The following is a 47,345-nucleotide window of genomic DNA, read 5'->3' on the forward strand; positions in this document are numbered from 1 at the left end:
GTGAGTATGCCTGTCCATAAGGACAGTTCTCAACACAACGGTCCACCTGACAAGGCGGCCCCCAGCGGAGGATTACGGATCATCTGGACAAGAATGGGCTGGGGTAAAGTGACGTCCTGGGAAGGAGACGTCAAAGAACGTGAAGTGTGAGACAATCGCCCAATGCGATCTTCGAAAGCCGCTTCGACAGAGGGTGTCGATCTGACGGACGGCTTACATCGGTGGTCCTTCGTGCGGTTGTTCTATTCCCTGTCGTCTTTCTTGGCGTCGATCACGACGTCCTCCGGCATTTCCGGAATAGCATCAGCAGTTGGGCGATTGCAGACCGGGCAGGGCTCACCGGGCGCGCCACATCCGCATGCGCGCGGCCCTCCTTCCCAAGGCCGCTCGGGATGAGCCTCGCAGACCCAACCTGAGTCATAGCAATGTGGGCATCGCATCCGCGGTCCATCCACCGAACAGCATTCCTGTCAGAGTCCGACTGTACCGTTGCGCATCGCCGTATTTTACCCAAGAACCCGCCGCGTCGCTGGATCCCACGGGGGGCCGTTGCGGGGATGGCGTGAAGCTGGATTTGGAGGAGTCTAGGTGTCACGCCAAGACCCGACACCTCATCGAAGCGTCATCTTTTGGTTTCGGCAAGCTCAAGTGTTAAGCAGAAGTATGACTGTGTGGCTGACGTAATTGTCGCTCACGTTGGCACACGCTTTCAAATCGGGAAGTGCGTGGTTGAGCGAGACACCTTAGAGCCAGCGAGTTCGCTTGGGGATCGGCCGTCGCGACCCGGCGGCGTCTTCTATCGACTAGCCTTAGTTGAAGTTCAGCCGTCAAATAGTTTGAGGGAGAGGCTTTCCAAGGAATGTCCGAGTTGGGTCAGAAAATGCCAGTGAGAGCAAATCGGGTCCGCTAAATCCTGAGACCTCGACAGCACGTGTAGACACTTCAGAATGGCCAATGAACGAGATCATTCGCCTACCTCGTCGGAAGTCGTCAGTGGAGTGGCATCTCAAAATTGAAACGGACTGACCGAAATGGAAATCTTGCCGTCCGCAGCTTGTTCTACCTTAAAGTCCACCTCTTTTTGCGCTGTTACATCCTCAACGGTCACATGCAACAACGCCGTACAAGTAACTGCTCGCTTGGCTTTTGAATTTGTGCGTATTGTTTCATCCAACCTGTATGCGGCGCCTTGTCTAGCCTTTTTCAAAGTGGCTAATTTTTCGGCTTCTGTGCTCGTATTACTTACCATCGCCGCGATCGCGCTCGAATTCTTGACCGCGTAGTTGACAAGCGCGTTGTCGCTGTTGTCTGAAACGATCTTAACCACCGTACTGCGCGTATCGAAAGAATCACACTCGGGCGTCGTCCCGCCGCAACCGCTCAGCAAAAGCAAAGCAGGGAGACACCAGAAAACCCACTGTCCTTTCCGAAAATGTTTCATCGGAATCGTCACGAGCACCGTCATCAGTGGCAGGCCCGTAGCTTCCACCAGATTTGCGGCAAGAGCAGTGTTGCCGACTGCCATAGTAGCTACGGTGACAAGCTACGTTTTGCCGCTCTGTAAGGTTCTAAACTCTAGTTGCTGATCTCCGAAGTTAAGGGAGGAGTCGAAAAGACTGGCAACTGAAGCGGTCTTCAAACGGGCGTGGCTTCTCGGGGCGGACTAGGGGGCGGGAGTCCGTACCGGGCAGCGCGCTCTGCAGCCAACTCGCGATAGGCTTTCGCTTGTTCGGCGAGCTGCGCCTTGAGATTTGGATCAGCTTCGTGGGCAGCCAAGCGCTCAAACTGCAATGCGTGTTCTATGTATTCAGTCAGGAGTTTCATAGCGGAGAAACTATATTCTTGGCTGGCCGCCATTTCTTATCTCAGCGTGCCCGTGCCAATGATTGGGGTCCTGCTTTCGGCCTTTCATGATGTTAACCCTTGGGGGTGAACTCCGGTTCTGGACCATCTTGCAGTTCCCGGTGTTTTATTCTCTCAGGGAACTGGGACCATGTTAGGAACTTTTAGAACATTAAAGGCGGTGCTGGGGGCCACTCGATCGCTCTAGTGGCGCTCGCCATTGTCTTGGTGTCGCCGGAAGCAATCTGGGCTGCACGAGCGATCAGCGTCTTCGGGCCAGGACTGATCTTGCACAGTCCTTGAGACCAAAGATCGATAGCCGTCCCCGCAAATCGAGCTGACCCCATCTACCGCTAGGTGATCCTATGTCGAGACGCTGGCCAACCCGATTTCAAGTTCGTAGCCGCTGCCGCCGCCGAGGTTAAGCAGCAGAGTGCTGCTATTGCATCGCTACGAAACTAAGTGGTCGCGCACGCTTTGATTTGCATGGGTGAATACGACTTCCATATGGAACTGATGAACGCCGTCGCCCGATACAGGTTGCTGGCAGAGGTGTTTTCGCAGGACCCTGACCTGCTATCGCAGATAAATCAGCTCGTGGCGGAACTCGAAGAGGACCTACGAAACCTCGAACTTTCCGCTGAGGCACCAAAGCACGACCACGAACACTAACAAGCCGCTCGTCGGCGGCGCCCAGCAAGCTATGGGTAGCAATCAGGCAACTGCTGTCAACCTGCTATCTGCATCCGGGTTTGCGCAAAGCAGACGTTTGCGAATGGCTTCTTCAACGAGCGCCAGTGCTTCCTTGGCCTCTCGCGCTTCAGCTTCGGCAACTTTGGCGCGAAGGTCTGCAGCCGTCAGCTTATCCTTTTGAGCTTCAATGCACGACTGGGCTTGTTCTAGCGCTCTGCACGCACCTTGCAACTTATGTTCGGCGGTGGTGATCAGTTCACGCTGCGCCCGCTCGGCGGCCTCAGCCCGAATTTCAGCGTGCCGCAGCCTTTCTAAGGCGCTCGCGCAAAGCGATTGGGCGCGGGCTTCGGTCTCACGGGCATGCTCCTCCATACTGCGGAAGACGTCGGCCGCTTGATACACCAAGTCGAGGGCTGTTGCTCCCTTGTCTGGTGCCGGCGGCGGGGGAAAGTTCAGGACGGTCTCGTCCCGTCCAACTGACGCACTGGAATTACGCTGCGCCATCAAATTCAAGCCCCGTTGCTAACACACACACCAGCAGCATCATGGAAAGCTACGGTTAACGGATGGTTAAAAAGCCGAATGCCCGGGGCATCGCAACGGCGCGGGGGGACGGTGGCCTTCGCTGCCGGACTTCCAGGAAGTGACCACGCATCGCTGGGTCAGACGCGGTCGCCCCTCGATGCGTACCGAAAGACGCCCGAGCAGGATCGGCAAGGCATTGAAGCTCCCGGTTTCGAGGTCGTACTGGGATACATAGCCGGTCGAACAATCCCACGCGGACTACACGAACTCAGTAGCGACCAAGCCATCAGCGGCGGTGAGAGGGGCGTCGGGGCGTCCAGGTACAGCAAAGGATTGAATTATTACCGCGCCGAATGAAGTCCCGCCGACATGAGAGCGCCGGCGGGTTTTTACTGCAGTGTTCGTGCTTAGACAGCCGTCATCGGCAAACGTTCACTGGCACAGCACGCCATCCCCGACCGGTCCAGACTCGGCGCCACTGCGTGCAGCTGCCGCCCCAGGCAGCATAACTCGAACCTGGGCCCCATCCCCAACCTTGGTTCCAGCCCTGTCCCCATCCTTGATTCCATCCCGAACCTTGATTCCAGCCCCAACCTTGGTTCCAACCCGGGCGGCCCCAGGTGGCAGCACTCGCGAGGCCGAGACCCACGCCAGCTGCTACAGCCGGTCCATGCCATCCCCGGCCGCCCCGGCGCCAAGCGACGCCGCCGCCGCGCCAACCGCCGGCTCTGTGGAAACCAGCTCTGTGAAAACCAGCACTGTGGAGCCCAGCTCTGTGAAAGCCGCCTCCGTGAAAGCCCGCACGCGCGGAGGATGCTGTGGGGGCAAGCGCAATCACGGCCGTTGCCGCCATCGCGATAACAATTTTCCTGGTCATGAGGGAACTCCTGACAGACTCTCGTCCCCCTGGACTCCCTAAACAGCACAACCGATTCTTGTTCCCAACCGGCAGCAAACTCGTCGCCGGCGAGTTCAGGCGATGATGAGAACCGAGCGCGTGGCTTCGGTCCAGTTGCGAACGTACTGGGACATCAGTCGCCGCCGCATGCCCGCACTGGCACACGCTGCATAGCTTTTCCGCGTGGCCAGCCGCGCTCGACGGCATATTTGATGCCGGCGCCGAACTCCGGGCCGCTGGCTTATGGATGCGGCCGTCCTGGTCCTGGACGGGCTCAATGCCGGCGGCGATCTCGACAAGCTTGCGAGCTGCGGCTTCCGGGTTGGCGAAGGGACGTTCGGCGACGAGTTTCATGCGGCAGTCGGGCGGTGGGCATTTCGGGCATGGGCTGACGCTCGACTACTCGGGGAATTTTCGAGTGAAAGTAGCTATTCCGAGATTTGCACTCCCAGAGCCAAGGGCAGTAACGCTCCTGTTAGCGATGGCTGCCCTTGGGCGGAGCTGGTGGCTTATACGTTTGCAGCGCTCCGCAGGGCAGGTATTCAGAAAGTAAAGCGCGCTGACCTGTTTGACGAATAACACTATCGAAGTTTGCGCACACCGCGACGGCGACACTGCGATGTACCCAAATGATAATCCGGGCGAACGGCTCAGGCTGAATGTCGAACGGAACTTCCATGATCATGATGCTTGAAGAAGAGATCGAGCTTCACAGGTTCGCCAGTATCTCGCCAGAACAGTCTTTTGCCCATGCTGCCCGCCACCGCGAGGCGATGGTGGCCGCCGATTAGAGTATAATCATCCGTTGCTATGGCGATGATCTCGCCGGTTTCATCAACGATGACTTTCATGCGCCGCCTCCAATGCAACGCGCCGGTCAGCGCAGCCGCGATGGTACGCAATCTGTCTAACCTTGTGTCGGTCCCCGCGTTCCAACGGTGAAGATCACAGCTTCCGTAAGCCCATCGCGCACCGCCTTTCTGTGCGAGATGTACCCACTCATCGAGCGGTGGCTCGTTCCACTCGTCCGCCTTGGCAAGACAGGCTGACGCGATCTCCCGGCGGACCTGATCCACGACGGCGTCGATACTGCGCCGGACCTGTATGTCGCGCGAGCATCGGGCCGCGATGCCGGATAGATGCGTCAGCGTTATGCCAGCGAGCTGGTCGATCAGGGCATCGACATCGTCCCGGCGCACCAGCTCGCGTCGCTTCTCCATCAACCGCAGTTGCAGCATTCGGTCTTAGCCCTGACGTGACCAGCGTCAACCTCGCTGCGTGGCGATTGCCGTCGGTCGCGCGGGAAGCTGTCACCTTGCCGCTGGATCACGCCTTCCGCTGCGAGCTTGCAGATGTAGGTGGGTGCAATCGAGGTGCAGCGCGAGTGTCGACGCGCTGACGGTCCCAGCCCCCCTTAGCGACAGGCGAGCCATCAAAGGTAACGGTTTCAGGCATCGTGTTTCCGTCCTGTTGCGTCGCGGGCAGGATAGCTCACTTCCGCCTTCTGGCCTCATCGCGTCATTTCGTGGCGATGAGGAAGTTGGTCGCTATCGGCGCATAGCCGACATTGAGTAGGACGCACCTCTTCCTGTAACTGCAACCACGACTTCTTTCGTACCAAATATGCTCAGTATGTGCAGTCGCGCGTACCCCGCTTTTCCTACACGCCCCAGAAGAACCGGACGACCGTGCGGAGCGCGTCGGAAGGTTCACGACGAAGTGCTACGGCCCGCTGAGTAGAGCGTGCCACGTCTCGTCTCCCTTCATGCACGCGAGCTACTGCACGCGCTGCTGCATTCAGCGAAGACGAACCCTCCCAAACGGTCACCCGGGCAGGCCTTCAATCGCAACGATTCGAAATTTGGCGCCGCTCTGTCGGACTTTTGCGGCCGATTGGTTTTCGGGTGACTCGTACCAGCTGCGAACTGCATCCAGGCTTGGGAATTGCAAAATAGCCATACAACATGGCGCGGAGCCTGCTCCCTCCAGAAGGAGATTGTTCTGGCTGCGCGCCAGGTAGCGCCCGCCGTATCTCGGCAAGATTTCCCGCGCGAGCTTTGCGTACTCGTTCTGGATCGATTCGCTTGCGGTGGTCTCAGTTCGCTCAATAATGACAAAGGCCGGATGCTGCTGCTCCGCAATCGACACGGTGCCAAGGCAAGTAAACCCGAGAACAAGCAGAAATCCGATCCACCGCATGGAACTTGCTCCGAACATTTCGAGCGACCCGTTGCTCATCTGTCGGTCTGAGTTGCAATGCGCCAGTAGCATCGCAACTGCGCTAACGAAGTCGTGACCAGGATATCAGGATGACGGCAAGTAATTGCACTGATCGGCAAGGGACTACCCATCGTTCTCGCACGGAGCGCCAATACAAGGCCGTTCCGAACCGACGTGGACCCAAAAAGGGACCCAAATCGATTTTCTCGCGCATTTTTCCGGCTCAGAATCGAGCGTCATAAATGCGCGAACTCATCTGCAATGTAAGGGAGATTCGATGGCGTTTAGATGGGGATGAGCTGCCACGAGGTCCGGAGTGCCTAGGAGTCCGGACCTCGTGACTTCATCCCCCGCCTCATGAGGCCCCCGCCCATGTGACGCGGCCAGGAAAGTGTGATGCGTGTTGGCCGTCGGTCGCGCGGAGATACGCGAAATTATCGGGCGCTGCTATCCGCGTCATTACGGACGTGAACTGCCGTCTCAGTGCCACGCACGCGTGTGCCGAGGCCGGCGCGATGACCACATCTCCCTGAACGTCGGGAACCTGCCTTTCACCGGCGTGTCACTGAACCGCGTTAGCGCTGCCGATGTCATCACGCGATGGCCAAGGGAGTTCAAGACATGTCCGCTGTGCTGCCTGTGCTGGGCGCTGCCCTGTCAATCAAATCGATCCCTGCGCACCGTGACTGGCTCCTCGAACGCCAGCGCGACCTCGAGATCCAGGATTTCTTCCGCGCGGACCTGCTCGACAGCGACTGGCGCGCCACTGCGAGCGAGATCAAGCAGATGCTCGCGGGCCACACCGGCCGGCTCGGCATCCACGGCCCATTCTGGGGCTTCACGATCGACAGCCATGATCCGATGATCCGCCAGGCTGTCACGAAGCGACTTCTCCAGGGCCTCGACGCAGCCGAATTTCTCGGTGCGACGCAGATGGTGATCCATTCGCCGTTCACGACCTGGGATCACAACAATCTCGATCTTTACCCAGAGAGCCGCGGCAACCTGGTCGAGCGGGTGCGCGCAACGCTTGCCGAAGTGATCGCGCGGGCCGAGCAAAGCGGCTGCGAGATCGTGATCGAGAACATCGAGGACAAGGATCCCCGTGATCGCGTGCGCCTTGCGAAAGCGCTCGAGAGCCCGAAAGTGCGCGTCTCGCTCGATACCGGTCACGCCAACTACGCCCATGTTTCCACCGGCGCGCCGCCGGTCGACTACTACGTCGACGCGGCCGGCGACATGCTGACGCATGTGCACCTCCAGGACACCGACGGCTTCGCCGACCGCCATTGGGCGCCGGGTGAGGGCAATATCCGCTGGCCGGCGGTGTTCCGTGCGCTGGGGCGCCTCAATTCCCATCCGCGGCTGATCCTCGAGCTGCGCAATCACGATCACGTCCGCACGGCAGCGGCACATCTCAAGTCGCTCGGTCTCGCTGAATAACCAACACAAATAAGGGCAGGGGTCATCGTCATGAGCAAGCTCACACGTCGACCATCCTGAAATCCGGCACGGCGGCCGCCGGCAGCTCCTGCCGCGGTTCTCGATGGCGCAGGGCGACAACCGTCCCTCGGTCACGATCGCGGTACAGAAGGTCACGAACACAAACGTGCTCGACGTGCTGCGCGAGCAGTCGAACGTTGGGGAGCGCGTATTCTTCTCCTCGATCTGGGAAGGCTGATCTCGAAGAATTTCCGCGGCAATGCGGTCGAGCAACTCGTGCTGATGCTGTCCGACTTCCAGGCGAGCATGCCGTTCTTGATCATGGCGCTCGCGGTGCTCGCCTTCTTCGGCAACTCCCTGACGCTGCTCATGGGCCTGTTCGGCTGGGAGCGCTATGCCCGCATCGCGCGGGGCCTCGCGATATCGGCCCATGCGCAGGGCTATGCGGCCGCCGTCCGCCAGCTCGGCGCGACGCCGAGTCGGATTTACCTCGGGCACATCCTGCCCAACATCGCCTCGACCCTGATCGTCTCCACGACACTGGTCTTCCCCGAGGTGATCCTGATGGAGTCCGGTCTGTCCTTCCTTGAGCTGGGCGTTCAGCCGCCGATGACCAGCCTCGGCAACATGGTCGGCTATGGGCGGGAGTACCTGACCCGGGCGCCTTGGATCATGCTGGCGCCAGCCACAACGATGGTCGTGACCACGCTCGCAGTCTCCATCATCGGCGACTGGCTGCGCGATAAGCTCGATCCGACCCTGCAATAGGGGCACTTGCAGCCCGGATGGAGCGAAGCGGATCCGGACTACGAAAAGCCCGCGTCGGGAGCAGGGGAGGCCTGCACCGGGTCGATCTGGGCGGTTTCGAGGCAAGTTCTCGTTGCGCCCTTCGGTCCCGTGCGCTATCCGGCCGGAAAGGCCTGAGGCGGCTTCAAAATTTCCCGCCAGGCCCACCCAACGAGGACGGAAACCGCCATGCCAGCCTATCGCTCCCGCACCACCACCCACGGCCGCAACATGGCGGGCGCGCGCGGCCTCTGGCGTGCGACGGGCATGAAGGATGCGGATTTCGGCAAGCCGATCATCGCGGTGGTCAACTCCTTCACCCAGTTCGTGCCCGGCCACGTCCACCTCAAGGATCTCGGCCAGCTCGTCGCGCGCGAGATCGAGCAGGCCGGCGGCGTCGCCAAAGAATTCAACACCATCGCGGTCGACGATGGCATCGCCATGGGCCATGACGGCATGCTGTACAGCCTGCCGTCGCGCGAATTGATCGCCGACAGCGTCGAGTACATGGCCAACGCCCATTGCGCCGATGGGCTCGTCTGCATCTCCAATTGCGACAAGATCACGCCTGGCATGCTGATGGCGGCGCTGCGGCTCAACATCCCCGCGGTGTTCGTCTCGGGCGGCCCGATGGAGGCCGGCAAGGTCAAGCTGCACGGCAAGACACACGCGGTCGACCTGATCGACGCGATGGTTGCGGCGGCCGACTCCAAGGTCAGCGATGACGACGTCAAGGTGATCGAGCGCTCGGCCTGCCCGACCTGCGGCTCGTGCTCCGGCATGTTCACCGCCAATTCGATGAACTGTCTCACCGAGGCGCTGGGTCTCGCGCTGCCCGGCAACGGTTCGGTGGTCGCGACCCATGCCGATCGCAAGCGCCTTTTCGTCGAGGCCGGTCACACCATCGTCGACCTCGTCCGCCGCTACTACGAGCAGGACGATGCCAGCGTGCTGCCGCGCAACGTCGCCAACTTCAAGGCGTTCGAGAACGCCATGACGCTGGATATCGCGATGGGCGGCTCGACCAACACCGTGCTGCATCTCCTCGCCGCAGCCCATGAAGGGCAGGTCGAGTTCACCATGCGCGACATCGACCGCCTGTCGCGCCGCGTGCCCGTGCTGTGCAAGGTCGCGCCTTCCGTCGCCGACGTCCATGTCGAGGATGTGCATCGCGCCGGCGGCATCATGGCCATTCTGGGCGAGCTCGACCGCGCCGGCCTGATCGACACCAAGGTCTCTACCGTGCACGCACCGACCATGGCCGACGCGCTGGAGCGCTGGGACGTCAAGCGCTCGAAGAGCGAACAGGTCCGCACCTTCTATCGCGCTTCGCCCGGTGGCATTCCGACGCAAGTGGCCTTCAGCCAGGAGCGCCGCTATGAGGAGCTCGATCTCGACCGCGAGAAGGGCGTGGTGCGCGATCTCGAACACGCCTTCAGCAAGGATGGTGGCCTCGCCGTGCTCTATGGCAACCTTGCGCAAGACGGCTGCATTGTGAAGACGGCGGGCGTCGATGCCTCGATCCTGAAATTCTCGGGCCCGGCCCGCGTGTTCGAAAGCCAGGACGCTGCGGTCGAAGGCATCCTGGGTGGCAAGGTCGTTGCTGGCGAAGTCGTCGTCGTCCGCTATGAGGGTCCGCGCGGCGGCCCCGGCATGCAGGAGATGCTCTATCCGACCAGCTACCTGAAGTCGGTCGGGCTCGGCAAAGCCTGCGCGCTCGTCACCGATGGCCGCTTCTCCGGCGGCTCCTCGGGCCTGTCGATCGGGCATCTGTCGCCGGAAGCCGCCGAGGGCGGCAACATTGGCCTGGTGCGCGACGGCGATCGCATCGCGATCGACATCCCGAACCGCAGCATCCAGCTCGAAGTCTCCGACGAGGAACTGAGCAAGCGCCGCGCGGCGGAGCAGGCGAAGGGCGATGCGGCCTGGCAGCCGCAGAACCGCAAGCGCAACGTCTCGACTGCGCTGCAAGCCTATGCCGCACTGACCACCAGCGCCGCGCGCGGCGCGGTGCGCGAGGTCAAGCGGCGCTCGAACTAAGCTCGCACGTGCGGGCTACGATCCTTGGTCAATGAGTTCTTATCGACCGGCCGCGATTGCGCGGTCCCGTTAAGGATGCCCCAACGAACTTTCATCGATGCGGATTTCGCAGCATATACTGCTGCGTGCCGACCCACCGATCCAAGTCATTTCCCGCGTAACTGGGGCACCAACCACCATGTCTCGTACCATTGCCGTCGTTTTCGCCAGTGCAACCGTCGCCATTGCCATGACGGGCGCGGCGTCCGCCGGCTGCTACAATTGCTACACCCCGCCGCCGTGCACGACCTGCTACCAGCAGCAATACGTGGCGCCGCAATATCGCACCGTCGATGAGACCGTGATGGTCTCGCCTGGCTCCGTCGTTGCGCATCGCACGCCCGCGCAGTACCGCACCGTGATGGTGCCGCAGACCGTGATGGTCGCGCCGGCCGGCGTGCAGTACGAGCGAATCCCGCCGCAATACGCGACGCGCCAGCGCGTCGAGATGGTCTCGCCCGGCTACTCTTATTATGCCCCCGTCGTCTCGCCCTGCGCGTCCTGCGGCGGCTACTGAACCAGAATCAGAGCAGACAAAAAGCGTGGCGCCCCTGGCGCTGCGCTTTCGTTTGAAGCGAACGAGGCCCGGAGTTGGAGACTAGTCCAGCCGGGCCTCGTAATCGGCGACGCCCTGGGCGGCGGCGCCGATGTCGGGAATTGATTGTGTCCGGCCACGTGACGAGGGCCGTTGCAGGCTTCGCAAGCTAAGCGGGCAAGCTGACAGCGACCTTACAGGTGGTTCCGGTGGGCGACGACACCTGCCAGCCGGACCAGTCCAACTTCGCGTTGCCTTTGCGGACTGCCTGCGTTAAGCGACTGAAATTCCTGATTTGGAAGGGTGGCCGAGTGGTTTAAGGCACCGGTCTTGAAAACCGGCGTGCCCGCAAGGGTACCGTGGGTTCGAATCCCACCCCTTCCGCCAATGCAGCTCGGATCCGGAAGCCGAGCGGCCCGAATCAAAGATTCGCGCGATCGGTTTGGCCTCACGCCAGCGGAGGCGATCTCCGCGCTGCATGGTGCTGGCGCAACCGGATGCAGAGATAGTGCTGGACGGAATGCACTGCCTCACGGGGACCATTGCCGATCGCGCCCGCGATCTTCGAGAACGGCATGTACGGGAACGACGAGGCCCGCCGGCGGAACCTGGCGGGCCCCTAATCGTACTAATTTGCGTCGGCCATCGCTTCTGTTGAGGCAGGGCAATTGGAAGTGGCCGGCAGGGGCCGCTGGCCGTTGCACAGGGTCGGCGGCCCCACCTTGAGTTACAAACCTATCGACGGCTGATCAATGCGGGAAAACGTCGCGTGACTGCCGGTTCACGCTGGCGAGCCTTAACATAGGAGAATTGACTTCCGGTATCGCGATGCCGACATTGGTAAGATGCGGCGCGGGGACCGTAGCGATGAAAGACTATCAAGCCCAGCTCGAGAAGCTGCGCAGGGACGCGGCAGAGTGCGCCTTGATCCGCGATCTGGCGACCGACAGAGACAAACGCGACTTGTTTGATCGCCTCGCCGCTCACCTCACAGTTCTTGCGGATCAGGTAGAGATGGCGCTGCTCGAGAGGCGAAAGGCGACTGGCAGTTAGTGGCTCACGCCGGCGCGCGCCTATCGCCTCATACGCGCAGGCGCCCCCTCGGGATCGTTCTCGCCAAGTCGCGTCTGAGCAACTTCCGCGGTTCGGGCCGCCTTGCAGCCTGCCATTCTGGCGCGTCGTGCTCCTTCTGCGGCAGCGCAGCGATGTACTCGCCGGCATCACGCAGCATCACCAGCTTGCGGCCGTTGGCCTCGATCGGATCGTCAAAGCCGCTCCCCAGCCCTGTGCAACCACGTCTATTCTTCCCGGCAGGCTAGAGGGTACCGGGCACAAGATGAGGAAGTCAGCACTTCGCGGACGCTTCGGGGAGCTGTATGTTGACAACTTGACAGTGCCGTCGTGGCACCGACCCCCGCCATGTTTCCGGGGCCTGCGACCACGCGGTTGCAAGGGAGAGAAAAATGCGCCTGTTCTTGGTGGCGTTCTTCGCATTATCAGCTGGGCTAACCCTCGCTCATGCACAAGACAAGACCAAACAGTCTGTGTCGTCGTGTAGCTATACTCTACGCAGCGGGGATTCGTACGACGTGCCCGCCGGCGAGGCTCTTTGCTGGCGCGTGCCTGCGCCTTCCTACAAGGAATACACGCTGCTAACTTGTGGATCGCCGCCGTCGTTGCAGGAGATTGCCCGGGTGAAACCAGGCGATCCTCGCTGCAAGAAATACGAGGAACGGCAATAGATCTTGATGTGAGCCGCGATCTCGACCAGCTTGCGCGCGGCGGCTTCCCGGACAGGCGAAGGGACATAAGGAACTATCTGGGTTGTCGCCGATTAAATCCTTGCCGAACGCGCGCACATGGGAGTGCGTGTCATGCGCCTTCAGACATTCAAGGACGACAGCCGCTCCAGGCACTTCGATTTGATCGGTGGAAAAGGACACCACTGGTCAATTGATCTGGTCACGGCAACGGCTGCGAGCATCCTAACGGTAGGCTTCGCGTGTGCCCTCGTGGCCCTCTGGGTTCGCTAGCGGCACAGCGGAGTTCACTCCAACCGAAACACAAAATCCACCGTGTGTCTCACGAGTGGCGGGCTGATCGTCGCCGTGTCCGGCAGAAGTAGACGGCCGCGCCCTGGTCGACGTCATATGCCTACCGGCAAGATGCGCGCGATGCGCGTGAGCGGCGTCGTGGTCTATTGCGCGGACGACATGCCGCAATCGAAGCGACTTCCCAAGAACCTCACAAAGAGGCTCGCAACGGCCGCGAGCCATTGCGGACGTGGGGAAAGGCTGGCGGGAAACTGACCCCGCTTAGGATCGAATTCGGCCAATCTGGGTTAACGAAAACCGAGGCGAGGCAGCGGTGGGTTATTCTATGCTTGGATTGGCAATTCTGTTCGCGGCAGTCGGGTTGGGTTTTGCCGTTGGTTACGGCACCCGAGAAGTCGTCTCACGCAGACGACACGTCGAATATTTGGCATATGCGCCATATCTCGGGCCTCCACAGCCGAATGTTTCACATACCAGGGATGACGGTCGCTTGGGGCAGCAGCCAACCACGTCGGTCAGGAACATCTTCTCGATATTGGCCGATCGCCTCAGCTTCGCGCTTGCTTTGGATTTTACCTTGGCGCTGCTGCTGATCCTGTTGCTGCCAAGGCCGTTATGACCCTTCCGGACGATCCGAGCGAAAAACTGTCGGCCGTATCCCGTGCGTTTGGGGCGGGTCCCGCGTCGGCCGGCGCCGTTCGCACAGGAAGCACAACCGGTGAAGGCCGTCGACACAAGGAGGCCGCCTCGGAAGGCGGCCTCAATTCGAAAGCGCTGATCTAATTCCGTGTTGAAATGAACTCGCAGCCAAAGCCTCAAGCTGCGACCAGCCCCGGGTGCAACAGTAGATCGGGAATTCAAACGTCTGCCCGGCGAGAGAAGGCTACCAACGTCTGCATACGCCGCTTTAAAATGCAAATCAGATCGAGAAAAGTCGGCAAATTTGAATCTGTTCCTCTGTGCAAAATTGGACATTACAAAATGCCGGACCGCTCTAGGCTCGCTCGGCTTGGCCAGCCAATACCGCCAAGCAAAACTCCAACGGCCCCGGCATTGTAGGTGGTGCTGGGGCCGTTTTTCGGCAGCACGCCAGGAACGCGCTTGCGCGGAGATCATGCTCAAACAACAACCCAAGGTGCGCTGGCGATTCACCCTAATCTCATCGCGCTTTCCACGATTAGGAAATAGAGCGACGCCACGGCGCAAATTGCCGCTCGTCCTAACTCCGTCTGTGCGTTCGAGGCGCAAGGCCGCCGCCATGACCAGCGGCCTTCCCCGGTTTCAAAAATACGAAATGAAAAAGCTCGCCCCCGGAATTGCCTGGTTTCCTAGAGGCCTTCCGGCGAGCGCATATGTGAATCGATTCGAGAGCCAAACCTGTTTTCAATGGGAAACTACGTAGGCAATGGTCGCGAGCAGCACGATCAGCCAAGAGTACCATGCGATGAAAACCCAGCTGTCAGGTTGAAGCTTTCGCATCTCAAAAGTGAGTACCCTCGGCCTGGATATCCTTTGATCTAGATCAAGGTGGCGAGTCGCTTGGCGATGCCGCATGGGGTGAGAAGTGAGCCCGCCATCCTCTATGGCGGGATTTTCTTCGTCTGTTTGGGCGCGATCATCGGGACCCTTTGAGTAAGCTGCGGCTCGGGCCTGCGAAAGAAGTTGCCAGTCCGACGTGGCCTCACGATCAAAGGACCCGACCTTTCGCCTGCGCCGCTTGGGAGGGCGCGGCGCGCGGCTTGATCGGCGTCAGTTCGCCGGATGGAGAGATGATGGCGACCTCCTGACGGCGGCACTTCGGACAGACGAACTTCACCTCATGCGGTCGGCTCGACCAGCTCGCATGCTTGAGGTTGGCCGACATCGGCCAAGCTTCGCATTGCGGACACGAGATCAGAAATCGACCAGGGTCGAGCATACCCATTCCAAAGCTCCAAGAGCCTGCCCGTAAGCTGAAATGTCCCACATATGTAAATAGTTCCGCGGGCGGGCAGGGCGGCGACGCAGGCCTGCCACGTTCCTGATGCGCGTCACATCTTGAATGCGACCCGCGTCGGACCGACGACAACGAGTTTGGCCGAAGCGTCGCTGCTCAGCTTCGCTTCTCTTTCGACCTCAGCCGCATCCCGATCTGCTGACGAATGGTCTTTGCAAGTGGCCGCACCGCCGCGACGGCGAAGCCGCAGAAAAGCATCAGCCAAGTCGCCAGCGCCGCGCACCACAATAGATCTTCCAGAATCTTGGGCATGATTTGCCCCCCAAAATGACTGCCTGAAATGAGAACAGTGTCCCTCAACCTCTGAGCGGCCACAAGGCGTCCTGAAAGTAGCAGCGAAGCGATATCAGTCGCGGAGAAGCCGCTGAGCGCCAGTTTTGCTGGGGAAGCGGGCCCGTTTCCCAAAATTCCCTCGATCGGTGATTGTGAAACGGAGGATCGATTCTCGGGGTAATCGGTTGGATCCGGATGCGCATCCGGGTCATGACATGGGCAGGTTCGCTGACCCTTGTTGGTGTTCTTGTCTCTGCTTGCGTGAATTCTGACCATGCGAGGCCGACAATTCGATCGGGCGCGCCATGGGCTCGCGATCTCAACGAGCCGCCCCCAAGTCGAGAGCCCGCCAACGAAGCGGCGGTGCCGGGAATAAAAGCGGATCTGAATGCTGCGCGAGAGAAAGCACCGCGCTGAGGGGAGACTTCCGTCGACGCCTCCTTTGCCCCGGCAAAGTCTCAGTGCTGAGGGCCACTATCCGATTATCCTTTCCAGGGCGACGAGAGCAGTAAAGACGATCACGACGACTCCAATGAAGGTAATGCCGAGGAAGACGTTGTGCATGGTGCCGCGTTTCCTTATTCGCCGCCGCGGCCAACTGCCGCGTAGGCTATTCGCGCGTCTTTCGGATTCCGACCGCGCGTCTGTCCGCAACGCGGGCACGAGTTGGGTGATCCCCGCAATCAGCTTTAATCAGCTTTCAACGTCAGTGGATTTTGATTTCCTTCAACGGGAGCCGAAGCTCGGCCGCGCGTTCTTCGCGATCCTTCTTGCGAAACTCGATCTCTCGCCGCTCGAATTCACTGAGTTCCCTTCGAGCCGCTTCCAGGATGCGATCACGTGGCGTCGTTCCTGGTTGTGTCCGTTCGGTCATTCCTTACCCCGGTGTTTTGGAAGGGGCACAGCGCCGTAGAATTGCGGATTTATGACGGCAGCGCGAGGACTATCGGTCCAGGCATTCTCACGATCGTGCCAAGAGATAGTGCCAAGCGATCGCGCCAAGCGACCGCGGCAAGACAAGCCTTTGGCGCGTGCGGCTGGGTCCGATCGTTGTGCCGGCAATTTGCCCGACGCGTCAATTGCGGGCGCCGCCGAGGCAACCCTCGCCGGCAACGCCCGCGCTACTGTGCATGGGGTTGTTTTCGATATTTTTGTTTAAGCGTGGTCCGCGCCGGTCCCGCGGCGGTTTTTCAACGCCGATGCTCTGATCGGCGTGTGTCGGGGCGGAAGTTTCACTGCCTGCGGTACACCCGGGGCTGCTGCGCGCCCGGCTGCTGTCCGGTCTGTTGCTGCTGCTGGAAGAGGACGCGCGGGTTCAGATCGCAATAGGTGTTCCACCGGCCCGAAGCGGACGCCAGGCACTGCGCCTTCGTTTCATACGAGCAGTCTCCAGACCAGCCGAGCTGTCCGCCAAAGACGCACCAGGGGTAATCATAGGAGGCGGGAAGGGCGGAGCCTGCGCGAGCGGCTGTTGCCGCGACCAGCAGGGCCAAGATGGCTAACGTCATGCGCATGATCATATCTCCTGTCCTAAGGTCTTTGGCGGCGGGCAAGCCCTCGAGCCATCCCACACGCCGCCTCAACGCGATCAAGCGCGTGGAGGATCAAGCCAAGTGGCTCGCCAGTCCACCCAGGCGCGATTTTTTTCTCGCCATGTGTGAACTGCCTCACATCCGGAATGCCGATCCCCTGCTACAGATCACGCATTGCTTTACTTATCCATTATTTAAAAACGCACCCCCGGCTGTTGCTATGCTGGGGGTGTTTTTGCGTGGAGCCGAGGCGAGGTGCTTCACTTGTCTGCGCAGCGGCCCAGGCTTGGACTGGGCCGCAATCAGAATGAGGCAAATCTCGCTATTGGAATCCGGTCAGGCGGCGTTTTTGTTCAATGCCGGCGGGATGAGCGCGCGGGACTGAAGGAATGCTTCAGCGCCGCGATCAAGCCCGCGGTCGAACGTGTCGACGATCTGGCTTCAATCGCTTCCGCCGCGACGCGGCAATCCGCGGCAACCTTCAGCAGGCCGATCCGCGCGAGGTCGAGGGTGGAGAGCTCCGCCTGCTCCAGACACACACGCTCCAAACGGCGGAATTCCCGCAGCTCTCTGCTCATGCGCTGTCCCCGATGGTTGAGGATAACCCAACCGCGATTCTCCTTAATGCGCGGTAAATCAGGCCGTGCTGGCCCCAGGCTGGTCACCCCCGCCTGTGCTATAGTCCAGCGCATGACCTGATCCCCGACGGCCCGCACCGACGGTTCCATCGTTCGGCCGGCGACTCGACCAGGCAACCAAGGCAGATGGCAAAGCGACCACGGAGACGATCGCAACGGGAGGGAGCCTGATCATGACCACGTTCGACAAGCGCGAGCAGGGCTTTGAAGCCAAATTCGTTCACGACGAGGAGCTCATGTTCAAAGCCACGGCCCGGTCCAACAAGCTGCTCGGCATGTGGGCCGCAGGGCAGCTCGGACTGAGCGGCGATGCCGCAAGCCGCTATTCGACGGAGCTCGTGACCGCCAATCTGGACAACAAGACAGTCGATGATGTCCTGGCAAAGGTCTCAGGCGATCTCGCCGGCAAGGGCATCACGCCCGAGCAGGTTGCACAGAAGCTTCAGGAATTCCTGCACCAGGCCGTACAGCAGCTGAAGGGCCCCGACTAGGGTTGTTCGTGATTGCGCGTGGCCGTGTCGCTCAGGCGATCGACGAAAGCGATCCCGATCGCTGATGCTACGAAGGTGATGTGAATCAGGACCTGCCACATCACGCCCTGCTCGGTAAAGCTGGCGCGGCCTGAGCCGAGATTGCCGGCCTCGATGAAGGTGCGTAGCAGCGCGATCGAGGAGATGCCGATGATGGCCATCGCGAGCTTGATCTTCAGCACGCTTGCATTGACGTGGCCGAGCCATTCCGGCTCGTCCGGATGGCCCTGGAGATCGAGCCGCGAGACAAAGGTCTCGTAGCCGCCGACGATCACCATGACCAGCAGATTCGAGATCATGACCACGTCGATCAGCGCCAGCACGCTCATCATGATCTGCTGCTCGGTCAGATCGAGCGCGTGCCAGGACAGATGCCAGAGCTCCTTGACGAACAGCGCAATGTAGACGCACTGCGCAACGATCAGCCCAAGATAGAGCGGCAATTGCAGCCAGCGCGAGCCGAAGATGACCATCGGCAGCGCGCGCAGGCGCGGCGAGGCCGGAAGGCGGGGCTGGCTCGTCGTCTCAGGCTCGCTCGACATTTTCAGGCAATTCCCCGCTTCGGTTGCACGGTGGCCAGATGTAGCCCGACATGATGGCCTGCGGAAGACGTGACGTCAGGATCATGCGCCGCCTGCGGCATGATGCTATTCTGACTTCCGGGCGGCGCTGATTTTCAGCTGAGATCATTGGAGACATCGTGCGGACGATTGCGGCTGTTGCGACCATCGTGCTCTGCGGAGCCGTAATCACCGAAGCGGCCGCGGTGCCGCTGACGCCATTTCGCTACGCGGACCAGGCGCAACGCTATTGTCCGAACGACAGGGTGGTGTGGCTGGATTTCAGAAAGGGACGCTACTACGCCAAGGGCCAGAAGCTCTACGGGCAGGGCTTTGATGGCAGCTTCGTCTGCCTCAACGAAGCTAAGAGCAGCGGCTATCGCGGCTCGGTGCTGGGCGTGCGCTGAGCTGCACCTGGCCGCGTGCCTCGTGAGCTACTTGCTCTCGCTCGGCAGCTTGACCGGCACGTGCGGGGAACTGCTGACGACGCGGGGACTTCCGTCCGGATAAGTGCGGCTCGTCCGGATCAGCGTTTCCAGAACCAGGAAGAATTTCTCGGCAAGCATGTCTCGTCACCCTCGTTGGTGATGGCCTCTTGAAATGAGTCGAGGCGCGAGAGGCGGAAATTCAATCAACTAAAAGGGAGGCGGGCGATCCGAAAACTCTGCACAGGCCGATCGGCAGGCTATTGCGCCGCAACATCGCGGCAGATGGATAATGGAAAGGTTGGCGCTCTCAGGCGAACGCCAAGGCCATCAGACTCGAGCAGAGCAGAACCAAGCCGCCTGCGGTCAACGCCAGAAAGCCGTCGGACACCAGATCATGATTGCGCATAGTACACCTGCCGCTCTCTTACTCGATGCTCGACCGGATTGATTAAAAGTTTCCGAACGCGCTCAACTGAAAGAGGTGATGCTTCCGCGCGAGGCATTATGCCCTCGTGCGGTATCCTTCGAACGCATGGGCCAGAAAAATCCCCGCGCTTACCAGACCCATCAGTGCTGAAACCGTCTCAATCATCGCAAACTTCCGTTGCGCCCCTCGCACACGCGACAAAACGCGTACCGCCTTGCACAGTCAAAAGGATTCCAATGTGCGCACTTGCAATCGGCAGGCAGTGAGGATTTGGCGCAACAGTTTGTCCAGGACTGGGACGGGAATAGGGCGCTTGGCGCGCCGGTGCTCCGTAGATCAACGGAGAGAATGCCAACCTCTGGTTTACCATCTCGGCGCGAGAGTCGCGCGCTCCCCATTTCCGCCGTGATCGCGTTGCGATATTGTCACCACTTCCGAACCGGTGGTGGGCCGTTTCGGGCAAGTCCGGCAGAAGGCCTCCTTGTGGGCACGCGTCCGGCGAGATGGTATTGGGGCGAATGGGGATCCGACGGTCAGATTCGATGGTGCGGGCCGCGCGTGGTGTTGCGGCTGCCGCGACCTGCCTCGTGCTCGCCAACTGTGCCTCATCGGGCAAATTCGCCAGCCGCGTCGATCCGAAATACGGCGTATCCTCCAGCCCGCGCGTGGTGGCCTGGGGCGATCCCGTGCCCAAGGGCGGCGGCACCTACCGCATCGGCAAGCCCTATGTGGTGGCCGGCAAGACATACGTGCCGGAGGAAGACGCCAACTACCGCGCCGAGGGCCTCGCTTCCTGGTACGGCGACGATTTCCACGGACGCCTGACAGCCAATGGCGAGATCTTCGACATGGGCTCGCTCACTGCGGCGCACCCGACCTTGCCAATGCCGTGCTACGCGCGGGTGACGAATCTTTCCAATGGCAAGTCGCTGATCGTCCGGGTCAATGACCGCGGGCCGTATCACGGCAACCGCCTCATCGACGTCTCGAATAAGGCCGCTGAACTGCTTGAATTCAAAGGCAACGGTGTTGCCAAGGTCCGCGTCGAGTATGTTGGCCGGGCGCCGCTTGAGGGATCCGACGACCGCCAGCTGATGGCCACCTTGCGCACCGGCATTCCGGCGCCGACCCCCTCCATGGTCCGCGTCGCCTCGGCAAGGCCCTTCGTCCCGGAGCTGTCAGCCTCCAGCCATGGTGCGATCCGTGGCGAGGTTCCGTTGCCGGAAGGGCGGCCCTACAGCCTCGGCAATACTTCGGCGGATGTGGCCTCGATCAACGCGACCTCGGAAATGTCGGCTTCGAGCCGCAGCCGCGGCCGTGCGCTCCACAACGCGCGGGCGGTGTCCTACGACCAGGACGGCCGCGATACGTCGGATGCGGCGCCATCGGCAGCCTATGTCTCCGACGACGGCGCGGCAGAGGCGCGCAACATCCTGAGCGGCCGCGGGCTCTACTGAGCCGCGCTTTCCTTCAGGAACTTCACCAGGGCCGTATTGACCTCGTCGGGCCGCTCCTGCTGCACCCAGTGGCCGGCACCGTCGATGATCAGCTTGCGCTTCAGGTTGGGCAGCACGCGCTCGAGCTCATTGACGCGCTTGGCGCCGATCAGACCGGTGATCACGCCGTCCTTGGAGCCGGCGATGAACAGCGAGGGCTGATGGATCTGCGCATTCTGCCAAGGCGCGGTCAGCTCCCAATTGCGGTCCAAGTTGCGGTACCAGTTGAGGCCGCCGCGGAAGCCGGACTTGCGATAGGCCTCGGTGAAATAGGCAAGGTCTGCCTCTGTCAGCCAGCCCGGCAGCGGCTCCGAGCCGCTGGCGGGGCCGAGAAAGCCCTTGTCGTCCTGAACGAACATCGCCGCCGTCGGGTCGGACAGTCCGCGCCCGCCCAGTACGACGCGCATGGTGTGGGCGACATCGCGCTCGAGCTCAGCCTCGGCAACGCCGGGCGTCTGAAAGTACTGCCAGTAGAAATTGGTAATGCCGTTCTCACGCAACAGGTCGAGCGGCTTACCGCGACCGCGGAACGACGGCGGAACGCTCAGGCCCGCCACCGCCGTGAACATGTCCGGCCGGAACAGCGCCGCATGCCAGGCCACCGGCGCGCCCCAGTCGTGGCCGATGACCATGGCCTTGGTCTCGCCAAGTGCCTGCACCAGGGCAACGACGTCACCGACCGTGTCGAGGATGGAGTAGGCGGCAACATTCGACGGTGCGGTGGTCCGGCCGTAGCCCCGCATGTCCGGAGCAACGACACGGAAACCGGCTGCCGCCAGCGCCGGGATCTGGTGACGCCAGGAGTAGGAGAGCTCAGGCCAACCGTGGCAGAGAACCACGAGCGGTCCCTGGCCCTGTTCGCGGATGAAAAGATCGATCCCATTGGCTGGGATCACGCGGGAGGAGGACATCGCTTTTCCGCCTTCTTTCAGAGGTTTGGTCGGAAATCGTGAGGCGCCACGATAAGGATGCCGGCCCACCTGTGCAATCTTCGGGTGATGATCCGGTTCCCCGTGTTGTTTGCGCGGGGGCCAACTGTTAGAACGCCGCTCTCGGGGCTTCGCCATGGTATTTCGCTTTCCTCCGATCCGACCATCCCGGTTCGCCGCCGGGTGGCTCGCGCGCGGGCTCGTTGCGGTCGGCGTGGCCTTGAGCCTCGGCTGGGGCGGGGTGCTCTATGCTGCCAATCAAAGCGTGCAGGGCGCCAAGAAGGAAGAAGCCGGCTTCGACGGCGACGCACCCACCGCGATCCTGATCGAAGCGTCGAGCGGCAGCGTGCTGTTCGAGAAGAATGCCGACGAGCTGCGCGCGCCCTCCAGCATGATGAAGCTGATGACCGCAGAGGTCGTCTTCAATGCCGTCAAGAAGGGCGACGTCAAGCTGACCGACGAGTACCGGATCAGCGAGAATGCCTGGCGGAAGGGCGGTGCGCCCTCCGGCAGTTCGACCATGTTCGCCGCGATCAACAGCAAGGTATCGGTCGACGATCTCCTGCATGGCGCGATCATCCAGAGCGGCAACGACGCCTGCATTGCGCTTGCCGAGGGCTTGGCCGGCAACGAGCGCCTTTTCGCCACCGATTTCATGACCAAGCGCGCCCGCGAGCTTGGCCTGACCAAATCGACATTCGCCAATTCGAACGGGCTGCCCGATCCCGGCAACAAGATGACGGTGCGCGAGCTCGGCGTTCTCGCGCGCCACATCATCCTGGATTATCCGGAGTTCTATAAGCTGTTCGGCGAGAAGGAGTTCACTTGGAACAAGATTCGCCAGCCCAACCGCAACCCGCTGCTCAACGCCATGGAAGGCGCCGACGGTCTGAAGACCGGCTTCACCAAGGAGGGTGGCTACGGCATGGTCGGCTCGGCCGTGCAGAACGGCACGCGGCTGATCGTCGTCGTCAACGGTCTTGAGGACTCCGAGGATCGCGCCACCGAAGCCAAGAAGATGCTGGAATGGGGCTTTCGCAACTTCGAGACCCGGACGCTGATCGCGGCCGATCAGCCGGTGGGCTATGCAAAGGTGTTCGGCGGCGAGAGCCGCTCGGTCAAGCTCGTCGCCAAAACCCCGGTCAAGGTGATGGTGCACAAGAACGGCGGCGACAAGCTGATCGCGCGCATCGTCTATAGCGGCCCGGTGCGCGCGCCGGTCCAGGAGGGACAGCCGGTCGGCGTCGTGCGGGTCTGGCGCAGCGGCCAAATCGCGGTGGAGACACCGGTCTATGCGGCGGAGGCAATCGGCACCGGCTCAACCGTGCGGCGCGCGATCGACGGCGCGAGCGAGCTCGTGATCGGCATGTTCCGCGCGGGCGCCGAGAAGCTCTGACCATGAGCGAGATTGCAATGAAGCCGCCGTCGGGGCGCGGGCGATTCATCACCTTTGAAGGCGGCGAGGGCTCCGGCAAATCGACCCAGATCAAGCGGCTCGCCGACCGGCTCAACGCCATGAAGCTGAAGACCATCGTCACCCGCGAGCCTGGCGGTTCGCCGGGCGCCGAGATCATGCGCCATCTCGTGCTGTCCGGGATGGGCAAGCTGCTCGGGCCGGATGCCGAGACGCTGTTGTTCGCGGCCGCCCGCGACGACCATGTCCGCACCGTGATCGAGCCGGCACTCAACCAGGGCACGTGGGTCCTGTGCGATCGTTTCGCCGACTCGACGCGAGCCTATCAGGGCAGCCTCGGCAGCGTGCCCGAAGGTGTCATCAACGCGATGCAGCGGGTCACGATTGGAGATCTCAAGCCGGACGTCACGATCATCCTCGATCTGCCGGTTGAGATCGGTCTCCAACGCGCGGCCGCTCGGCGTGGTAGCGGCACGCCGGATCGCTTCGAGGGCGAGAGCCTGAAATTCCACCAGGATCTGCGCGAGGCCTATCGCAAGATCGCAGCCGGCGATCCCGGTCGCTGCGTGCTGATCGACGCCAGCGGCGACGCGGACACGGTCGCCGCGCGAATCTGGGCGGCGTTGCGCGATCGCGTGTTCAGCGCGCCGACGAAGGCTGCGTCCGCATGAGCCCGCGCCAGACCGAGCGCGAGACCGCGATCCCGCATCCGCGCGAGACCAGCCGCCTGTTCGGCCATCGCGAAGCCGAAGTGGCGCTGCTCACCGCCTATCGCAGCGGGCGCATTCCGCATGCCTGGCTGATCGGCGGACCGCAAGGTATCGGCAAGGCGACGCTGGCGTACCGGATGGCGCGTTTCGTGCTCGCACACGGCCAGCCGCTCGGGCCCGCCGTGCAGCGGGCCGAGGATCTGTCGATCGATCCGAACGACGCCGTGGCGCGCCAGGTTGCCGCCGGCTCACATGGCGGACTGTTGACGCTCGAGCGCACTGCGAACGATCGCGGCGTAATGCGGACGGTCATCACGGTCGACGAGACGCGCGAGACGATAGCGTTTTTCGGCTCGACGGCGGCTGCCGAAGGCTGGCGCGTCTGCATCGTCGATACCGTCGACGAGCTCAATCCGAACGCGGCGAACGCGCTGCTGAAGATCCTTGAGGAGCCGCCGCAGCAATCGCTGTTCCTGTTGGTCAGCCACGCGCCGGCGCGGGTGCTGGCGACGATCCAGTCGCGCTGCCGCAAGCTGCGGCTGCGCTCGCTGGCGATCGACGACGTGATCGGCGCTGCGGCCGTGGCCGCCGATCTTGACGTGAGCGATCCAGCTCTGCGAGAGGCGGCAGAGGCTGCCGAGGGCAGCGTCGCACGGGCGCTGACGCTGCTCGGCGGCGATGCGCTGAAGCTCCAGCAGCGTACCGCGGCGCTGCTTGCGCGCCTGCCGCAGGTCGATCCAAAGGAGTTACACACGCTCGGCGATTCGCTTGGCACCAGCGACCGCGTGGCGCTCGCGGCCTTCATCGACGGCATCGACCGCTGGATCGCCGAGCGGTTGCATGCGGATGAGGCCAGCGCCAACCAGAACCTGCCGCGCCTTGCACGGCTTGCGGAGGTATGGGAAAAGATCGTCCGCGCCGCACGCGACACCGAAACCTACAATCTGGAGCGCAAGCCGCTGGTTTTTTCGGTGTTCGGCTGGCTCGCGGACGCAACGCGCTAGGCGCTGGTTTCCATTTTTTTGAGAGCCGTAAAGGAATTCGTGGTGGCAACGCGAGCTAAGAAAACCGTCAAACGCAAGAGCGGCAAAAAGGCTGCGAAGAAGACCGCCAAGAAAACGGCCAAGAAAACCGCCAAGAAGGCTGCGAAGCGGTCGGCCAAGTCGCGAGCGCGCAAGGCTGTCAAAAAGACCAGCAAGGTTGCTGCCAAGACAGCGAAGAAGTCCAAGGCCAAGGCGCGCGTGACCAAGACGCCGAAGAAGGCCAGTAAGGAGAGCGCGAAGAAGCAGCTCGCGGCCAAGAAGAAGGCCGCCGGGAAACCGGCCAAGGCCGTGACGACGACCGTGGTGGCTGCGCCTCCCGCGGCGCCGGCCGCCGCCGCGGCTCTTCCGAAAGTTGCGAAGCCGAAAGCGCCGCGCACGCCTGCGAAGAAAGTAGTCGCTCCGCAGGCCGCCGCGCCAGTGGCCGCGCCGTCGCGCGAAAATGCCTTCTACATCACGACCGCGATCGCCTATCCCAATGGTCAGCCCCATATCGGCCACGCCTACGAGGCGATCTCGGCCGACGTGCTCGCGCGCTTTGCGCGGCTCGAGGGCAAGGACGTGTTCTTCCTGACCGGTACCGACGAGCACGGGCTGAAGATGATCCAGACCGCGCAGAACGAGGGGCTGACGCCGTCGGCGCTCGCGACGCGTAACGCCAACCGCTTCAGGGAGATGGATCAGCGGCTCGACGTCTCGTTCGACCGTTTCATCCGCACCACCGAGGAGCAGCATCATCGCTCCAGCCAGGAGATCTGGCGGCGGATGGCTGCGAGCGACGACATCTACGTCGACACCTACGCCGGCTGGTACTCGGTGCGCGACGAGGCGTACTATGCTGAGGACGAGACGCGCCTGAACGATGACGGCGTGCGGCTCGGCCCGCAGGGTACGCCGGTCGAATGGGTGGAGGAGAAGAGCTATTTCTTCCGATTGTCTGCCTATCAGGACAGGCTCCTGAAGCTCTATGAGGACAATCCCGAGTTCATCGGTCCGGATGCGCGCAAGAACGAGGTGGTGAGCTTCGTCAGAAGCGGCCTGCGCGATCTCTCGATCTCGCGCACCACCTTCGACTGGGGCGTGAAAGTGCCCGGCGACGAAGAACACGTGATGTATGTCTGGGTCGATGCGCTGACCAACTACATCACCGGCGTCGGCTTTCCCGACGAGAGCGATGGCAATTGGCGCTATTGGCCGGCCGATGTCCATATCATCGGCAAGGACATCATCCGCTTCCATGCAGTCTACTGGCCTGCATTCCTGATGTCAGCCGGCATTCCCGTGCCGAAGCGGGTCTATGCCCATGGCTTCCTGTTCAACAGGGGCGAGAAGATGTCGAAGTCGGTCGGCAATGTCGTCGATCCCTTCAATCTCGCGGATCAGTATGGCGTCGACCAAATGCGCTATTTCTTTCTGCGCGAGGTGCCGTACGGCCAGGATGGCAACTACAACCATGAAGCCATCGTCGCGCGCATCAATGCGGATCTCGCCAACGATCTCGGCAATCTCGCACAGCGCTCGCTGTCGATGATCGCCAAGCAGCTCGGTGGCGTGCTCCCGGAGCCCGGCGAGTTCAGCGACAACGACAAGGCGATGCTGGCGCAGGCTGACGGCATGATCGCGCTTGCGCGCGAAGCGATGGCGACGCAGCAAATCCATCAATGGCTCAACGCGGTATGGGCCGTGGTCGCCGAAGCCAACCGCTATTTCGCGGGCGAGGCGCCCTGGGCGCTGGCGAAGACCGATCCGGCGCGGCAGAAGACGGTCCTGTATGTGACCGCCGAAGTCGTGCGTCAGATCGCGGTCCTGACCCAGCCCGCGATGCCGAGCGCCTCGGCCAAGCTGCTCGATAGCCTCGGTATCCCCGAAGGCGAACGCACCTTCGCGATGCTCGGCGGCGAGAAGCGGATCGCGCCCGGCTCGGCGCTTCCTGCGCCGACGCCGGCGTTCCCGCGCTACGTCGAGTCGGCTGCCTAAGGCCCGGACGATGCTGGTCGACAGTCACTGCCATCTGGATTTTCCGGATTTCTCGGACGATCTCGACGGGATCGTGTCGCGTGCGGCTGCCGCAGGCGTTGGCCGCATGGTCACGATCTCGACGCGGGTGCGCAAGCTCGACCAGCTCATCTCGATCGCCGAGCGCTACGACAATGTCTATTGTTCGGTCGGCACCCATCCGCACAATGCGGATGAAGAGGACGGCATCCCGCCGGACGAGCTGATCGCGCTGACGAAGCATCCCAAAGTAGTTGCGCTTGGGGAGGCTGGGCTTGACTATTTCTACGACAACGGCTCGCCGCAGGCGCAGGCGAGGGGCTTTCGCGCCCATATTGCCGCGGCACGCGCAACCGGCCTGCCGCTCGTGATCCACACCCGCGAGGCGGACGAGGATTGTGGGCGCATCCTGGAGGAGGAAGTCGCGAAAGGATCATTTGCCGCCGTGCTGCATTGTTACACCGGCGGACGTGAGCTTGCGCTGAAAGCGATTTCACTCGGGCTATACATCGGTTTCACGGGCATCCTGACCTTCAAGAAGTCGGAAGCCTTGCGCGCGCTCGCGGCCGAGCTTCCAGCGGACCGCATCCTCGTGGAAACGGATTCGCCCTATCTCGCGCCGGGCAAATTCCGGGGAAAACGCAACGAGCCGGCTTATGTTGTGGAGGTAGCAAAGGTGCTCGCCGAGACGCGCGGCGTATCGCTCGAGCAGATCTCGCGCCAGACCACCGAAAACTTCTTCCGCCTGTTCTCCAGGGTGAAGGCCTGAACCAGGGACGCCGCATGACACTGACGCTGACGATTCTGGGCTGCGGCTCCTCTGCCGGCGTGCCGCGCCCGGCGCTCGGCTGGGGCGCCTGCGATCCCAACAATCCAAAGAACCGCCGCCGCCGCTGCTCACTGCTGGTCGAGCAGGCCGGCGAGCACGGCACCACGCGGATCGTGATCGACACCTCGCCCGACCTGCGCGAGCAGCTCATCGACGCCAATGTCGATCACATCGACGCCGTGTTCCTGACCCATGAGCATGCCGACCAGACCCACGGCATGGACGATCTGCGCTCGGTCGTGCTGCATATGCGCAAGCGCATTCCGACCTATTTCAATCAGTCGACCGCCAAGGACATCATGGCGCGGTTCTCCTATTGTTTCATCTCGCCGGAGGGCAGCGACTATCCGCCAATCCTGACGCGGCACTCCATCGAGGCGGGCGAGACCCAGACCATTTTGGGGAAGGGGGGCGCGGTGAAGATGACGGCCTTCCTCGTGCAGCACGGCCAGATCCCCGCGCTCGGCTACCGCATTGGCGATGCCGCCTACACGCCCGACCTCAACGACATTCCGCGCGAAAGCTGGGGCGCCCTGGAAAATCTAGATCTGTGGATCGTCGATGGCCTGCGTTACACCGGTCACGTCAGCCATTTCAGCATCAACGACGCGCTGTCCTGGATCGAGCGCTTCAAGCCGAAGCGCGCCGTCATCACCAACATGACCGCGGACGTCGATTACGAGGTGGTGAGGCATAAGCTGCCGGCGGGCGTGGTGCCGGCGTATGACGGTATGCGGCTGGAAACGCGTTGAGCGTGAGTCCTACCAGGCGTAGCGCATGACGGCCTTGCCGGTATAGGACCGCACCTGACTGGCGAATTCGCCGTCGAAGCTTGCGGCCGCGGCCCAGCCGTTGAGCCATTTCAATTCGATCGCCCCGCCCGCAAGCGCTGCGTTCGGTGCCAGCGCCGCCCCGCTGGCGACGTAGCCGAGCCCGGGCAGCGCCTGGAAGGCCGGTGCAACCGTGCTTGCGGCGCTGAAATCATGCGCCCATGTGAGGTGCGTGCGTAAATTCAGCACACCGCCCTGGAGCGCGAAGGACGTGTTGGTGCGCATGCCCAGTTCGCTGCGGCTATCGGTGACACGATCGCTGCCGAAGGCCGCTACAAAGGCGTTCGTAGCAAAAGTCGGTTGGGTCGCATTGGCCGGCAGGCTGAAGGCCATGAACTGTCCAGCGGCGTAGGCGGTCACGCCGAGCCAAGGCGTCGTGAAGCGGTAGCCGGTCTCGACACGGCCGGAATAGGCATTGGCGTTGAAGGCCGCATTGAGTTGGTCGATGCCGGGATGATCGCTGGTGATCGCCTGCCAGCCATAGGCGAGCGCTGTGGCGACATAGGCCTGCCCGACCGTACGCCTGACGAAGGCGCCTGCCTGAAACAGATCGGAGCGGCCGCTGCCGGCGCTGCCGGCGAAATTGGTGCCGCCGCCGGCCATCGCAAAGCCAAGCCGCGTTTGCGGCGACAGGGAGTAATCGGCGCCGACCGCGGTTGCAAAAATCCGGCTCGATGAACCCGCGCCCGGCGCGGCGTTGCTGCCCGCCACTTGCGAGCCGCCGATGCCCGAAGCCCAGACGTTCCAATGCGGCGCATAAGAGGAGCCGGTGAGGGGCATTTTGCCGTAGACGGCCTCGTAGACCTCGCGCCCGACACCGCCGCGCATTCGATCTGACGGGATTGCCGCGTAGGCTGCCAATGTTTCGTCGGCGAGCGCTGGCGAGGCGTCCGCTGCTCGGCCGTCGATCGCAGGATCAAGCAGCGTCTGTGTGAACTGCGTCATTGCGAGGAAAGTCGCTTGCGCGGTTTCGGCCTGCGCCAGCGCCAACGGCCCGGACGGAGATGCCAGGCTGAAGCCGGCGTTCACACCCGAAGGCGGCGCCATGGCCGTAGCAGCGATGCTCGGCTGACTGGTTGGATTGCTGCCGGCGGGAGGTGAGGTCGTGCCGCCCGTGACGACGCTGCTGCTGAGGGCGGCCGCGTTGCCCGCACTCGTGGTCGCTGGCGACGCCGGACCTGCGGGCGTTTGGGTTACTTGCGGGGAAGGTGTGGGAGCGGTGGTCTGCTCCGGCGCAGGCGCACCGACGGGAGCCTCCGGCAGGCCTTGCGCGTGCGCGATGCCCGGCAGCAATCCGATCATCAATAGCGGCGCCAGACGCAAAGATGCGTCTGTGCGCAAGACATATCGCATGAAGCGCCCCACCGAGCCGGTCGCCTCGCCGCGCCAATCGCGCAGCGCCTCGTTCGGGAATCAGCGAATCCGACCTTGCGAAACCGTAGGCGGGCCGGGATTTTTTTCAAATCTTTTCCGGCCGTTTCCGGACTTTCACGGGAACCCGAGCCTCGATCGCAGATAACGGGCGAATCAGGCCGAGATCGCCTTCGCCGAGTCCACCTGGTTGCGCAGCAGGAATTTCTGGATCTTGCCGGTGGACGTCTTGGGGATCGGCCCGAACACGACCGCCTTCGGGGTCTTGAAACCGGACATATGCGAGCGGCAGAAGGCGATGATGTCGGCTTCGCTTGCGCTCGCACCCTCCTTCAGCTCGACGAAGGCGCAGGGCACCTCGCCCCATTTCGCGTCCGGCTTGGCCACGACCGCGGCGAACAGTACGGCCGGGTGCTTGTAGAGGATGTCCTCGACCTCGACCGACGAAATGTTCTCGCCGCCGGAGATGATGATGTCCTTGGAGCGGTCCTTGATGATGACGTAACCGTGCTCGTCGAGCACGCCGAGATCGCCGGTGTGAAACCAGCCGCCTTCGAAGGCCTCTTTGGTGGCCTTGTCGTTCTTCAGATAGCCCTTCATCACGATGTTGCCGCGGAACATGACCTCGCCGATGGTCTCGCCGTCTCGCGGCACCTCCTGCATGGTCTGCGGATTGATGACGGTGACGCCTTCCTCCAGCGGGTAGGGCACGCCCTGCCGCCGCTTCATCCGCGCGCGCTCGGGCGCGGACAGCTCGTCCCAGCCCGGCTGCTCGGCGCAGACGGAGGCAGGGCCATAGACCTCGGTGAGCCCATAAACGTGCGTGAGCTTGATGCCGATGCTTTCGGCGCCCTCGAGCACCGCAACCGGCGGAGCGGCGCCTGCAATCAGGCCGACGACGCGCCGCGCAGCCGTTCCCGTCGAAGTTTCCTTGGGCGCATCGGGTGCGTTGATCAGCGTGTTGTAGACGATCGGCGCGCCGCACATATGGGTGACGCCATGCGTCTTGATCAGTTCGAAGATCTTTGTCGGCTCAACCTTGCGCAGGCAGACGTTAATGCCGGCGGCTGCGGCAATGGTCCAGGGGAAGCACCAGCCGTTGCAATGGAACATCGGCAGCGTCCAGAGGTACACCGGGTGCTGGCCGAGATTGCCGGCGAGGATGTTGCTGACGGCGTTCAAATACGCGCCGCGGTGATGGGTGACCACGCCCTTGGGATTACCCGTGGTGCCCGAGGTGTAGCTCAGTGCGATCGCGTCCCATTCGTCCTGCGGCGGGATCGCGTTGAAGCCGGGATCGCCCTGCGCGACCGCTGCCTCATACTCGATCTCGCCGATGCGCTTGCCACCCTTGAACGAAGCGTCGTCGACGTCGATCACGAACGGCTTTGGTCCCTTCATCTGCGCCAGCGCATCGGTGATGACACCGGCAAACTCGGGATCGACCAGGATGATCTTGGCCGCGCCGTGATCGAGCTGGAACGCGATCGAGGGCGCATCGAGGCGGATGTTCAAAGCATTGAGCACCGCGCCGGTCATGGGGACCGCGAAGTGCACCTCGTTCATCGCCGGCACGTTCGGCAGCATGGCCGCCACGGTGTCACTGGTGCCGATGCCCTTGCCTGCCAGATACGATGCAAAGCGCCGGCACCGCTGATAGGTCTCGGCCCAGGTAAAACTGCGGCCTTCATAGACGGTGCTGACATGGTCGGGATAGACGGCGGCGCTGCGCGCGAGGAAGCTCAGCGGGCTCAAGGGCACGTAGTTCGCGGGCGTCTTGTCCAGGCCGATATTGTAGGGGTTCTGCGTCTCACTCATCGGCACACTCCCTCAACGCTTCAAAGGAATCCGATCGAAATCCACGGGAAGATCGCAACGATAATCAATCCTACGAGCAACGCCAGTAGGTAGCCCCAGATTGGCCTGATGCCTTCGGCGGGGTCAACGCGTCCAATCGCGCAGGCGGCATAATAGCCGACGCCGAAGGGCGGGGCGAACAGGCCGATGCCCATGGCGAGGATGATGACCATGGCATAGTGCACCTCGTGCACGCCGACGGCGCGCGCGATCGGAAACAGAAGCGGCCCGAACAGCACGATGGCGGGAATGCCTTCCAGCACGCTGCCGAGGATGGTGAAGGCCAGGATCGAGACCGCGATGAAGGACGCAGAGCCGCCGGGCAGTCCGGTCATGGCGGACGCAAGCGAGCGCGAGAAGCCCGATTGCGTCAGGCCCCAGGCCATGCCCGTGGCGGTGCCGATGATCAGGAGGATCGCCCCCGACAGCGCGGCAGTCTCGACCAGCATCGGAAACAGCCGTCGCCAGTCGAAGCGGCGGTAGATCAAAAGGCCGACCAGCACGCCATAGACGATACCGATGGTCGAGACCTCGGTCGCGGTCGCGATCCCCTCGACCACGGCGTAGCGGATCACGAGGGGCAGCGCGAGCGCGGGCAGGGCGATGACGAAGGTCTTGCCGATCTCGCCCGCACTGGCGCGGCGGACATGGCTCATGTCCTCGTGGCGGTAGCGCCACCAGACCAGCATGCAGAGCGTCAGGGCGAGCACCCCGCCCGGCAGCAGGCCGCCGGTGAACAGCGCGGCAATCGAGACGCCCGTGACCGAGCCGATGGTGATCAGCACGAGGCTGGGCGGAATGGTTTCGGTCTGCGCGCCGGTGGCCGCGAGCAGGGCGACGAGATCGCCGGGCTTGGCGCCGCGCTGCTTCATTTCTGGGAACAGCACCGGCGCGACCGCGGCCATGTCGGCTGCCTTGGCGCCGGAGATGCCGGAGACCAGGTACATGGCGCCGACCAGCACGTAATGCAGCCCGCCGCGGACATGACCGAGCAGGCTCGCCAGGAACGCGACCATGGCCCGCGCCATGCCGGTCATCTCGATCAAAAGTCCCAGGAATACGAACAGCGGCACCGAGAGCAGGATCAGATGACTCATGCCCTCGTCCATCCGCCCGACCAGCACCATCACCGGCGTGCGCGTGGTCAGCGCAAGATAGCCGAAGATCGCAAGGCCAAAGCCGAACGCAATGGGAACGCCGGCAAAGACGCAGAAGCCGGCGACGCCGACGAAGAATATCACCAGGTTGAGATTGCCGAGCGTCCGCAAGTACGGCTCGGCGAGCCAGAACAAACCGACGACGGCGGCAACGGTCACGGCGGCCGTCAGCACGGTGCGATAGTCGGCGGCGCGCAGCAGGCGCAGCACCGCAAACACCGCCATCAGGCAGATGCCGATCGGTAGCGCAGCGGCGCGCCACATGTTTGAGATCTGCAGCGCGGGCGTCGTGATGAAGCTTTCCTCATAGGCGTAGTCGTAGGACGGCCAGACGATCATCACGAGGAACGCCAGCGCGGCGCAGACCGCCACGAGATCGAGATAGGCGCGCATCGCGGGGCTCGCGCTCGCGACGATCGCCGTCATGCGCATGTGCTCGGAGCGGCGGAACGCCACAGCCGCGCCCAGCATCGCAAGCCACAGGAACAGGATGGATGCGAGTTCGTCCGACCAGATCAGCGGCCGGTGAAAGCCGTAGCGTGCGACGACGCCGGCGAACAGAATGACGATCTCGGCGACCACCAGGATCGCCGCCGGGATCTCGACGATGAAGCCGAGCACGCGCTCCAGCGAAGCCAGAAACGAAGGTCGGCGAGGGGACTGCACAGTCACCTCGCCCACCACCTCGGTCACCTGAACCTCGATGTGAGCCATGACGGCCTTTGTGCGTTACGACAGCTTGCCGACGGCCTTTTCCAGCAGGTCCCAGGCCTGGTCGCCATACTTGCCTTTCCATTCGGCATAGAAGCCGGCGCTACGCAGCTTGTCGCGGAACGGCGCAGTCGTCGGCTGGTTGAAGGTCAGGCCCTTGCCCGCCAGTTCCTGCTGGAGGTTGGCGTTGAGCTTGGCGGTGTCTTCGCGCTCCTTGAGCGCGGCGGCGTTGATATTCTTGGCGACGATGGCGCGGACATCCTGTGGGAGCTTTTCCCAGGCACGGCGGTTCGCCAGGAACCAGAAGCCGTCCCACATGTGGTTGGTCAGCGAGCAGTATTTCTGCACCTCGTAGAGCTTTGCAGTCGAGATGATCGCCAGGGGGTTCTCCTGGCCTTCGACGACCTTGGTCTGGAGCGCCGAATAGACCTCGCTGAAATTGATCGAGGCGGGCGCCGCATCGAACGCCTTGAACATCGAGGTCCATAGCGGCGACACCGGCACGCGGATCTTGAAACCCTTCAGGTCGTCCGGGCCGTTGATCGGCTTGGTCGAGGACGTGGTCTGGCGGAAACCGTTGTCCCAGATCTTGTCCATGACCTCGAGGCCGGCCTTCTTGATCTCGCCGCGTACATGGGCGCCGAGGTCGCCGTCCATGGCCTTCCAGACCGTGGCGTAGTCCGGGAATGCGAAGCCGATGCCGTTGATCGAGGCCGCCGGCACCAGCGTCGCCAGGATCAGGCCGGACAGCGTGAAGAACTCGACGCCACCGGAGCGGATCTGGCTCAGCATGTCGGTGTCCGAGCCGAGCTGGTTGTTCGGGAAGATCTGGAGGTCGAACTTGCCGTCTGTCTCGCTCTTGATCGCCGCGGCCATCTCCTTGGCGCGGATGTTCAGCGGATGGGTGTCCGGCAGGTTGTTGGCGTATTTGTACGCAAACTGGGCCGTCTGGGCGCGCGCCACATGGGGGGCGCCGATACCGCTGAGGACCGCGGTCGCGGCGGAGGCCTTGAGAAGCGTGCGTCGGGAAAAGCTCATCGGGGGGTTTGCTCCCAAAAGGTTTGTTGTTGTTCTGAGACGCAAACCTATACGGACGGAAGGCCATGAGGTCATCTGCGATCTCGCGAGGTGTCGCTTATTGCAGCCGAGCCAAGCCGCGGCAATATCGGCTTTCGCAAGGTGCGTGCACGCCATCAAAATCCGCAAAACAACCCCATGCAAAGCAGAGCCTGATAGCTGATACCAGCTCAATGGCTGCGACGAGTTGAGGGCGCAATCGAATGCGCGATCTCAGGAATTCCACCTAAATGACTGATCTAATTCGATATAAAAACATTCCATAATATACCTTATGCGAATTGCGGATATGGGTGCGCAGATCAGGCCGGACAATTCCGCGGCTACCCGGAACCCTGCTCCCGGCTCACAATCCGCGACCGATCAGCGACCATCCGACGACTGTTAATCGGGTGGTCGCTGCAACGAACACAGGCGATCCAAACCCGCGCTTCAATGGGAGGTCCATCATGCAGGAGCACGTCGCCCGCGGATCTGAGTCCCGCGCCATTCCATTCGATGCCGCCAAGCTCGACCGTCTGATGGAGGCCGCCGGCCTCGACGTCCTGATCGTGACCTCAAAGCACAACGTGCAGTACCTGCTCGGGGCCGAGCGCGCGATCTTCTTCGACTACATGGATGCGATGGGCGTCAGCCGATATCTGCCGGTCCTGGTCTATCCCAAGGGCGCGCCCGGCAAGGCCATCTATGTCGGGCATCGTCTGGAGACCCATCAACGCGCCGTGGCGCCGCCCTGGGTGTCGCAGCTCCGGACCGAGTCGAGCGGCTCGGTCGACGCCGTCACCTGCGCCGTTAACGTCCTGAAGGACGCTGGTGTGCCGGTGAAGCGGGTCGGGGTCGAGATGGCGTTCCTGCCGATGGACGCAGGGAGGGCGCTTGCCGACGCCCTGCCCGGTGCCGAGCTCAAGGACGCGCTTTTCGTGCTGGAGCGCTTGCGTGCGGTCAAGTCGGCGGCGGAGCTTGCCGAGCTCAAGACGGCATCGGAGCTCGTCATCGCCTCCATGCTGGAGGTGATTTCGAAGCACGGTCCGGGCACGACCAAGCGGCAGCTGTCCGACGCCTTGCGCGTCGCGGAGGTGCAGCGCGGGCTGACCTTTGAGTATTGCCTGCTTGCCTGCGGCAACAGCCACAACCGGGCGCCGTCGCCGCAGCGCTGGGAGCAAGGCGACGTGCTCTCGCTTGACTCGGGTGGAAACTACCATGGTTATATCGGCGACCTCGCCCGCATGGCCGTGCTGGGCGAGCCGGACGCCGAGTTGAAGGACTTGCTGGCCGAGATCGAGGTCGTCCAGCGCGCTGCCTTTGCCGCCGTGCGGCCTGGCGCGCTTGGCGGCGCCATCTATGCCGCGGCCGAGCAAGAGTTGGCCAAGATCAGCCAACGTGACTGCACGGACTTCCTGGCTCATGGCATGGGCCTCGTCAGCCACGAGGCCCCTCGCCTGACCGCCAAGGGACCGGTTCCCTACGATGATCCCGACGCACGGCTGCCGCTGGAGCCCGGCATGGTGGTGTCGATCGAGACCACGATGAAGCATCCCAGGCGTGGCTTCATCAAGCTCGAGGATACCGTCGCGGTGACGCCGACGGGCTACGAGATTTTTGGCGAGGGCGGCCGCGGCTGGAATCTCGGTGGGACGCTTTAACGGCGTCGCTCCGATATCCGTCAGCTCTGCTGCTGATGCCGGTAATCCCGTGGGGACAGTCCAACGCGCTGGCGAAAATTGCGATTGAATTCGAGAGGTCGCCGGGCCCTCAGGCATGAGGGCCGCGCATCTTGCCTGGCGGCAACCTTCGGAGCAGACTGCCTGCAACCAAAAATGGCATCGAGAGGAGACGCTGATGCAGGGTTTCGCGCGCGCCGTGGCGACCGTTGTCGCCCTGCTAGCGTTGTCGGTGCCGGCGCGTGCGGACCGCTGGATCGCGAGTTGGACAGGCTCGGCTCAGGGGCCCTATCCGGCAGGGAATGCGACGGCGCAGCCCGAGCTCCGATTTGCCTTCCCCTCTCCGGAGCTGGGCGCTCGGGATCAGAGCTTTCGCCTCGTCGTTCGGCCTGATGTGTGGGGAGGCCAGACCCGCATTCGGCTGTCGAACGTGTTTGGAACACGGCCGGTGACATTCGATGACGTATTCGTCGGCTTGCAGCAGAGCGGCGCCGCCATTGTCGAGGGCACCAATGTTGCGGCTCGGTTCGGCGGCAAGCCCCTCATCACGATCCCTGCGGGCGAAAGCGTTGTCTCCGATCCCGTCACGCTCGGGTTTGTCGGCCCCTCCACCGCGGCGCTGCTCAGAGGCCGGAAGCTTGCAGTCAGCTTTCACGTGGCCGGAGAGAGTGGTCCGATGACGTGGCACGCAAAGGCGCTGACCACATCCTATCTGACCGCGCCCGGCGATGGTTCCAGGAGCAGCGAGATCGCCGAGGCCGGCTTCCCATTCTCGACTACCTCTTGGTACTTTCTGGATGAGGTCGACATGAGTGTCGCCGATGGCACCCAATTGATCGTCGCCTTCGGCGACTCAATCACGGACGGCACCGGGACCACGATCAACGGCGATGACCGCTGGCCAGACGTCCTGTCGCGCCGCTTGCATGCGCGTTTCGGTGACGAATACGTCGTCGTCAATCAGGGCATCGGTGGCAACCAGGTCGCAGGCCCGTCGGATTATTCCCCGGACAAGCCGTTTGCGGGCGGCCCTTCGGCAATCTCGCGGCTCGACCGTGACGTCATCAGCCTGCCGGGCGTCGCTGCGGTGATCTGGATGGAAGGCATCAACGACTTCGGGGCGGCCGATGCGGCCGTGAAGACGGTAGAGGACGGCTATTCCAGCGGCGTCGCGCGGCTGCGCGAGCGCATCCCCGGCGTGACGATCGTTGCCGCGACCCTGACATCGGCGCTGCACAGCATCATCGTGACGCATGGCCGCGAGGAGGTCGATGCCAAGCGCAAGACGCTCAACGAGTTCCTGCGCACGAGCAAGATTTTCGACGGCGTCGTCGATTTCGACGCGGTGACGTTCGATGCCGCGACCGGCGAGATCAAGGCCGCGATGCAGCCCAATTCATCGACGGGTGGACCGGGCGACAAGCTCCACCCCAACCGCGCAGGATATGCCGCGATGGGCACTGCGATCGAACTGGAGATGATCACGGCGCGTAAATAGTGCTTCCGTCGGTCATGCTTTCAGGAGCGCCCACGCATTTTTCGGCGAGACGCGCACCAAGACTATCGCAACGGCAATAGCTCGATCTGGCTCTGCGCCTTCTTGATGGCCGTTGCGAACCAGCTTTGGTTTGGGGCCGCCTTGGCGAAGCACGCCGTGTATGCGGTCATCGCGTGGTCCTCGCGGGCCATATCGCCCCGCGGGTCCTTCTTGTTGAGGGGCTTTGCCATCATCTGTTTCCAGACCTGCTCGCAGGCCGGGATCTCTGCCGTCTTCACGGCGTCGCGGACCGCGACGAAAAAGACATTCTCGCCCTGGATCACGACCACGTCGATTTCGCTAGGCAGCCCCTTGATCTCGCCATTGCCGCGCAGGCCCAGCACGGCGATCGCGATACTCGCCGCTGCAGGCTTGGTGATCGGCAGCTCCGCATATTTGGCGAAGGCGGCGTCCTGGATGGCAGCATAGTAGAACTCTTCCGATTTGAACGCGGCGTCGATCTCCTGCGGCATGCTGTCTTTGCGGTGATCGCCGAGCCAGTGCTTGAGCAGCCCCGTGGTCGTCACCACGACGTTCGTCTTGTCGCCTTCGCTCCTGAAAACGAGCCCGTCGAGATGGCCGAAGCCGATGTCGTCCTTGTACAGCGTGTCGACGTTGGAGGTTGCCTCGGCGGGAAGCCCCTTGATCGTCACAGGTCCGATAAGGCCGCGCAGCACCTCAGACAGCTCCTTGATTGCTGCGTCGTGCTGCTTGTTGGTTTCGTCGTTTTCGGGAGCCTTGGCGAATTTTGCGATGTAGCGATCACGCAGATCAAGGTAGTGCTGCTCTGGAGAAGCCGCACGCGCGTTGGTGGCGAGTATGAGCAGGCAGACGAGGCTAAGCCATTTCATGAGGGTCCCGCGGAGGTAAGGGCTGTCTCCCTTTGTGCCCGGATTCCGCGGGAAGGTTCATCGGCGGAGAAGAAGCTGGCCTCGCAGCGTTAGGGCTGATGACCCAATTTCACGATCATTTTCGGGTGACGTTCACTCAAGGCCCTCAACGCAAGCAAGCTCTTCCGTTCCTCTTCCCGGTCGAATGTAAAACTCCCAGGTTCGACGCTGTGCTCCCAGCCCCAGCGCGTGTGGCAAGCGTCGCCAGTGAGGAGCACCGGACCTGTCGGCGTTCGGGCGAGATAGGAAACATGGCCCGCCGTGTGTCCGGGAGTCAGGATTGCGAACAACGAGCCGTCACCGAAGACATCGATCACCCCTTTGAAAGTCCCGTCCGGATCCTTGGTAAACTGAAATTCCTGTATGGCTGGCCGGCCCTCAAAGAAGGCGTTTTCCATCCCCTCGACGAAGACGTTCTCGAACTTCTTCTCCCCGGCCTCTCCAGGACCTGTATAGAACGGCACATCGTTCGGAATGTCCGGCATCCCGGAGATATGATCGAGATGAAGATGGGTCATGAGCACCCCTTTGAGGCGAGCCGCTTCCGATTTGATGATCGACAGAGGGTCTTGCCGGACTTGCATCTTGTCGAGCTTTGCGAAGTTCCGCACCACCCATCCGACCCCCAAGCTCTTGGGGTCCTCGACAAACCGCTTCGAAACACCGGTGTCGACCATATAGAATCCTTCGGTCGGATGTTTCACAAGATGGGTGTAGATCTGGATCGGCTCCTCGTGATCCGTGAGCCCTGCCTGCACGGCTTGGGGGTCCTTCAGATTGAGCAGCCCCGATAGATCGGCGACCCAATCCGCGCTGGCAACCGTCTCAACCTCGATGGGGCCCGGCTTATCAATCAGCGCTTCCATGGCCGACGAGCTGACAGGCTTGCCGAGACCGGCATGCTGCGTTGGATGGGATGTCTGTGCGCATGCGGAAAGCGCGACAATGGCAAGGGCGCCAATGAAAAGGAGTCCTGATTTGCGGAGCATGATTGTCTTCCTCGTTTCTGCTGCCGCTTTTGCCCTGGACCGATAGAATAGCAATCGCCTAAGTTCCTATGTTGCCATACATAATTGGATAGCTCCGGCTGAGCCTGAGGAGTGAACGTGGACCTGCAATGGGATGACCTCCGCATTTTTCTGGCCATTTGCGACGCCGGGAGCTTGAGTGGCGCGGCGCGACGCCTCAAAGTCAGCCAACCCACTTTGAGCCGCAGGATCGCAGAGATGGAGTACGGACTCGGCGAGCCGCTTTTCGTCCGCAAGAGCCAGGGCATCGCCTTGACAAAAGCAGGTACGGGGCTGCTTCCCGCCGCGCAAGGCATGGCGCAATGGGCGACCGAAGCCAATCGCTCACTCGATGCGAAGAACTCGCCCGTGAGCGGCCGCGTGCGCATCACGGCGGCCCCCTCGTTCGCTTTCGATTTCCTGGCGCCGATCGCGGAGAAGCTCAAGAGAAAGCATCCACAGATCACGCTCGAAGTTCTGGCCAGCACGCAACGCTTGAATCTCTCGCTCGGCGAGGCGGACATCGCACTCAGGAGACATCCGTCCGATGATCCTGATCTGATCACGGTCGATGAAGTTGTCGTTCCGATCGGCGCGTATGCGAGCAGGGATTACGCACGCAGACTGCCCGCGAAATACGATTTCCGCGACCTCGACTGGATCGCATGGGCGGGAGAGCGTGAGATGACGAGCCCGAATCCGGAGCTAGCGGCCAGGATCGCGGACTTTCGTCCCGCTTTCACGTCCGACGATTACAGCGTACAGGTCGCGGCCTGCCAGGCAGGCGTCGGTGCGATGATCCTTCTGAAGACGTCCCATCGACTCAGGCGACCGGGCGAACTCGTCGAGCTCAAGCTCGAGCTTCCAGCCTCGCTCCGCGCAGAACTCGCTATCATCTGCCACAAGCGCATGGCGGATCTCCCCAAAGTCAGAACCGTCGTGGACCTGCTCAGGCAAGAATTCGCTGATCTGAGGAAGGACCAAGAGAGGCCCAAAGGCGCGAAGGAACTTCGACAGGCGCCGGCAATGATCCCAGGTCAGGCAAGAACCAGGAAGAAAGCGCCACCCGCCCTCTCCTCGCGCGGGCGCTAGCGACGGCCGCCGACCTCGTCGATCCGGCGCAGTATGTCGGCGGGATCGTCATAGACGCGGAAGGCGCCGGATTGGCGCAGCTCGTCCGGCCCGTAGCCGCCGCTCAAGAGGCCGACGCCCAGCGCGCGGCAGCGGACGGCCGCCATCATGTCCCAGACGCTGTCGCCGACCACGACCGCCGTCTCGATCGGCGCATTGAGCCGCGCCGCGGCAGCGAGAAACAAATCGGGATCGGGCTTTGCATATTTGACCTGGTCGCGCGTCACCACGGGCGTGCGTTGCGGATCGACGCCGAGCGAAGCGAGGTTCACGGCCGCGGTCTCCATCCGGCCGCTGGTTGCGATCGCCCATGGGATTTTCGCTTCCGACAGCCATTGCAGCAATTCACGCGCGCCCGGCAGCGGACGATCTGGCCTGCCTGCTGCTGGTAGGATGCCGCGTGCGCGCGGCGCAGCCGGTCGATGCGCTCCTCGCTGATCTCCACCCCGATCTCGCGCAGAAGCTGGTTGGTGAAGAGACCACCGCTCATGCCGATCTTGCGATGGATGCGCCAGACCGAGAGCTCGATGCCCTCGGCATCCAGCGCGTGCTTCCAGGCGAGTACGTGCTGATAGACGCTGTCGACCAGCGTGCCGTCGAGGTCAAACAGGAAGGCCGGTTCGATGCGCATGCAAGCTCTCCATCTGATCGTAGCGGCGGAGCGCCCTCGCCTCCGCCACGACATGGAAGCATACGATCGAGACGATAGCTTGTTCCTTTTGGCGTCAGCGATGCCGCAGCCGGCGATTGACCCGCTGCGCCAGGTAGTCGCCAGCGGACTGGACCGCCTGCACCAGCGCAATCAGCACGACCACGACGGCGAGCATCATCTCCGGCATGAAGCGCTGGTAGCCGTAGCGGATTCCGAGATCGCCAAGCCCGCCTCCTCCGACCGCGCCGACCATCGCGGAGTAGCCGAGCAGGCTGACGACCGCGAGCGTGAGAGCGAGGACGAGGCCGGGCAGCGCCTCGGGGATCAGCACCTTGAACACGATCTGGAGCGGCGAGGCGCCGAACGAGGACGCCGTCTCGATCAGGCCGGCATCGACCTCGCGGATCGCGGCTTCGACGAGTCTTGCGATGAACGGCGTCGACGCAATCGTCAGCGGCACGATCGCCGCCGTCGATCCGATCGACGTGCCCGCGACGAGCCGCGTGAACGGAATGATCGCGACCACCAGGATGATGAACGGCGTCGAGCGCGTCGCGTTGACGACCATGCCGAGCACGGCATTGACCGCAGGCGCGGCGAACAGCTCGCCCTTGCGGCTGGTCGCCAGGAACACGCCGATTGGCAGTCCGAAGACGGTGCCGAGCAGTGCGGCGATCGAGACCATGAACAGGCTTTCGCCGGTTGCCTGGACGATGAGATTGATCATTTCAGGCGACATGGCCGAGACGCTCCGAATTGAATTGATGCTGCGCGAGCCAGGCCAGCACCTGCTGTGCCGCCCCCTCGCCGCCTGGAATTCCGATCGTCAGCGAACCGACATGCTGGCCGCCGATCTCGTCGATGCGCGCCGCGAGCAGCGCCACGTCGATGCCAACTTCGCGCGCGAGCCGCGCGACGAGCGTATCGCCCGCGCCCGTGCCGCGCACCTGGACGCGGATCACGGCCTGCCCGCCCGCAACCGGCTGCGCCGTGAGGCGCGAGGCCAGCGACACCGGCAGGCTGTCGCCAACCACCTCCGCGATGAAGGATTGCGTAATGGGATGCGCAGGCTTGGTGAAGATGTCGGCGACGTGGCCGCGCTCGACGATGTGGCCGGCATCGATCACGACCACCTCCTTCGCGAGCTGCCGCACCACGGACATCTCATGCGTGATCAGCACGATGGTTACGCCGAGCTCGCGATTGATGTTCGCGAGCAGATCGAGGATCGCGCGCGTGGTCTGCGGATCCAGTGCCGAGGTCGCCTCATCCGACAGCAGCACGTTAGGGCGCGTCGCGAGCGCCCGTGCAATGCCGACGCGCTGCTTCTGGCCGCCGGAGAGCTCCGAGGGATATCGGTCGGCCTTGTCGGCGATGTCGACGAGCGCGAGCAACTCGGCAACACGCGCCTTGATCTCGGCCTTCGGCCAGCCGGCTATTTCCAGCGGCAGCGCGATGTTGTCGGCGGCAGTGCGCGAGGACAACAGGTTGAAGTGCTGGAAGATCATTCCGATCGAGCGCTGCGCGAGCCGCAAGCTCCGGCCGGCGAGCACGGAGATGTCGCGGCCGTCGACCACGACGCGGCCGGTGGTCGGCTTCTCCAGCCCGTTGATCAGGCGCACCAGGCTCGACTTGCCTGCGCCTGAACGGCCGATCACGCCGGTGATCGATCCGCGCGCAATGGCGAAGTCGATGTCCTGCAAGGCATGGACGCCCGGCTTGTCGCGATAGGCCGGATAGATCTTCGAGATGCCTTCGAACCGGACCATGGCGTCGGGCGCATCGCCCGGCGAAATCGCTGCGTGTGCCCCGATCGGTTCCCCGACCGCGAGCGCTTGATGTGCATTCATTCGAAAATCTCTCATTCGCAAGACATCGCCGGCTCGAGCAGCCAGGCGAGGCCGCAGCGGTGGTTGGCGTCAGGCGAGCGGAATTGCCGGACTGCGCGCTGCGTTGCAGCAAGGACAATCGTCCGATCCGGTCCGTCTTGCAATCGCAGATATTCGGGCCGTGCTAGGCAAAGCTTTCCCGATTTCTCTCCGTCGGAGAAAAACTCGTTCGCGCTCTGTCCTAGCCTCCGCGGAGCTGCAACCACGGCAGCACGATCACGAGCAGGCCGGCAAAATAGATCAGCCCGAAGATCAGGCCAAAGCTCCAGAACTGGCCTTTGCCGATATAGCCGCTGCCGAAATACATCGGCGCCGGCCCGGTGGCGTAAGGCGAGATCACGCCCATCAGGCCCAGCGAATACATGCAGAGCATCGCAAGCGTCGTGACCGGAAGCCCGGCGATGCCGGAGCCCACCGCCAGCACCACCGGCAGCACGGCCGCCGCGTGCGAGGTGATGCTCGAGAAGAAATAGTGGATCCAGAAGAACAGCGCGACCAGCATGATCATCGCCGTTGACGGCGACAGCACGGCGAGCGGCTTTGCATATTCGTTCGCGAACCATTTGATGAAGCCGATCTCGTTCAGGCCCGAGGCCAGCGTCAGCAGCGAGGTGAAATAAAAGAACACCTCCCAGGCGCTCTTCTCGCTGACGATGTCGTTGAACTCGACGATGCCGGTGACCAGCATCAGGGAGATCACGATGAACACAACCGTGGTGGCGTTGATGAAGTTTGAGCCGAGGATGGGCAGGCTGATGTCGGGCGTCGATCCCGTGATCCACAGGAACATCGCGAGCACGATCAGGCCCAGCATGATCCATTCGTGGCGCGACATCGGCCCCATCGTCGCCAGCTCCCTGCTGGCCCATTCGGAGATCTCGGGGCTCCGCTTCACCTCGGGACGGCAGATGGCATAGCTCAGAAGCGGCACCAGCAGCATCAGGAGGATGCCGAGCGGCGCAAAGCCGATGAACCACTGCGCCCAGCTTACGTCGATGCCTGCGGTCCTCTTGGCGATGGCGAGCGCCGCGGCATTGGGCGCAAGCGCGGTGAAGAACAACGAGCTCGTGACGGCGGTCGCCGCGAACGCGGTCCACATCACATAGGTGCCGATCTTGCCAGCGGTCGGGCCGGGCTCGGAGCCGTAGATACGCGGAATGTTGCTGATGATGGGATAGACGATGCCGCCGCTACGCGCCGTGTTCGAGGGCGTTGCCGGTGCCAGCAGGAAATCCGACATCGCGACCGCATAGCCGAGCCCGAGCGTGTTGCCCCCTAGGCTGCGTACCAGCACGAGCGCGATGCGCCGGCCAAGCTGGCTCTTGCGGTAGCCGATCGAGAACACGAACGCACCGACGATCAGCCACACCGTGCTCTCGGCAAAGCCCGCCAGCATCCAGCGCAGCGATTTCGTCGGATCGGGGTCGATGTAGCCACTGATACCGGCGACCGTCAGCCCGATCAGGCCGACGGCGCCGACCGGCATCGACTCCAGGATGAGACCGGTGATGACGGCCGCGAACACCGCGAAATAGTGCCACTGATTGGCGTTGAGACCTTGCGGCACCGGCCACAGGTAGATCGCAAGCCACACCACGAGCGGGGCGTACAGCTTCCAGCGAAATGCCTTCGCCTCCGGTGCCTTCGCGCCGACCACCTTCGCGTCATCCGGCGTTGAGTCTGCCTTCATGAGCTCTCCCCCTCAATTCCCGTGGCATTGTACCGGCTCGTTGACCGAGGCTCAGCCGGCCCCACGGGGCCGTGCACGGATAGTACAATGCGATCAATGGCCGCGCGAGGCCAGCCTGCCGGCGAGGTCACAAACACGTGGCGTCATCCGGTTCGCGGGGTCTCGACAGGCTCGGACCGAAGCGCCTATCTTGCCGGGCATGAGCAGCGAACACGACCACCATCATCACGATCATGACCATTCGGAACTCTCCGAAACCGAGCTGCGGGTGCGCGCGCTCGAGAGCATTTTGACCGAAAAAGGCTACGTCGATCCGGCCGCGCTGGATGCGATCATCCAGGCCTTCGAGACCAGGATCGGCCCGCACAACGGCGCGCGCGTCGTCGCCAAGGCCTGGACTGATCCCGCCTTCAAAGAGGTCCTGCTGGAGGACGGCAGCAAGGCGATCGGCATGCTCGGCCATGTCAGCCGCGTCGGCGATCACCTGGTCGTGGTCGAGAATACGCCCGAACGCCACAACATGGTCGTGTGCACGCTGTGCTCCTGTTACCCCTGGGAAATGCTGGGGCTGCCGCCGGTCTGGTACAAGGCTGCGCCCTATCGTTCGCGTGCGGTGAAGGATCCGCGCGGCGTGCTCGCCGATTTCGGCGTGACGGTGCCGAAGGAGACGGAAATCAGGGTCTGGGACTCGACCGCCGAAACGCGCTTCCTGGTGCTGCCAATGCGGCCCGAGGGCACGGAAGGCTGGAGCGAAGCGCAGCTCGCCGAGCTCGTGACGCGCGATTCCATGATCGGCACCGGCTTTGCGAAGACGCCGGGAGCGCCGTCATGAACGGCGTGCACGACATGGGGGGCATGGACGGGTTCGGCAAGGTCGAGCCCGAGCCGAACGAGCCGACCTTCCACGCGGACTGGGAAGCCCGCGTCCTCGCCATGGTGCGCGCGATGGGCGGCGCCGGAGCCTTCAACATCGACACCTCGCGCTTCTATCGCGAGACCCTGCCGCCGCACGTCTATCTCTCGAGCTCCTATTACCAGAAATGGTTTTTGGGGCTCGAGGAGATGCTGCTCGACAAGGGCTATATCGCGAAGGAGGACGTCGCGGCTGGCCATGCGGTGACGCCGGCAAAGCCGCTTAGGAATGGCAAGTTCGAGGTCGACGATCTCGAGCGGATCATGGTGCGCGGCAAGTTCGCCCGCCCCGCCCCAGTGCCGGCGCGTTTCAATATCGGCGATCGCGTGCGCGCGAAGAACATCCATCCGGCGACGCATACACGGCTGCCGCGCTATGTGCGCGGCCATGTTGGCGTGGTCGAGCGCAACCATGGCTGCCAGGTGTTTCCGGATTCGGCCGCGATGGAATTGGGCGAAAATCCGCAATGGCTCTACACGGTGGTGTTCGAGGGGCGGGATCTCTGGGGCGCGGATGGCGATCCGACCTCGAAGATCTCGATCGATGCGTTCGAGCCCTATCTGGATCCGGCGTGATGAGTACCGCCGCCGCTGCGAGAGCGACTGCGGCCGTCCCAAGCATTCCCCGAGATGACGACGGTCCGGTGTTCCGCGCGCCCTGGGAGGCGCAGGCCTTCGCGATGGCGCTGACATTGCACGAGCGCGGCGTCTTCACCTGGAGCGAATGGGCCTCAGCGCTCGCAGAGGAGATCAGGCGCGCCCAGGCTGCGGGCGATCCCGACACCGGCGAGACCTACTATCTGCACTGGCTTGCCACGCTGGAAAAACTGGTCGCCACCAAGGGCGTCACCTCGACGGAAACCCTGCACCGCTACCGCAATGCCTGGGATCACGCCGCCGACCGCACGCCACACGGCCAGCCGATCGTGCTCAGGGCGGAGGATTTCGGCTAGTCGCCCCAACCCACTGTCTTTCCCCGCGAAAGCGGGGAATCCAGTACGCCGCGGCTCCTCCGTATCCCACAACCGCCTCTGGAATACTTGTATGGGCTTGGTCAAGGATGAGTGGTTGTTAGATCATTTCAGATCATCTCCTTGTTCG

42 protein-coding genes, 1 tRNA gene and 3 pseudogenes are annotated in these 47,345 nt (G+C 62.7%); 24 read left to right on the forward strand and 22 right to left on the reverse strand.

The window, feature by feature from the left end:
- Nucleotides 1-1,006: 1,006 nt before the first annotated feature.
- From SO140_RS36960 to SO140_RS36975, 4 genes are all read right to left on the reverse strand, one after another.
- Nucleotides 1,007-1,525 carry a hypothetical protein gene (locus tag SO140_RS36960; RefSeq protein ID WP_449382598.1) on the reverse strand — a complete coding sequence of 173 codons (519 nt, stop codon included), beginning with the start codon at nucleotides 1,523-1,525 and terminating at the stop codon, nucleotides 1,007-1,009.
- 1,031 nt (nucleotides 1,526-2,556) lie between these two features.
- The gene (locus SO140_RS36965; protein WP_449382600.1) at nucleotides 2,557-3,039 is read right to left on the reverse strand and encodes a hypothetical protein; all 483 of its coding nucleotides are present in this window, start codon (nucleotides 3,037-3,039) and stop codon (nucleotides 2,557-2,559) included.
- Nucleotides 3,040-4,608: 1,569 nt separating this feature from the next.
- Nucleotides 4,609-5,196 (reverse strand): hypothetical protein, encoded by a 588-nt coding sequence (locus SO140_RS36970; RefSeq protein WP_449382597.1) that lies wholly within the window; start codon nucleotides 5,194-5,196, stop codon nucleotides 4,609-4,611.
- 586 nt (nucleotides 5,197-5,782) lie between these two features.
- Entirely contained in the window at nucleotides 5,783-6,157 is a 375-nt protein-coding gene (locus tag SO140_RS36975; protein ID WP_449382596.1) for a DUF1330 domain-containing protein, read from the reverse strand.
- A 642-nt stretch (nucleotides 6,158-6,799) separates the two neighbouring features.
- On the opposite strand from SO140_RS36975, the gene SO140_RS36980 reads away from it, so the two are divergent.
- The 9 genes and pseudogenes from SO140_RS36980 (at nucleotide 6,800) to SO140_RS37020 (ending at nucleotide 13,694) form a co-directional block, all read left to right on the forward strand.
- Nucleotides 6,800-7,621 (forward strand): sugar phosphate isomerase/epimerase family protein, encoded by an 822-nt coding sequence (locus SO140_RS36980; protein WP_449382595.1) that lies wholly within the window; start codon nucleotides 6,800-6,802, stop codon nucleotides 7,619-7,621.
- Between the two features lie 30 nt (nucleotides 7,622-7,651).
- A pseudogene (locus tag SO140_RS36985) lies at nucleotides 7,652-7,882 on the forward strand (ABC transporter substrate-binding protein); the annotation flags it as partial.
- Nucleotides 7,859-8,389, forward strand: a pseudogene (locus SO140_RS36990) (ABC transporter permease); the annotation flags it as partial. The pseudogenes SO140_RS36985 and SO140_RS36990, both read left to right, overlap by 24 nt.
- A 207-nt stretch (nucleotides 8,390-8,596) precedes the next feature.
- Complete coding sequence (ilvD, locus tag SO140_RS36995) at nucleotides 8,597-10,447, forward strand: dihydroxy-acid dehydratase (protein WP_449382594.1); 1,851 nt, start codon at nucleotides 8,597-8,599, stop codon at nucleotides 10,445-10,447.
- A 229-nt stretch (nucleotides 10,448-10,676) separates the two neighbouring features.
- Nucleotides 10,677-11,003 carry a hypothetical protein gene (locus SO140_RS37000; protein ID WP_449382599.1) on the forward strand — a complete coding sequence of 109 codons (327 nt, stop codon included), beginning with the start codon at nucleotides 10,677-10,679 and terminating at the stop codon, nucleotides 11,001-11,003.
- Nucleotides 11,004-11,318: 315 nt separating this feature from the next.
- Nucleotides 11,319-11,408 (forward strand) — tRNA-Ser (locus SO140_RS37005).
- A gap of 480 nt (nucleotides 11,409-11,888) precedes the next feature.
- Nucleotides 11,889-12,074 (forward strand): hypothetical protein, encoded by a 186-nt coding sequence (locus SO140_RS37010; RefSeq protein ID WP_449382593.1) that lies wholly within the window; start codon nucleotides 11,889-11,891, stop codon nucleotides 12,072-12,074.
- A gap of 410 nt (nucleotides 12,075-12,484) precedes the next feature.
- On the forward strand, nucleotides 12,485-12,763 hold the full coding sequence (locus SO140_RS37015) for a hypothetical protein (RefSeq protein ID WP_449382592.1): 279 nt from the start codon (nucleotides 12,485-12,487) through the stop codon (nucleotides 12,761-12,763).
- Between the two features lie 625 nt (nucleotides 12,764-13,388).
- Nucleotides 13,389-13,694 (forward strand): hypothetical protein, encoded by a 306-nt coding sequence (locus SO140_RS37020; protein ID WP_449382591.1) that lies wholly within the window; start codon nucleotides 13,389-13,391, stop codon nucleotides 13,692-13,694.
- A 1,068-nt stretch (nucleotides 13,695-14,762) separates the two neighbouring features.
- Here the strand turns inward: SO140_RS37020 and SO140_RS37025 are convergent.
- The 5 genes from SO140_RS37025 to SO140_RS37045 all read right to left on the reverse strand — a co-directional run bounded on the left by SO140_RS37025 (nucleotide 14,763) and on the right by SO140_RS37045 (nucleotide 17,454).
- Nucleotides 14,763-14,999, reverse strand: coding sequence for a hypothetical protein (locus SO140_RS37025; protein WP_449382590.1), 237 nt, complete (start codon nucleotides 14,997-14,999; stop codon nucleotides 14,763-14,765).
- 168 nt (nucleotides 15,000-15,167) lie between these two features.
- Nucleotides 15,168-15,620 carry a hypothetical protein gene (locus SO140_RS37030; protein ID WP_449382589.1) on the reverse strand — a complete coding sequence of 151 codons (453 nt, stop codon included), beginning with the start codon at nucleotides 15,618-15,620 and terminating at the stop codon, nucleotides 15,168-15,170.
- A 430-nt stretch (nucleotides 15,621-16,050) separates the two neighbouring features.
- Complete coding sequence (locus SO140_RS37035; RefSeq protein WP_449382588.1) at nucleotides 16,051-16,218, reverse strand: hypothetical protein; 168 nt, start codon at nucleotides 16,216-16,218, stop codon at nucleotides 16,051-16,053.
- Between the two features lie 358 nt (nucleotides 16,219-16,576).
- Nucleotides 16,577-16,864, reverse strand: coding sequence for a DUF3551 domain-containing protein (locus SO140_RS37040; protein ID WP_449382587.1), 288 nt, complete (start codon nucleotides 16,862-16,864; stop codon nucleotides 16,577-16,579).
- A gap of 365 nt (nucleotides 16,865-17,229) precedes the next feature.
- Entirely contained in the window at nucleotides 17,230-17,454 is a 225-nt protein-coding gene (locus tag SO140_RS37045) for a hypothetical protein (RefSeq protein ID WP_449382586.1), read from the reverse strand.
- 233 nt (nucleotides 17,455-17,687) lie between these two features.
- On the opposite strand from SO140_RS37045, the gene SO140_RS37050 reads away from it, so the two are divergent.
- A complete protein-coding gene (locus tag SO140_RS37050) occupies nucleotides 17,688-18,005 on the forward strand; it encodes a DUF1476 domain-containing protein (protein ID WP_449382585.1) in 318 nt (105 codons plus the stop codon).
- Here SO140_RS37050 and SO140_RS37055 read toward each other — a convergent pair.
- Complete coding sequence (locus SO140_RS37055) at nucleotides 18,002-18,586, reverse strand: TIGR00645 family protein (RefSeq protein WP_449382584.1); 585 nt, start codon at nucleotides 18,584-18,586, stop codon at nucleotides 18,002-18,004. The two genes, SO140_RS37050 and SO140_RS37055, sit on opposite strands and share 4 nt — an antisense overlap.
- 158 nt (nucleotides 18,587-18,744) lie before the next feature.
- On the opposite strand from SO140_RS37055, the gene SO140_RS37060 reads away from it, so the two are divergent.
- Nucleotides 18,745-19,011: a hypothetical protein gene (locus SO140_RS37060; protein ID WP_449382583.1), complete on the forward strand. Its 267-nt coding sequence runs from the start codon at nucleotides 18,745-18,747 to the stop codon at nucleotides 19,009-19,011.
- Between the two features lie 27 nt (nucleotides 19,012-19,038).
- Here SO140_RS37060 and SO140_RS37065 read toward each other — a convergent pair whose 3' ends face one another.
- Nucleotides 19,039-19,170 carry a hypothetical protein gene (locus SO140_RS37065; protein ID WP_256375276.1) on the reverse strand — a complete coding sequence of 44 codons (132 nt, stop codon included), beginning with the start codon at nucleotides 19,168-19,170 and terminating at the stop codon, nucleotides 19,039-19,041.
- Between the two features lie 831 nt (nucleotides 19,171-20,001).
- Between SO140_RS37065 and SO140_RS37070 the strand changes: the two genes are divergently transcribed.
- Nucleotides 20,002-20,916, forward strand: a complete 915-nt coding sequence (locus SO140_RS37070) for a septal ring lytic transglycosylase RlpA family protein (RefSeq protein WP_449382582.1) — start codon at nucleotides 20,002-20,004, stop codon at nucleotides 20,914-20,916.
- Here SO140_RS37070 and SO140_RS37075 read toward each other — a convergent pair.
- Nucleotides 20,910-21,866 carry an alpha/beta fold hydrolase gene (locus SO140_RS37075; RefSeq protein WP_498543812.1) on the reverse strand — a complete coding sequence of 319 codons (957 nt, stop codon included), beginning with the start codon at nucleotides 21,864-21,866 and terminating at the stop codon, nucleotides 20,910-20,912. The two genes, SO140_RS37070 and SO140_RS37075, sit on opposite strands and share 7 nt — an antisense overlap.
- A 154-nt stretch (nucleotides 21,867-22,020) precedes the next feature.
- Between SO140_RS37075 and SO140_RS37080 the strand changes: the two genes are divergently transcribed.
- Genes SO140_RS37080 through SO140_RS37105 form a run of 6 tightly spaced genes read left to right on the forward strand, consistent with a single transcriptional unit; the run spans nucleotide 22,021 to nucleotide 28,624 of the window.
- Entirely contained in the window at nucleotides 22,021-23,280 is a 1,260-nt protein-coding gene (locus SO140_RS37080) for a D-alanyl-D-alanine carboxypeptidase family protein (protein ID WP_449382580.1), read from the forward strand.
- A 2-nt stretch (nucleotides 23,281-23,282) separates the two neighbouring features.
- The gene (gene tmk, locus SO140_RS37085; protein ID WP_449382579.1) at nucleotides 23,283-23,969 is read left to right on the forward strand and encodes a dTMP kinase; all 687 of its coding nucleotides are present in this window, start codon (nucleotides 23,283-23,285) and stop codon (nucleotides 23,967-23,969) included.
- Nucleotides 23,966-25,012: a DNA polymerase III subunit delta' gene (locus tag SO140_RS37090; protein ID WP_449382578.1), complete on the forward strand. Its 1,047-nt coding sequence runs from the start codon at nucleotides 23,966-23,968 to the stop codon at nucleotides 25,010-25,012. The genes tmk and SO140_RS37090 overlap by 4 nt, the downstream gene beginning before the upstream one ends.
- Nucleotides 25,013-25,054: 42 nt before the next feature.
- A complete protein-coding gene (metG, locus tag SO140_RS37095; RefSeq protein ID WP_449382577.1) occupies nucleotides 25,055-27,025 on the forward strand; it encodes a methionine--tRNA ligase in 1,971 nt (656 codons plus the stop codon).
- A 10-nt stretch (nucleotides 27,026-27,035) separates the two neighbouring features.
- On the forward strand, nucleotides 27,036-27,812 hold the full coding sequence (locus SO140_RS37100; RefSeq protein WP_449382576.1) for a TatD family hydrolase: 777 nt from the start codon (nucleotides 27,036-27,038) through the stop codon (nucleotides 27,810-27,812).
- A 14-nt stretch (nucleotides 27,813-27,826) separates the two neighbouring features.
- Complete coding sequence (locus SO140_RS37105) at nucleotides 27,827-28,624, forward strand: MBL fold metallo-hydrolase (protein WP_449382575.1); 798 nt, start codon at nucleotides 27,827-27,829, stop codon at nucleotides 28,622-28,624.
- A gap of 9 nt (nucleotides 28,625-28,633) precedes the next feature.
- On the opposite strand, the gene SO140_RS37110 is transcribed toward SO140_RS37105, so the two are convergent.
- From SO140_RS37110 to SO140_RS37125, 4 genes are all read right to left on the reverse strand, one after another.
- Complete coding sequence (locus SO140_RS37110) at nucleotides 28,634-30,055, reverse strand: autotransporter outer membrane beta-barrel domain-containing protein (RefSeq protein ID WP_498543813.1); 1,422 nt, start codon at nucleotides 30,053-30,055, stop codon at nucleotides 28,634-28,636.
- Between the two features lie 174 nt (nucleotides 30,056-30,229).
- Nucleotides 30,230-31,891 carry an acyl-CoA synthetase gene (locus tag SO140_RS37115; RefSeq protein ID WP_449382573.1) on the reverse strand — a complete coding sequence of 554 codons (1,662 nt, stop codon included), beginning with the start codon at nucleotides 31,889-31,891 and terminating at the stop codon, nucleotides 30,230-30,232.
- Between the two features lie 20 nt (nucleotides 31,892-31,911).
- Nucleotides 31,912-33,801: a TRAP transporter large permease gene (locus tag SO140_RS37120; protein WP_498543814.1), complete on the reverse strand. Its 1,890-nt coding sequence runs from the start codon at nucleotides 33,799-33,801 to the stop codon at nucleotides 31,912-31,914.
- A 15-nt stretch (nucleotides 33,802-33,816) separates the two neighbouring features.
- Nucleotides 33,817-34,836 (reverse strand): TRAP transporter substrate-binding protein, encoded by a 1,020-nt coding sequence (locus tag SO140_RS37125; protein WP_498543815.1) that lies wholly within the window; start codon nucleotides 34,834-34,836, stop codon nucleotides 33,817-33,819.
- Nucleotides 34,837-35,324: 488 nt separating this feature from the next.
- On the opposite strand from SO140_RS37125, the gene SO140_RS37130 reads away from it, so the two are divergent.
- Both SO140_RS37130 and SO140_RS37135 read left to right on the forward strand, forming a co-directional pair.
- Nucleotides 35,325-36,518, forward strand: a complete 1,194-nt coding sequence (locus tag SO140_RS37130) for a M24 family metallopeptidase (RefSeq protein ID WP_498543816.1) — start codon at nucleotides 35,325-35,327, stop codon at nucleotides 36,516-36,518.
- Nucleotides 36,519-36,714: 196 nt separating this feature from the next.
- Entirely contained in the window at nucleotides 36,715-38,034 is a 1,320-nt protein-coding gene (locus SO140_RS37135; protein ID WP_498543817.1) for a GDSL-type esterase/lipase family protein, read from the forward strand.
- 62 nt (nucleotides 38,035-38,096) lie between these two features.
- Here SO140_RS37135 and SO140_RS37140 read toward each other — a convergent pair whose 3' ends face one another.
- Nucleotides 38,097-38,924, reverse strand: coding sequence for a hypothetical protein (locus SO140_RS37140; RefSeq protein WP_449382568.1), 828 nt, complete (start codon nucleotides 38,922-38,924; stop codon nucleotides 38,097-38,099).
- Between the two features lie 89 nt (nucleotides 38,925-39,013).
- Entirely contained in the window at nucleotides 39,014-39,952 is a 939-nt protein-coding gene (locus SO140_RS37145; RefSeq protein ID WP_449382567.1) for an MBL fold metallo-hydrolase, read from the reverse strand.
- A gap of 117 nt (nucleotides 39,953-40,069) precedes the next feature.
- Here SO140_RS37145 and SO140_RS37150 point away from each other — a divergent pair, with 117 nt between their 5' ends.
- Nucleotides 40,070-41,062, forward strand: a complete 993-nt coding sequence (locus tag SO140_RS37150) for a LysR family transcriptional regulator (RefSeq protein WP_449382566.1) — start codon at nucleotides 40,070-40,072, stop codon at nucleotides 41,060-41,062.
- Here SO140_RS37150 and SO140_RS37155 read toward each other — a convergent pair.
- The 4 genes and pseudogenes from SO140_RS37155 to SO140_RS37170 all read right to left on the reverse strand — a co-directional run bounded on the left by SO140_RS37155 (nucleotide 41,059) and on the right by SO140_RS37170 (nucleotide 45,332).
- Nucleotides 41,059-41,732, reverse strand: a pseudogene (locus SO140_RS37155) (HAD family hydrolase). The gene SO140_RS37150 and the pseudogene SO140_RS37155 overlap by 4 nt on opposite strands.
- A gap of 94 nt (nucleotides 41,733-41,826) precedes the next feature.
- A complete protein-coding gene (locus SO140_RS37160; RefSeq protein WP_449382564.1) occupies nucleotides 41,827-42,492 on the reverse strand; it encodes a methionine ABC transporter permease in 666 nt (221 codons plus the stop codon).
- The gene (locus SO140_RS37165) at nucleotides 42,482-43,603 is read right to left on the reverse strand and encodes a methionine ABC transporter ATP-binding protein (RefSeq protein ID WP_449382563.1); all 1,122 of its coding nucleotides are present in this window, start codon (nucleotides 43,601-43,603) and stop codon (nucleotides 42,482-42,484) included. Before SO140_RS37165 ends, SO140_RS37160 begins: the two co-directional genes overlap by 11 nt.
- 220 nt (nucleotides 43,604-43,823) lie before the next feature.
- Nucleotides 43,824-45,332, reverse strand: coding sequence for a DASS family sodium-coupled anion symporter (locus tag SO140_RS37170; RefSeq protein ID WP_449382562.1), 1,509 nt, complete (start codon nucleotides 45,330-45,332; stop codon nucleotides 43,824-43,826).
- A gap of 199 nt (nucleotides 45,333-45,531) precedes the next feature.
- Here SO140_RS37170 and nthA point away from each other — a divergent pair, with 199 nt between their 5' ends.
- From nthA to SO140_RS37185, 3 genes are read left to right on the forward strand one after another with little or no spacing between them, the layout of a single operon-like run.
- On the forward strand, nucleotides 45,532-46,164 hold the full coding sequence (gene nthA / locus SO140_RS37175; protein ID WP_449382561.1) for a nitrile hydratase subunit alpha: 633 nt from the start codon (nucleotides 45,532-45,534) through the stop codon (nucleotides 46,162-46,164).
- The gene (nthB, locus tag SO140_RS37180) at nucleotides 46,161-46,820 is read left to right on the forward strand and encodes a nitrile hydratase subunit beta (protein ID WP_498541085.1); all 660 of its coding nucleotides are present in this window, start codon (nucleotides 46,161-46,163) and stop codon (nucleotides 46,818-46,820) included. The genes nthA and nthB overlap by 4 nt, the downstream gene beginning before the upstream one ends.
- Entirely contained in the window at nucleotides 46,820-47,197 is a 378-nt protein-coding gene (locus tag SO140_RS37185; protein ID WP_449382559.1) for a nitrile hydratase accessory protein, read from the forward strand. The genes nthB and SO140_RS37185 overlap by 1 nt, the downstream gene beginning before the upstream one ends.
- Nucleotides 47,198-47,345 lie beyond the last annotated feature (148 nt).

It is taken from the genome of Bradyrhizobium sp. UFLA05-108 (assembly GCF_059803455.1).

What these genes read in the sequence shown, in the direction of transcription:
- SO140_RS37030 (WP_449382589.1), bottom strand. Translation starts at nt 15,620, where the DNA reads ATGGTCAGAATTCACGCAAGCAGAGACAAGAACACCAACAAGGGTCAG.
- nthA (WP_449382561.1), top strand. Translation starts at nt 45,532, where the DNA reads ATGAGCAGCGAACACGACCACCATCATCACGATCATGACCATTCGGAA.
- SO140_RS37160 (WP_449382564.1), bottom strand. Translation starts at nt 42,492, where the DNA reads ATGTCGCCTGAAATGATCAATCTCATCGTCCAGGCAACCGGCGAAAGC.
- SO140_RS37165 (WP_449382563.1), bottom strand. Translation starts at nt 43,603, where the DNA reads ATGAATGCACATCAAGCGCTCGCGGTCGGGGAACCGATCGGGGCACAC.
- tmk (WP_449382579.1), top strand. Translation starts at nt 23,283, where the DNA reads ATGAGCGAGATTGCAATGAAGCCGCCGTCGGGGCGCGGGCGATTCATC.
- SO140_RS36965 (WP_449382600.1), bottom strand. Translation starts at nt 3,039, where the DNA reads ATGGCGCAGCGTAATTCCAGTGCGTCAGTTGGACGGGACGAGACCGTC.
- SO140_RS37035 (WP_449382588.1), bottom strand. Translation starts at nt 16,218, where the DNA reads ATGACCGAACGGACACAACCAGGAACGACGCCACGTGATCGCATCCTG.
- SO140_RS37075 (WP_498543812.1), bottom strand. Translation starts at nt 21,866, where the DNA reads ATGTCCTCCTCCCGCGTGATCCCAGCCAATGGGATCGATCTTTTCATC.
- SO140_RS37000 (WP_449382599.1), top strand. Translation starts at nt 10,677, where the DNA reads ATGACGGGCGCGGCGTCCGCCGGCTGCTACAATTGCTACACCCCGCCG.
- SO140_RS37040 (WP_449382587.1), bottom strand. Translation starts at nt 16,864, where the DNA reads ATGATCATGCGCATGACGTTAGCCATCTTGGCCCTGCTGGTCGCGGCA.
- nthB (WP_498541085.1), top strand. Translation starts at nt 46,161, where the DNA reads ATGAACGGCGTGCACGACATGGGGGGCATGGACGGGTTCGGCAAGGTC.
- SO140_RS37045 (WP_449382586.1), bottom strand. Translation starts at nt 17,454, where the DNA reads ATGAGCAGAGAGCTGCGGGAATTCCGCCGTTTGGAGCGTGTGTGTCTG.
- SO140_RS37070 (WP_449382582.1), top strand. Translation starts at nt 20,002, where the DNA reads ATGGTGCGGGCCGCGCGTGGTGTTGCGGCTGCCGCGACCTGCCTCGTG.
- SO140_RS37115 (WP_449382573.1), bottom strand. Translation starts at nt 31,891, where the DNA reads ATGAGTGAGACGCAGAACCCCTACAATATCGGCCTGGACAAGACGCCC.
- SO140_RS37055 (WP_449382584.1), bottom strand. Translation starts at nt 18,586, where the DNA reads ATGTCGAGCGAGCCTGAGACGACGAGCCAGCCCCGCCTTCCGGCCTCG.
- SO140_RS37080 (WP_449382580.1), top strand. Translation starts at nt 22,021, where the DNA reads ATGGTATTTCGCTTTCCTCCGATCCGACCATCCCGGTTCGCCGCCGGG.
- SO140_RS37185 (WP_449382559.1), top strand. Translation starts at nt 46,820, where the DNA reads ATGAGTACCGCCGCCGCTGCGAGAGCGACTGCGGCCGTCCCAAGCATT.
- SO140_RS36960 (WP_449382598.1), bottom strand. Translation starts at nt 1,525, where the DNA reads ATGGCAGTCGGCAACACTGCTCTTGCCGCAAATCTGGTGGAAGCTACG.
- SO140_RS36980 (WP_449382595.1), top strand. Translation starts at nt 6,800, where the DNA reads ATGTCCGCTGTGCTGCCTGTGCTGGGCGCTGCCCTGTCAATCAAATCG.
- SO140_RS37025 (WP_449382590.1), bottom strand. Translation starts at nt 14,999, where the DNA reads ATGGGTATGCTCGACCCTGGTCGATTTCTGATCTCGTGTCCGCAATGC.
- SO140_RS37120 (WP_498543814.1), bottom strand. Translation starts at nt 33,801, where the DNA reads ATGGCTCACATCGAGGTTCAGGTGACCGAGGTGGTGGGCGAGGTGACT.
- SO140_RS37125 (WP_498543815.1), bottom strand. Translation starts at nt 34,836, where the DNA reads ATGAGCTTTTCCCGACGCACGCTTCTCAAGGCCTCCGCCGCGACCGCG.
- ilvD (WP_449382594.1), top strand. Translation starts at nt 8,597, where the DNA reads ATGCCAGCCTATCGCTCCCGCACCACCACCCACGGCCGCAACATGGCG.
- SO140_RS37010 (WP_449382593.1), top strand. Translation starts at nt 11,889, where the DNA reads ATGAAAGACTATCAAGCCCAGCTCGAGAAGCTGCGCAGGGACGCGGCA.
- SO140_RS37100 (WP_449382576.1), top strand. Translation starts at nt 27,036, where the DNA reads ATGCTGGTCGACAGTCACTGCCATCTGGATTTTCCGGATTTCTCGGAC.
- SO140_RS37130 (WP_498543816.1), top strand. Translation starts at nt 35,325, where the DNA reads ATGCAGGAGCACGTCGCCCGCGGATCTGAGTCCCGCGCCATTCCATTC.
- SO140_RS36970 (WP_449382597.1), bottom strand. Translation starts at nt 5,196, where the DNA reads ATGCTGCAACTGCGGTTGATGGAGAAGCGACGCGAGCTGGTGCGCCGG.
- SO140_RS37105 (WP_449382575.1), top strand. Translation starts at nt 27,827, where the DNA reads ATGACACTGACGCTGACGATTCTGGGCTGCGGCTCCTCTGCCGGCGTG.
- SO140_RS37015 (WP_449382592.1), top strand. Translation starts at nt 12,485, where the DNA reads ATGCGCCTGTTCTTGGTGGCGTTCTTCGCATTATCAGCTGGGCTAACC.
- SO140_RS37135 (WP_498543817.1), top strand. Translation starts at nt 36,715, where the DNA reads ATGCAGGGTTTCGCGCGCGCCGTGGCGACCGTTGTCGCCCTGCTAGCG.
- SO140_RS37140 (WP_449382568.1), bottom strand. Translation starts at nt 38,924, where the DNA reads ATGAAATGGCTTAGCCTCGTCTGCCTGCTCATACTCGCCACCAACGCG.
- SO140_RS36975 (WP_449382596.1), bottom strand. Translation starts at nt 6,157, where the DNA reads ATGCGGTGGATCGGATTTCTGCTTGTTCTCGGGTTTACTTGCCTTGGC.
- SO140_RS37110 (WP_498543813.1), bottom strand. Translation starts at nt 30,055, where the DNA reads ATGCGATATGTCTTGCGCACAGACGCATCTTTGCGTCTGGCGCCGCTA.
- SO140_RS37170 (WP_449382562.1), bottom strand. Translation starts at nt 45,332, where the DNA reads ATGAAGGCAGACTCAACGCCGGATGACGCGAAGGTGGTCGGCGCGAAG.
- SO140_RS37050 (WP_449382585.1), top strand. Translation starts at nt 17,688, where the DNA reads ATGACCACGTTCGACAAGCGCGAGCAGGGCTTTGAAGCCAAATTCGTT.
- SO140_RS37145 (WP_449382567.1), bottom strand. Translation starts at nt 39,952, where the DNA reads ATGCTCCGCAAATCAGGACTCCTTTTCATTGGCGCCCTTGCCATTGTC.
- SO140_RS37065 (WP_256375276.1), bottom strand. Translation starts at nt 19,170, where the DNA reads ATGCTTGCCGAGAAATTCTTCCTGGTTCTGGAAACGCTGATCCGGACG.
- SO140_RS37090 (WP_449382578.1), top strand. Translation starts at nt 23,966, where the DNA reads ATGAGCCCGCGCCAGACCGAGCGCGAGACCGCGATCCCGCATCCGCGC.